This window comes from Pseudomonas sp. GD03858 (assembly GCF_029840925.1).
In the GTDB taxonomy this organism is placed as follows: domain Bacteria; phylum Pseudomonadota; class Gammaproteobacteria; order Pseudomonadales; family Pseudomonadaceae; genus Aquipseudomonas.
Genome location: NZ_JAOCDM010000034.1, coordinates 1 through 45,416 on the forward strand (window position 1 = coordinate 1; position 45,416 = coordinate 45,416).

General features: G+C 65.8%; 35 protein-coding genes. 26 read left to right on the forward strand and 9 right to left on the reverse strand.

Annotation, left to right across the window (positions count from 1 at the left end; translation table 11 throughout):
- Positions 1-232 precede the first annotated feature (232 nt).
- From N5D48_RS11565 to N5D48_RS11590, 6 genes are all read left to right on the forward strand, one after another.
- Positions 233-2,599 carry a DNA polymerase II gene (locus tag N5D48_RS11565; RefSeq protein WP_279884223.1) on the forward strand — a complete coding sequence of 789 codons (2,367 nt, stop codon included), beginning with the start codon at positions 233-235 and terminating at the stop codon, positions 2,597-2,599.
- Positions 2,600-2,688: 89 nt separating this feature from the next.
- The gene (locus tag N5D48_RS11570) at positions 2,689-7,209 is read left to right on the forward strand and encodes an NEL-type E3 ubiquitin ligase domain-containing protein (protein ID WP_279884225.1); all 4,521 of its coding nucleotides are present in this window, start codon (positions 2,689-2,691) and stop codon (positions 7,207-7,209) included.
- A gap of 159 nt (positions 7,210-7,368) precedes the next feature.
- Positions 7,369-7,920, forward strand: a complete 552-nt coding sequence (locus tag N5D48_RS11575) for a DUF4174 domain-containing protein (protein ID WP_279884227.1) — start codon at positions 7,369-7,371, stop codon at positions 7,918-7,920.
- 166 nt (positions 7,921-8,086) lie between these two features.
- Positions 8,087-8,575, forward strand: coding sequence for an EF-hand domain-containing protein (locus tag N5D48_RS11580; protein ID WP_279884229.1), 489 nt, complete (start codon positions 8,087-8,089; stop codon positions 8,573-8,575).
- A 93-nt stretch (positions 8,576-8,668) separates the two neighbouring features.
- Complete coding sequence (locus tag N5D48_RS11585) at positions 8,669-9,502, forward strand: DUF692 domain-containing protein (RefSeq protein ID WP_279884231.1); 834 nt, start codon at positions 8,669-8,671, stop codon at positions 9,500-9,502.
- Positions 9,495-10,202: a putative DNA-binding domain-containing protein gene (locus N5D48_RS11590; RefSeq protein ID WP_279884233.1), complete on the forward strand. Its 708-nt coding sequence runs from the start codon at positions 9,495-9,497 to the stop codon at positions 10,200-10,202. The genes N5D48_RS11585 and N5D48_RS11590 overlap by 8 nt, the downstream gene beginning before the upstream one ends.
- 12 nt (positions 10,203-10,214) lie before the next feature.
- Here the strand turns inward: N5D48_RS11590 and N5D48_RS11595 are convergent, their stop codons facing one another.
- Positions 10,215-11,171 (reverse strand): DMT family transporter, encoded by a 957-nt coding sequence (locus tag N5D48_RS11595; RefSeq protein ID WP_279884235.1) that lies wholly within the window; start codon positions 11,169-11,171, stop codon positions 10,215-10,217.
- 100 nt (positions 11,172-11,271) lie between these two features.
- On the opposite strand from N5D48_RS11595, the gene N5D48_RS11600 reads away from it, so the two are divergent.
- Both N5D48_RS11600 and N5D48_RS11605 read left to right on the forward strand, forming a co-directional pair.
- Entirely contained in the window at positions 11,272-12,156 is an 885-nt protein-coding gene (locus N5D48_RS11600; RefSeq protein ID WP_279884237.1) for a LysR substrate-binding domain-containing protein, read from the forward strand.
- Positions 12,157-12,288: 132 nt separating this feature from the next.
- On the forward strand, positions 12,289-13,443 hold the full coding sequence (locus N5D48_RS11605; RefSeq protein ID WP_279884239.1) for a GGDEF domain-containing protein: 1,155 nt from the start codon (positions 12,289-12,291) through the stop codon (positions 13,441-13,443).
- Positions 13,444-13,449: 6 nt separating this feature from the next.
- Here the strand turns inward: N5D48_RS11605 and N5D48_RS11610 are convergent, their stop codons facing one another.
- Entirely contained in the window at positions 13,450-13,773 is a 324-nt protein-coding gene (locus N5D48_RS11610; RefSeq protein ID WP_279884241.1) for a DUF2790 domain-containing protein, read from the reverse strand.
- A gap of 280 nt (positions 13,774-14,053) precedes the next feature.
- On the opposite strand from N5D48_RS11610, the gene N5D48_RS11615 reads away from it, so the two are divergent.
- Positions 14,054-15,397, forward strand: a complete 1,344-nt coding sequence (locus N5D48_RS11615; protein ID WP_279884243.1) for an OprD family porin — start codon at positions 14,054-14,056, stop codon at positions 15,395-15,397.
- Between the two features lie 92 nt (positions 15,398-15,489).
- On the opposite strand, the gene N5D48_RS11620 is transcribed toward N5D48_RS11615, so the two are convergent.
- Positions 15,490-16,311 (reverse strand): aldo/keto reductase, encoded by an 822-nt coding sequence (locus N5D48_RS11620; RefSeq protein WP_279884244.1) that lies wholly within the window; start codon positions 16,309-16,311, stop codon positions 15,490-15,492.
- Positions 16,299-17,204: a LysR family transcriptional regulator gene (locus N5D48_RS11625; protein WP_279884246.1), complete on the reverse strand. Its 906-nt coding sequence runs from the start codon at positions 17,202-17,204 to the stop codon at positions 16,299-16,301. Before N5D48_RS11625 ends, N5D48_RS11620 begins: the two co-directional genes overlap by 13 nt.
- 120 nt (positions 17,205-17,324) lie before the next feature.
- Between N5D48_RS11625 and N5D48_RS11630 the strand changes: the two genes are divergently transcribed.
- The 4 genes from N5D48_RS11630 to N5D48_RS11645 all read left to right on the forward strand — a co-directional run bounded on the left by N5D48_RS11630 (position 17,325) and on the right by N5D48_RS11645 (position 22,674).
- The gene (locus tag N5D48_RS11630) at positions 17,325-18,023 is read left to right on the forward strand and encodes a CoA transferase subunit A (RefSeq protein ID WP_279884248.1); all 699 of its coding nucleotides are present in this window, start codon (positions 17,325-17,327) and stop codon (positions 18,021-18,023) included.
- 35 nt (positions 18,024-18,058) lie between these two features.
- A complete protein-coding gene (locus N5D48_RS11635) occupies positions 18,059-18,715 on the forward strand; it encodes a CoA transferase subunit B (protein ID WP_279884249.1) in 657 nt (218 codons plus the stop codon).
- A gap of 136 nt (positions 18,716-18,851) precedes the next feature.
- Complete coding sequence (locus tag N5D48_RS11640) at positions 18,852-20,270, forward strand: TIGR00366 family protein (RefSeq protein WP_279884250.1); 1,419 nt, start codon at positions 18,852-18,854, stop codon at positions 20,268-20,270.
- A 178-nt stretch (positions 20,271-20,448) separates the two neighbouring features.
- A complete protein-coding gene (locus N5D48_RS11645; protein WP_279884252.1) occupies positions 20,449-22,674 on the forward strand; it encodes a TonB-dependent siderophore receptor in 2,226 nt (741 codons plus the stop codon).
- A gap of 160 nt (positions 22,675-22,834) precedes the next feature.
- On the opposite strand, the gene N5D48_RS11650 is transcribed toward N5D48_RS11645, so the two are convergent.
- Together N5D48_RS11650 and N5D48_RS11655 are read right to left on the reverse strand one after the other, a co-directional pair.
- A complete protein-coding gene (locus N5D48_RS11650; RefSeq protein WP_279884254.1) occupies positions 22,835-23,719 on the reverse strand; it encodes a dihydrodipicolinate synthase family protein in 885 nt (294 codons plus the stop codon).
- Between the two features lie 33 nt (positions 23,720-23,752).
- On the reverse strand, positions 23,753-24,535 hold the full coding sequence (locus N5D48_RS11655; protein ID WP_279884256.1) for an aldolase: 783 nt from the start codon (positions 24,533-24,535) through the stop codon (positions 23,753-23,755).
- 152 nt (positions 24,536-24,687) lie between these two features.
- Between N5D48_RS11655 and N5D48_RS11660 the strand changes: the two genes are divergently transcribed.
- Genes N5D48_RS11660 through N5D48_RS11670 form a run of 3 tightly spaced genes read left to right on the forward strand, consistent with a single transcriptional unit; the run spans position 24,688 to position 26,790 of the window.
- On the forward strand, positions 24,688-25,230 hold the full coding sequence (locus N5D48_RS11660) for an XRE family transcriptional regulator (protein ID WP_279884257.1): 543 nt from the start codon (positions 24,688-24,690) through the stop codon (positions 25,228-25,230).
- A 10-nt stretch (positions 25,231-25,240) separates the two neighbouring features.
- A complete protein-coding gene (locus N5D48_RS11665; RefSeq protein WP_279884259.1) occupies positions 25,241-26,041 on the forward strand; it encodes an AraC family transcriptional regulator in 801 nt (266 codons plus the stop codon).
- Entirely contained in the window at positions 26,038-26,790 is a 753-nt protein-coding gene (locus tag N5D48_RS11670; protein ID WP_279884261.1) for a helix-turn-helix transcriptional regulator, read from the forward strand. Before N5D48_RS11665 ends, N5D48_RS11670 begins: the two co-directional genes overlap by 4 nt.
- Positions 26,791-26,829: 39 nt before the next feature.
- On the opposite strand, the gene N5D48_RS11675 is transcribed toward N5D48_RS11670, so the two are convergent.
- Positions 26,830-28,998 (reverse strand): TonB-dependent siderophore receptor, encoded by a 2,169-nt coding sequence (locus tag N5D48_RS11675; RefSeq protein WP_279884263.1) that lies wholly within the window; start codon positions 28,996-28,998, stop codon positions 26,830-26,832.
- A 278-nt stretch (positions 28,999-29,276) separates the two neighbouring features.
- On the opposite strand from N5D48_RS11675, the gene mqo reads away from it, so the two are divergent.
- The gene (gene mqo / locus N5D48_RS11680) at positions 29,277-30,851 is read left to right on the forward strand and encodes a malate dehydrogenase (quinone) (protein WP_279884265.1); all 1,575 of its coding nucleotides are present in this window, start codon (positions 29,277-29,279) and stop codon (positions 30,849-30,851) included.
- Between the two features lie 137 nt (positions 30,852-30,988).
- Here mqo and N5D48_RS11685 read toward each other — a convergent pair whose 3' ends face one another.
- Positions 30,989-31,642 (reverse strand): HAD-IA family hydrolase, encoded by a 654-nt coding sequence (locus N5D48_RS11685; RefSeq protein ID WP_279884267.1) that lies wholly within the window; start codon positions 31,640-31,642, stop codon positions 30,989-30,991.
- Positions 31,643-31,837: 195 nt separating this feature from the next.
- On the opposite strand from N5D48_RS11685, the gene N5D48_RS11690 reads away from it, so the two are divergent.
- On the forward strand, positions 31,838-33,262 hold the full coding sequence (locus N5D48_RS11690; protein WP_279884269.1) for an OprD family outer membrane porin: 1,425 nt from the start codon (positions 31,838-31,840) through the stop codon (positions 33,260-33,262).
- 14 nt (positions 33,263-33,276) lie between these two features.
- Here N5D48_RS11690 and N5D48_RS11695 read toward each other — a convergent pair whose 3' ends face one another.
- Positions 33,277-33,981, reverse strand: a complete 705-nt coding sequence (locus N5D48_RS11695; RefSeq protein ID WP_279884271.1) for an FCD domain-containing protein — start codon at positions 33,979-33,981, stop codon at positions 33,277-33,279.
- 169 nt (positions 33,982-34,150) lie between these two features.
- Here N5D48_RS11695 and N5D48_RS11700 point away from each other — a divergent pair, with 169 nt between their 5' ends.
- The 8 genes from N5D48_RS11700 (at position 34,151) to N5D48_RS11735 (ending at position 45,264) form a co-directional block, all read left to right on the forward strand.
- Positions 34,151-34,984: a fumarylacetoacetate hydrolase family protein gene (locus tag N5D48_RS11700; RefSeq protein WP_279884272.1), complete on the forward strand. Its 834-nt coding sequence runs from the start codon at positions 34,151-34,153 to the stop codon at positions 34,982-34,984.
- Positions 34,985-35,057: 73 nt separating this feature from the next.
- Complete coding sequence (locus N5D48_RS11705; RefSeq protein WP_279884274.1) at positions 35,058-35,963, forward strand: VOC family protein; 906 nt, start codon at positions 35,058-35,060, stop codon at positions 35,961-35,963.
- A 144-nt stretch (positions 35,964-36,107) separates the two neighbouring features.
- Positions 36,108-37,874, forward strand: a complete 1,767-nt coding sequence (locus tag N5D48_RS11710) for an FAD-dependent monooxygenase (protein WP_279884276.1) — start codon at positions 36,108-36,110, stop codon at positions 37,872-37,874.
- Positions 37,875-38,003: 129 nt separating this feature from the next.
- Positions 38,004-39,362, forward strand: coding sequence for an outer membrane beta-barrel protein (locus N5D48_RS11715; RefSeq protein ID WP_279884278.1), 1,359 nt, complete (start codon positions 38,004-38,006; stop codon positions 39,360-39,362).
- Positions 39,363-39,536: 174 nt separating this feature from the next.
- The gene (gene lexA, locus N5D48_RS11720; protein WP_279884280.1) at positions 39,537-40,154 is read left to right on the forward strand and encodes a transcriptional repressor LexA; all 618 of its coding nucleotides are present in this window, start codon (positions 39,537-39,539) and stop codon (positions 40,152-40,154) included.
- Positions 40,154-40,768 carry a translesion DNA synthesis-associated protein ImuA gene (gene imuA / locus N5D48_RS11725; RefSeq protein ID WP_279884282.1) on the forward strand — a complete coding sequence of 205 codons (615 nt, stop codon included), beginning with the start codon at positions 40,154-40,156 and terminating at the stop codon, positions 40,766-40,768. The genes lexA and imuA overlap by 1 nt, the downstream gene beginning before the upstream one ends.
- Before the next feature lie 6 nt (positions 40,769-40,774).
- Entirely contained in the window at positions 40,775-42,193 is a 1,419-nt protein-coding gene (locus N5D48_RS11730) for a DNA polymerase Y family protein (protein WP_279884284.1), read from the forward strand.
- Entirely contained in the window at positions 42,190-45,264 is a 3,075-nt protein-coding gene (locus tag N5D48_RS11735; RefSeq protein WP_279884286.1) for an error-prone DNA polymerase, read from the forward strand. Before N5D48_RS11730 ends, N5D48_RS11735 begins: the two co-directional genes overlap by 4 nt.
- The last annotated feature ends 152 nt before the right edge of the window (positions 45,265-45,416 follow it).

Sequence of the window (45,416 nt, forward strand, 5' to 3'; positions counted from 1 at the left end):
ACAAATGTAGGAGCGGCCTTGCGTCGCGATGCGCCGCGCGGGCGGCGCTCGATCTCATAGGCGCTGCAACTCTAACGGCGAACACTTGGCGGCCCTGACTCGGTCAATAGCCCTCCTGCCCAGAGGCCTTGAAAGGGCTGACCCGTGCCGATGCCGCGACGCAGGCATTTGCCCGGGCAGACGCGCTACAATCGCGTTCGAGTGAACAGAACAGCGATCCGAGGTCCAGGCAGTGCAGTTGCAACAGGGTTTTGTCCTCACCCGCCATTGGCACGACACCCCCGAGGGCACCTGCGTGGAGTTCTGGTTGGCCACCGACCAGGGGCCAAGGCGTCTGCGTCTGGCGCCGCAGCCCTCGGTGGCGTTCGTCCCCGCGGCACAGGCCGAGCAGGCCAGGGCGGTGCTGGTCGACGAACCGGGCGTCGCGCTCAAGCCGTTGCAGCTGCGTGATTTCGACCTGCGCCCGGTCCATGGCCTGTATTGCCACCAGTATCGCCAGCTGATCGCGCTGGAAAAACGCCTGCGCGCCGCTGGCGTCGACGTCTTCGAAGCCGATATCCGTCCGCCGGAGCGCTACCTGATGGAGCGCTTCATCACCGCCGCGGTGCGTTTTCATGGCCGGCCGGGCGAGCAGGGCGTTCTGCTCGATGCGCAACTCAAGCCCGATCCGGACTATCGGCCGCCCTTGCGCCTGGTCTCGCTGGATATCGAGACCAGCGAACGGGGCGAGCTGTACAGCATCGCTCTGGAAGGCTGCGGTCAGCGCCAGGTGTACATGCTCGGCCCGGCCGATGGCGGTGACGCGGCGGTGGACTTCGATCTGCACTACTGCGCCGACCGCGCCGGTCTCATCCATTGCCTGAACCAGTGGCTGGCGCGCCACGATCCCGACGCGATCATCGGCTGGAACCTGGTGCAGTTCGACCTGCGCCTGCTGCACGAGCACGCGGCCAGGCTCGGCGTGCCCCTGTGCCTGGGTCGCGACGGCGCGCCCATGCACCTGCGCGAGCACGGCAGCCGCAGCCATTTCTTCGCCGAGGCGCCCGGCCGCGTGCTGATCGACGGCATCGAGGCCCTGCGCTCGGCGACCTGGAGCTTCCCGTCGTTCAGCCTCGAGCATGTCGCACAGCAGTTGCTGGGCGAGGGCAAGGCCATCGACACGCCCTACCAGCGCATGGACGAGATCAACCGCATGTTCGCCGAGGACAAGCCGGCCTTGGCCCGCTACAACCTCAAGGACTGCGAGTTGGTCACGCGCATCTTCGCCAAGGCCCGGTTGCTCGAATTCCTCCTCGAACGCGCCGCGGTCACGGGGCTGGCGGTGGATCGCAGTGGCGGCTCGGTGGCGGCGTTCTGTCACCTGTACATGCCGCACATGCATCGTCTGGGCTATGTCGCGCCGAACCTGGGCAGCCGCCCGGATGCCGCCAGCCCTGGCGGTTTCGTCATGGATTCGCGCCCCGGGTTGTACGATTCGGTGCTGGTGCTCGACTACAAGAGCCTGTACCCCTCGATCATCCGTACCTTTCTCATCGACCCGGTTGGGCTGGTCGAGGGCCTGCGCCAGCCGGACAACACGCATTCGGTCGAGGGCTTTCGCGGTGGGCGCTTCTCGCGTGCCATGCATTGCCTGCCGGCGATCGTCGAACGGGTCTGGCAGGGGCGCGAGGCGGCCAAGCGCGCCGGCAACGCGCCGTTGTCACAGGCGCTGAAGATCATCATGAACGCGTTTTACGGGGTGCTCGGCTCCAATGGCTGCCGTTTCTTCGATCCGCGCCTGGCCTCGTCGATCACGATGCGCGGGCATCAGATCATGCGCCAGACCCGAGCGCTGATCGAAGCGCAAGGCTATGACGTGATCTACGGCGATACCGACTCCACCTTCGTCTGGCTCAAGGGCGCCCACGACGAAGCGGCCGCGGCGGATATCGGTCGCGCGCTGGTGGCCGAGGTCAACCAGTGGTGGCGCGACAACCTGCGCCAGTCCATGGGCCTGGAGAGCGCGCTGGAGTTGCAGTTCGAAACCCACTACCAGCGTTTTCTGATGCCGACCATTCGTGGCACCGACGAAGGCAGCAAGAAGCGCTACGCCGGCCTGGTGCGGCGCAGCGACGGCCAGGACGAAATGGTCTTCAAGGGGCTGGAGTCGGTACGCACCGACTGGTCGCCGCTGGCCAGGCAGTTCCAGCAGGAACTCTATGGCCGGGTGTTCCGTGGCCAGCCTTACCGCGACTACCTGAGCGCGTACGTGCGGCGCACGCTGGCGGGTGAGCAGGATGAGTTGCTGGTTTACCGCAAGCGCCTGCGTCGGCCATTGGCCGACTACCAGCGCAACGTGCCGCCGCATGTGCGCGCGGCGCGCCTGGCCGACGAGCACAATCGCCGGGTCGGGCGCCCCACGCAATACCAGAACGGCGGCTGGATCAGCTACATGATCACGACATCGGGGCCTGAGCCCCTGGAGAGCCTGAGCTCACCGGTCGATTACGAGCACTATCTGACCCGACAGCTGCAACCCGTGGCGGATGCCATCCTGCCGTTCGTGCTGGGGCGCACGATCGACCTGGGGCATATGGATCAACTGGCCTTCGACTTCTGAGCGGGTCGAGGGTGGGTGCTATCTATCTAGCGCTCGATGTCCCGCCGAGCTTCATACCCTCGCGTCTCCACCCTCAGGAGAGACGAGCCATGGACAGCAACGAGCAGGACTTGCCCTGCACCCCATCAGTGAGCGGACACGAAACGTTCCAGGATGCCCTCATCGCCGCCCGTTTGCCGACCTGGCTGCGCTCGGCCAGCCCCGCGCAAGTGACGATGCTGCGCGAGGCGCTGACCCTCAGCTGGTACTTTCGCGAGCGCGTCAGCGCCGTGCTGGCGAAGATCGAGAACATCGACGACTTCGCCTTGCCGTTGCTGCGACAAGCGCTGAAGCCGCATGTTGGCACCGCCGATGTGAAGGCCTTGCGCTTTCGCCAGGGCCGGCGTGAGCCGATCATCAATGAGGTGCCTGTCGGCAGCCACCTGACCACGGTGGTCTACCAGCATGTTCCCCTGCTCGCGGCGGCGCTGGGCAATTTCGACAGCGATCAGGCCAGCGCCGATGGCCAGCCTGTGGGCAATCGCCTGGACGGCCCCCCTGGCCAGAAGTTGGCGCTGCCGAGCGCGCCGGCGTTCGCGCGCCTGTGTCGCGAGCTCGATCTCGGACGGCGCTATCAGGCGCATCTGGTGTCGATCCTGCAGGCGCCGGACACCCGAGTGGCATCACTGATTTCGCGCGCGCAGCGCTATGCCATGCTGGTTGATGCGCATGTTGCCTGGATCCGTGGTGATGTCAGTGACGACGAGCATCAGCTGCTGGTCGATTTCTGTGCCCTGCGTGGGCAGCTGCGCTTGCAGGGGCGCAGCGTGCAGGTCAAACGCCTGAGCCTGCTGGGGGTGACCCTCGAGCAGATCGTCGTGCTCGACGTACGCGATGAGCGTTTCGATCCACTGTACAGCAGCACCTGGCGCGTGCTGGTGCATGTGCCTGGCGACCCTCAGGGCGCATGGCGGGCGTTCCCCGATCTGCGTCATTTCGCCAATGCCCTGGGCAAGCACCTGCGCACCGCACCCTACCAGCGTTTCTTCAGCCGCTTCGTCCGGCGTCGTGACGGCCAGCGTTTCTTCGCCGCGGTGGTGGCCGGCTACGCCGGGGTCTCGGACTTGGCCAACATCGCCCTGGAGGAGCACCTGCGATCCTGGCCGAAGGCGGTATTCGACTGCCTGGGCGAGGCGCGTATCGAGCAGATCAAGGACGACGCGGCGATGATCGCGGTACCGACCGACGAGGTCGATGCGCAGGTGCGGCGGGCCCACGAACAACGCCTGGAAGCCGAAGGCTGGGCGTTGCTCAGCCTGGCCGGCATGTTCGTGCCGGTCATCGGCGCCGGCTTGCTGGCGGTGACCGCCTGGGAGTTGCTGGGCGAGGTCTTCCACGGTGTCGAGGCTTGGCACGAAGGTGACACCAGCGCGGCACTGGATCACGTGCTGAATGTCGCCGGCGACCTTGCCGGCATGGCGCTGACAGCCACTGGGGTGACCCTGGCTCGCAATGCCTGGGCGCGAGCGTCGATGGTCGACAGCCTGGTGCCGGCGCGCCTGGAAGACGGCACGACGCGCCTGTGGCACCCGGACCTCGCCGCGTTTCGCAGTGCCTCTGCTCCGGCTGCGGCGGTGCGCGATGCCGAGGGCCTTCATCGCCTGGACGAGCAGACCTGGATCGAAATGGATGGGCACTGCTATCCGGTCGTCCAGCAAAGCGACACGGGACGCTGGCGCCTGGCGGCACAGGCGGGGTATGCCCCGCGGCTGAGCGACAACGGTGCCGGCGCCTGGCGCCTGTGGTACGAGCAGCCCGCGCAGTGGGACGACACGCGTGCGCTGTTCCGGCGCCTTGGCGGCGACTTTGCCCTGCTCGATGACGAGCAGATCGACCAGGTGCTGGTCGCCCACGCACTCGACGGCGACCACCTGCGGGCCATGCACGTGCAGGGGCTGGCGCCGGATGCGGGGCTGCGCGATGGCGTGCGGCGTGTTCGCCTGGACACTCGCATCCGGCGGGTGGTGAAGCAACTGCGTGGCGGTGACGTGGTCACCGACGTCACGGTGCTCGATCACGCTCGCGCACTGCCGGGCGCCAGCGGGTTGAGCGACCCGATGTTGGCGGAGCAAGTCTGGGAGCAGCGCCGGGTGTTGTTCGAGCAACTTTACGCAGCGCTGCAGGACAGCGAGGCGAGCGATGTGGCGGCCTTGCGTCGGCAGTTTCCCCGGCTGCCGAGCGCGGTGGCGGCGGAACTGGTCGCTGCGGCGCGGACCATGGATCGCCAGCGGCTGCAGGACAGCGGACGGGTCGCGCTGCGCCTGGCCACTGCCGCCAGGGCGGCGCAGCGCCAGGCGCGCCTGGCGCGCGTGTACGAGGGGCTTTCCCTCGATACGCCACAGGACGCCGATCTGGCCAGGGCCGTGCTGGGCTCGCTCGAACAGTTGCCTGGACAGGAGACGGCGATTCGCTGGCGCCTGTACGATGGCGGCAGCGATGGGCCACGGCTGCACGGCGATGCCGATGCCGCCGATTTCGACCTGGTTCATCTCAATGGCCGATTCCAGTTGCTGGACAGCAAGGGACAGACCATTGGCGAGCCCGGCGAGTTGTTCGAGGTGATTGCCAGCGCCTACGACAACGACCGGCGCCAGGCCCTTGGCCTGGGTGATCCGTTCGCCCACAACCTGAGGATAACGGTGGCGCGCCTGGCCGCCCGGCGACGCGCGCTGGTAGCCCAGGCGCTGGGGCAACGCGACGCGACAGGCTGGTTCCAGCCGCCGCAACGCCTGCGTGACGGGCGCCTTGGCTATCCGCTGAGCGGACGGAGCCCCGGCAGCCCCCGGCGACGAGCACGCGCGCTGTCCGCAGCATTGCGCGAAATCTATCCGGCATTCACCGACGGCGAGATCAGCAACTGGATCAGCGAGGTCCAGCAGAGCGGGCGCAGACCCGAGGACGAGATCGTCAGTCTCGGTCGTGAGCTGCAGGCACTGGAAAGCCATCTGCAGAGCTGGACACGGCTGGCCGGCAGTCCCACGCAGCGTGTCGACCGGCGCTACTTCAGCGACACGCTGGTCAATTGCTGGCAGCGCAGGCAGACCCGGGCCAGTGGCGACAATGTGCCAGCGACCGGGTTTCGCCTGAGCGTATGGTCGGTGAACCTGCAGACACTGCCTGACTTGCCCGAGTCGGTGAGTTTCGCCCATGTGCGGGAGTTGTCGCTGATGGGGCTGGGGCTACGGGAAGTGCCACCCGGCTTCCTGCAGGCTTTTCCTCGCCTGCGTACCCTGGAGTTGTCCAGCAACCAGCTGACCTGCGTGCCTGCGCAGTTGGTGAACCTGGGGAATCTGCGCGAGCTGGACCTTTACGGCAACGCCATCGTGCTCGATGCCTCCCAGGCCATGACGCTGGGCAACTGCGTGTCGCTGGAGTACGTCAACCTGTCGTACAACCCGCTGGGGCGCACCTTCCCGCTCTACCGCCTGGAGCGACTGAGTCGCCTGCACCTGCGCAGCACCGGGATCAGCGAGCTGCCGCCAGCGCTGATGGACCGCATGGACCTGCTGATCGCCGACCTGCGCGGCAACCGGATCACCGAGTTGCCGGCGCGCTTCTTCCGTTCGCCGGCGTGGCTCGGCAGCAGCGTGCTGCTGGCGGACAACCCGTTGTCGGCGCAGTCGGCGCAACGCCTGCAAGTGTTCCAGCAACTGCATGACGCCGTCTTGCCGGAGCCTGGCGCCGGGGACGAGGTATCCCTGCGCCAGAGCTGGCTCGACGCCGCCGACAGCGCGTCGCGGACCGAACAGTCGGCGGCCTGGGACGAGCTGGAGGGCGAGACCGAGGCGGGGGACTTTTTCCGGCTGTTGGGCCGGTTGCAGGAAACGTCGGATTACCAGCGTCAGCGTCAGCACCTGGCCAACCGTGTGTTCAGCATGCTGGTCGCCATGCGTGACCACCCCGCGCTGGCTCGGGAACTGTTCCAGCACGCCAGCGAAGACCTGACGTGCCAGGACAGTGTCGCGTTGTGCTTCAGCAACCTGGAACTGTCCATGCTGGTGTGGCAGGCACGCATGCAAGCCCAGGCAGGCGACCAGCAGGACGCCTTGCTGCGACTGGGCCGTCGCCTGTGGCGCCTGGACGAGGTGGATCGACTCGCCAACGAAGATGTCCAGGCGCGCAGGGCAGAGGACGCCAACCCTGACGAGATCGAAGTGAGGATGGCTTATCGAGTGGGGCTGCGTGATCACCTCGAGTTGCCGGCACAGCCTGACGATATGCTGTTTGGCGAAGTGGCCGGGGTACATGCGGCACGGCTGGAACAGGCTCGTGCGCGAATACAGGAAGCCGAGACCCCGGAGCGTGTGGCCCAGTCGCTGGTGGCGCGGGAGTTCTGGGTGGAGCATCTGCGGCGCGCCCATGGCGAGCGCTTCGTGACCTTCGATGCGCCATTCCAGGAGCGCTCCACGGCGTTGCTGGAGGCCGCGCAGACCATGACCGATGGTGACTACGCGGCGCGGCAGGAGGCCTTGCGCGAGCAGTGGGACAGCGGACGGCAAGCACTGCTGCTGGAACTGACACGCACCGCGTTGGAGCCTGCTGGCGCGGTCGCAGGCCATGCACGACCCTGAGTGCGCGCGTTGTCCTTGGACTATGCTCTGGTCAGGCGTGGGACATGCCCGGTTACTTTTGCCGTGAGCAGGCGCCTGGCCAGTTGGTTTAGGCTCCACGCCGGATCTTTCTCCCAGATCCGCAGTCTTTAGGTTGATCGAGAAAACAAGGAGATGCGCATGCTCGTCCGGTCACTGACCCTCGCTACCCTGCTCGTCGTAGCCGGCCCTCTGTACGCCGCCGACAGCGATGCACCGCTGGCCAAGGAACTGGGCAAGGCAAGGCCGTTGGTGGTGATCGCGCCCAGCAGCGCCGACCCGACCTTGCGTGGCCTGAACAAGGCAATGGAAGACCCGGCCACCCAGGCGGGGTTCAAGGAGCGCGGCCTGGTGCTCTACAGCGTGGCCAACATGATGGGCAAGCGCGAGGACAAGAACCTCGAGCAGCAGACCACCATGGCCCTGATCCGCGAGCTCAAGCTCGGCGCGAGCAAGGGCACCAAGGTGATCCTGATCGGCAAGGACGGTGAACGTCACATGCTCAAGGACGACGACAGCGGCGAGATGATCGAGCCACAGACGATCTTCAAGGCCGTGGACGAGTTGCCGGCCAGCGAGAAGGCGATCACCGCGCCGGAGCCGGTTGCCGCCGCGCCCGCCGAACCCAAGGCCAAGGACAGCAAGGCCAAACCGAGCAAGCCCGCCGCGCCGCCCAAGCCATTGGACGACTGATCATCGCAACGCGGCCCTCGCGTGTGCAGGGGCCGCGTTGTGTATCCCCGTGTATCAACCCGTCGCCAGGACCCACTGGCATACAAAACCCCGCCCTTGACGATACACCGACGACACACCGCCACGGCCAAATGGCTCCACTTTCAACCACCCGTGGAGCTGCATCATGAAAAACACCCGTCAAACCCTTGGCCTGCTCGGTGCCACCCTGTTCGCCGGCATGGCCCTTAACACCGCCTTTGCCGTCGAACCGCTGTCCCAGGGCTACCAGCTGGCCGCCGCCAAGACGCCGGGCGAGGGCAAGTGCGGTGAAGGCAAGTGCGGCGCCAGTGGCAAGGCGACGCAAAGCGAAGGCAAGTGTGGCGAGGGCAAGTGTGGCGCCAGCGCCAAGGCCGGCGCCGAGGGCAAATGCGGTGAAGGCAAGTGTGGCGACGCATCCTTCGCCCGCACCGACAGCAATCACGACGGCAAGGTCTCGCGCGACGAGTTTCTCGCCGTGGCCAAGGACCGCGCCGCCGACTTCGACAAGATCGATCGCGATCACGATGGTTTCATTTCCGAGCAGGAGGCCCACGATCACCTGGCGGCAATCTACAAGGCCAACGGCAAGGCCATGCCCGACGGGCTGTTCAGCCATCTGACCGGCCAGTCCTGACGCTCCTCGCGGGGCCAGCCCACTCCCACGATGTCATGCGTGGGAGCGGGCTGGCTCCGCGATGCCGTTCAATGCCCCAGAGAGCCTGCAATCATGTCCCAACCCAAATTGCACACCGGCCTCGGCCTGCGCCGTGGCCTGCTGCCCGACCTGCTGACCATGGAGGCGGGCGCGGTGGACTTCCTCGAGTGCGCGCCGGAGAACTGGATTGGCGTCGGTGGCGCTTTCGGCCAGAGCCTGGAGCGCCTGGCCGAACGCTTTGCCATCGCTTGCCACGGGCTCTCGCTGTCACTGGGCGGCACCGCGCCACTGGACCTTGCATTCCTGGCGCGTACCCGACAGTTCCTCGACCATCACCAGGTGCGCCTGTACAGCGAGCATCTGAGCTACTGCAGCGACGATGGCCACCTCTATGACCTGCTGCCGATTCCGTTCACCGACGAGGCCGTGCGCCATGTGTCCGCGCGCATCCGCCAGGCCCAGGAGGTGCTGGGCAGGCGCATCGCGGTGGAGAACATCAGCTATTACGCCGCTCCGTACCAGGCCATGGCCGAGCTGGATTTCATTCGCGCGGTGCTCGACGAGGCCGATTGCGATCTGCTGCTGGACGTCAACAATGTCTTCGTCAATGCCTGCAATCATCGCTACGACGCCCAGGCGTTCCTCGCCGGCATCCCCCGGGAGCGGGTGGTCGGCATGCACGTTGCCGGCCATTACGACGAAGCCCCGGACCTCAAGGTCGATACCCACGGCGCGCCGGTCAAGGATGCGGTCTGGGCCTTGTTCGCCCAAGCCTGCGCGCGATTCGGCGCCCAGCCGACCGTGCTCGAGCGTGATTTCAACTACCCGCCGCTGGCCGAACTGCTGGCCGAGACGGCCCATATCCGCAGCCTTCAGCAAACTCATGGAGTACCGAGCGATGAGTGAAACACTGCGCGAACAGCAGTTCACCCTGGCCCGACACCTGCGTGATCCGGCCAGCCATCCGCCGCCACCGGGCCTGGAGGCGCGGCGGCTGAAGATTTATCGCGAGCTGTTCTACGGCGCCATCGAGGGGTTGCTGGCAGGCAGCTTTCCGGTGTTGCGCCAGACCCTGGGCGAGCAGCGCTGGCATGCCCGGGTGCGCGACTTCTATGCCGCTTACCGCAGCCAGACGCCGCTGTTCACCGAAGTGGCCGAAGCCTTTGTCGACTACCTGCAGGGCATCGAGCTCGATGCCCCCTGGCAACTGGAGCTGGCGCATTACGAATGGATCGAGGCGCAGTTGTACCTGAGCGACGCCCAGGAACCACCCCATGACCCGGCGGGCGACCTGCTCGACGGCACGCCTGTGCTGTCCTGCACGGCGCGGGTGCTGGCCTATCTCTGGCCGGTGGAGCGCATCGGCCCGCATGAGCAGCCGCTGGAGCCACCGGCGATGCCGACGCTGTTGCTGGTCTATCGCGACGCCGGGCTGCAGGTACGCTTCTTGCGTCTCTCGCCCATGGCCTGGCGGCTTCTGGCCGGGGTGAGCGGGACCGGGCGCGAGCGCTTGCAGGCGCTGGGCGATGAAGCGCTGCAGGTCCAGGGACTACTGTTGCTGGAGCAGCTGCGTGAGCAGGGCATCATTATCGGCACCGCGCGCTGAACGGCCCTCCCGTCAACCCTCGGTGGCCCTGGCTGCGGGCATCGGCTGCGTTTTCTTGGCCGGCTTCAGGCGCGATACCCCGAACAGCACCAGCGCCAACCCGATCACCTGGTACAGCGAAATCGTCTCGCTGAGGATCGCCCACGAGGCCAGCACCGTGAGCACCGGCCCCAGGTTGCCCACCGCCGCCGTGTGGGTCGGCCCCATGCGCTGGATGGCCAGGGCCACCCAGTAGATCGGCAGCACCGTGGAGAACAGCGCCATCAGCGCTGCGTTCAGCCATACCGCGCCCGGCAGGTTCCACAGCGGCGCGACATCGGCCACCAGCAGGTAATGCGCCAGCACCATCAGCGAGGATGCCGTGCCGCACAGCCCGGCCAGGCGCATCGAGCCCATGCGCTTTAGCATCATGCCGGTGCCCGAGTAGTACAGGGCGTAGGTCACCGCGCTGGCGAATACCCACAGCGAACCGATCACCACCTGGTTGCCGATGCCGGCCACGCTCAGGTCATGGACGAAGGCGATACCCAGCCCCAGGTAGCATAGGCCCATGGCCGTCAGCGTCCGCAGGGTAGGGCGTTCGCGCTGGACGATGGCCTGGAAGATCAGCACCAGCGTCGGGTAGGTGAACAGGATCAGCCGTTCCAGCCCGGCGCTGATGTATTGCAGGCCATAGAAGTCGAACAGGCTGGCCAGGTAGTAGCCGAGCAGCCCGAGCAGCGCCACGCGCAGGCCATCGGGCAGGCTCAGCGGGGTATCGCCTCGGCCGCGGCTGGCCCAGACCAGCCAGGCGAACAACGGCAGCGCCAGCAGCATGCGCAGTGCCAGGAGACTGATGGCATCCACCGGCCCGGCGGCATAGGCGAGCTTGACGAAGATGGCCTTGAAACTGAACCCCAGGGCCGCGAGCACGGCATACAGGCTGCCGTTGGCAAGGGCGCGCTGGAGGAAAGTGGGAATCGGGTTCATGGGACATCCGTGGCAGGGGAATGGGCTTATTCTGTGCAGAACGCCAATGCGATAGAATCGCTTTTTTTCGAACATGGCGTTCTGATTCGGAGAATCCCCCATGCACTTCGACCTGGCCGATCTGCGCTTGCTTGCGGCCATCGCCGCCACCGGCAGCCTGAGCAAGGCAGCGGCGACCTTCCCGGTGGCGGTGTCGGCCGCTAGTACCCGCCTGCGGCTGTTCGAGGCACGCAGTGGCCTGACGCTGTTCACGCGCAGGGCCGACGGCATGCAGCTGACGCCGGCCGGGCGCCTGGTGCTGGAGTCGGCGCGTGGCGTGCTGGGCGAGGCGCAGAGGCTGCACGACACCCTGCGCGAGCTGGCCGGGCAACGGCGCATCAACCTGCACCTGGCGGCCTCGACGGTGACCAACAGCACCCTGTTGCCGGCGGTGCTCGGGCCGTTCCTGGCGGACTATCCGGAACTGGACCTGCAACTGGTCGAACACAAGAGCGTCGATGTGCTGCGCGTGGTCCTGAGCGGCGAGTGCGAGATCGGTGTGTACGACGGCAACCTGGTCAACGACGGCCTGGTGTCGCTGCCGTTTCGCACCGAGCGCCTGGTGTTGCTGGTGGCCGCCGACCACCCGCTGGCTGCTCGCGAGCAGCTGCGCCTGGTCGATGCACTGGACTTTGCCTTTGTCTGCCTGCCGGCCGAGCGGGCCATGCAGCGCTTCGTCGAGGAACTGGCGCTGAACCTGGCCATGCCATTGAAGGTGCGGGTGCGCGCGCCGAGCTTCGAGGCGATCGCCCAGCTGGTGGCCCAGCGCGCGGGCATCGCCATGCTGCCGGAGACCGCCGCCGTGCGTGCCGAGCAGGAGCTGGCGGTCCGGCGGGTGGCGCTGGAGGAGCGTTGGGCGACACTGGAGCTGCGTATCTGCTTTCGTGGCTGGGAGGCGCTGAGCTCCCACGGACGGCAGTTGGTGAGTTTCCTGTCCGGGCAGTGAGGGCGAGCCGTTCGGGTGAATCGGTTTTTTGGACGAATGCCATCATTTGGATATCATTCGACGCTGTGCAAACCCCGGTGAAGGCATACAATCAGCGGCTCTGAAAAGGTACTGCACAGGCCCCGCGCACCCATGGCGTTCGACGCTTCCACCATGCTGACCCTCACCATCGCGCTTGCCGCCGCCGCCGCGCTATACCTGGCCGTCGAATGGCGCAGCGTGCGCGAGTCGTCGCTGTTGTGCTGGAGCGCCAGTTTCGCCACCATCAGTGTTGGATCCTCGCTTGCGCTGATGCGCGGCAGCGGCTACCTGTTCATCGGCATCTGGTTCGCCAACGGCATGTTGATCGTCGCGCACTGGTTGTTCCTGCTGGGCGTGTCGCGCTTTACCGAGACCCGTCTGTCGCGCGCCTGCTACCTGGCTCCCGTGCTCTGGTGCGCGTTGCTGCTGCTGCCGCAGTGGCCGCTGTGGTCGAAGACTTTCCTGGTAGCCAATTCGTTGCTGGTGGCGTTGTTCACCCTGTATGCCAGCTGGCTGCTGCGTCCCCACGGCAAGTCGCTGAGCGTGGGCGCGGTACAGCTGCGCTACGTGTTGCTGCTGCACGGTTTGTTCTACCTGGCCAAGACCTTGCCGGCCCTGGTGCCGGGCAGCCTGATCGACCTGACGGCATTTCGCGGGCAGATCATCCAGGTGTCGCTGGTGGAAGGGGCGATGGCCATCATGCTGATCGCGCTGTCGATGACCGGTACCGTGCGCTACCGCCGCGAGGAGCGCATCGAGCGCCTGGCGGCCCGCGATCCGCTGACCGCGTTGTACAACCGTCGTGCCCTGGAGGTGCGGGCCTCGAACCTGTTCAAGGGCATTTCGCCGGCCAGCCCGGGGGCGCTGCTGTTGATCGATATCGATCATTTCAAGCTGGTCAACGACCTGCACGGGCACGCCGCCGGCGACCGCTTGCTGGTGGCGCTGAGCGAGATGATCCGGACGCTGCTGCCGGAGCGGGCGATCGCCGCGCGCCTGGGCGGCGACGAATTCGTGATCCTGCTGGCCGATGCCTCCCGTGCGACCATCGAGCAGCTGGCCGGCGCCTTGCGCCAGCAGTTCCAGGCCGTCGCCGCGCAGTCCTTCAGCACGCCCGAGGCGGTCACTTTGAGCATTGGCGCCAATCTGTTCGACCGGCCACCGGCCAGCCTCGCGGCGTTGATCGAACAGGGCGACGTGCTGCTCTATGCCTCCAAGCGGGCCGGGCGCAACAGCCTGCAGCTGGTGGATGGCTTGCGCGGCTGAGCCGGGTCACTTGTTGTTGATGCATTGCGACAGCACCGAATAGCGCACGGTGCGCAGGGTGCCCTCGCGATCTTCGAAGGTCATCAGCCGCGGTACGACCTCGCAGGTGCGCGGGTCGCCCGACTGGCGCACGAAACGGGCGATGTCCAGCTTCATCCCATAGCGATAGTCGACGATCTCCGGCATCGGCTTGGCGCGTTGCTGCGCGTAGCTTGCGACGGCCTGCTGATGGTCCTCCAGCAACTGGTCGTTGCGCTGCTTGGAAAAGCCGGTGGCCTGGGCCGACAGGGAAAGCGCCAGCAGGGTGGCGGTCAGGGTCAGTCGCAGCATGATGGGTGTCTCCGAAAGGTTCATTTCGAAGTCCACGCTAGCCAGGGGCGACCAACAACGGCATGACGCCAGGGTTACAGATGTGAAAGGTGCCCTGTGGCCGTGGCCGGCGCCCCGGCGCATGACGCGATTGTAATTTGCCGATCATCTTCCCGTTATCCGCCGCCGGCGAGCATCAGCTTCGGCCGACGGGGCTGGGTGCGCGCGCATCTGGCCAGATCAGGGACGCTCCAGCACCAAGGTCCGACAAGAAGAACAGCCACACCCAAAGGAGCAATGGATGAACAACAGTCCAAGACTTTCCCTGGCCGCCCTGGTGGCGCTGGTTGGCGCCACGCCGAGCGCCTGGGCCGTCGATGATCGCAAAGAGGGGTTCATCGAGGGCAGCACGCTGAGCGTGCTCAACCGCAACTTCTACTTCAACCGCGATCACCGTGATGGCCCCGCGCCGACCTACAACAGCGGCAAGGCCAGCGACAATGGTTACTCCGAGGCCTGGGCCCATGCCGTCATCACCCGTTTCGAGTCCGGTTTCACCCAGGGCACGGTCGGGGTCGGCGTGGACGCCTTCGCCATGCTCGGGCTCAAGCTCGACAGCGGAGGAGGGCGCAATGGCGGACGCAGTTCCTTCGACGTGCTGCCGGTGGATCGCGACGGCCAGGCCCGTGATGAATACACCAAGCTCGGCGGCGCGGCCAAGGTGCGCCTGTTCGACACGGTGCTGCGGGTCGGCGATGTGTTTCCGCTCAACCCGATGGTGGCCGCCGGCGATTCGAGACTGCTGCCGGAGAGTTTTCGCGGCGTGACGCTGGAGAACACCAGCCTGCAGGGCCTTACGCTGCAGGCTGGACGCCTGCATGCCATGAGCCAGCCGGTGTCCAGCGACCTGCGCGAGAACTTCGCGACCTTCTACGGCGGCCCGGTGGACTCGCCCTGGATCGCCTACGGCGGTGGCGACTACGCGATCAACGACAATATCAGCGTGAGCCTGTTCGGCAGCCGCCTCAAGGATGTCTGGAACCAGTACTACGCCGGCACCAGCGTCACTTGGCCGCTTGGCGACGAGCTGGCGCTGATCGGCGGGTTCAATTTCTACAACGCCAAGGATGAAGGCCGCCAGCGCCTCGGCCAGTTCGACAACGATATCTGGAGCGCCAAGCTCGGCGTGCGCTATGGCGCCCATACCCTGGCCCTGACCCACCAGCGCAACAACGGCGACGATGACTTCGACTACCTGCGCCAGTCCGACTCGATCTTCCTCGACAACTCCATCCAGTACAGCGACTTCAACTCGCCGAAAGAGCGTTCGTGGATGCTGCGCTACGACCTGAACATGGCGGCCTACGGGGTACCGGGCCTGTCGTTCATGACCCGTTACGGGCGTGGCAGCGATGCCGACTACAGCCATGCCAACGCCTACTACATGCGTCGCGACGACAACGGCGATCCGCTTACCGACCAGAAGCGCTGGGAGCGCGACATCGAGGTCAAGTACGTGGTGCAGACTGGCCCGGCCAAGGACCTTTCGCTGCGCGTGCGCCAGGCCACCACCCGGGCGACGGCCTTCGAGTCGGACCTGGACGAAGTGCGGGTGATCGTCGAGTACCCGCTGTCGATCCTCTGAGCACACCCGGATTCACCTTGAGAAGCCCACGCGCTCCTTTGGTTACAGGTGAATGTTTTGGCGCCTCGCACGAGGCGCCTTTTTTTCGCGCCTCAGACCATCGCCAGTCGCTGCTTGCGCAGCGGTGGCGCAAATGCCAGGTCGATCGCCCGCAGGTCGTCTTCGTCCAGGCGCACGTCGCCTGCCGCCGCATTCAGTCGCACATGCTCCGGGCTTACGGCTTTGGGGATGGCGATCACGCCATCGTCGCGCGTTACCCAGGCCAGGCTCACCTGGGCCGGCGTCGCCGCATGGCGCTCGGCGATCTGTTCCAGCAGCGGATGACGCAGCAGACGCCCGGCCTGGGCCAACGGGCAGTAGGCCATGGTCGGCAGACCGTGTTGGCGGCTCCACGGCAGCAGGTCGTACTCGATGCCGCGTTCGGCCGGGTTGTACAGCACCTGGTTGGTGGCGCAGGCGCGGTTGTCGAGCTCGCGCAGATCGTCGAGATCGAAGTTGGAAACGCCCCAGCGACGGATCTTGCCTTGCTCGATCAAGCGTTCGAACGCTTCGACGGTCTCCTCCAGCGGGTACTGTCCACGCCAGTGCAGCAGATACAGGTCGATGCAATCGCTGCCAAGGCGCTTGAGGCTGCGCTCGCAGGCCTCGGGCATGGCGCGTCGACTTGCGTTGTGCGGGTAGACCTTGCTGACCAGGAACACCTGGTCGCGGCGCCCGGCGATGGCCTGGCCGACCACGCGCTCGGCGCCGCCTTCGGCGTACATCTCGGCGGTGTCGATCAGGGTCAGGCCCAGGTCGATGCCTTGTTGCAGGGCGGCCACTTCGGCGGCCTTGCGGCCCGGGTCCTCGCCCATGTACCAGGTGCCCTGGCCAATGGCCGGAACGCGGGCGCCCGCTAGATTCACGTTACGCATGTCACCTCCTGTGGATGGGTGTGGGTAAGCAGGACATCGAGCAGCGCCTCGGCGGCCTTCGACAGCTTGTGATCGCCCAGGGCGATCACGCCGATGCGGCGTTCCACGGTGGGCTCGACCAGAGGCACGCAGCGAGCGCCGAGTTCCTGCATCTGCCCGATGCACAGGGCCGGCACGGCGCTGACCCCCAGGCCACTGGCGACCATGCGGCCAATGGTCGACAGCTGATGGCTCTCGAAGGCCACCGCCAGCTTGCCGTGGTTGGCGGCCAGGTGCTGTTCGAGCAGCAGGCGTACCGCCGAGGGGCGCTGCAGGGCGATGAAGTCCTGGGCCAGCAGCTCCTGCCAGCGCACCTGGGGCTGGCGGGCGAGCGGTGAGTCGGCGGGGACCACCGCCACGAAACGGTCCATGTACAGCGGATGGAAACGCAATGCCTCGCTACTGTCGGGCTCGAAGCCGATGCCCAGTTCGACGCGACGATGGCGCACCAGTTCCAGTACCTGCTCGTTGATCACGTCGTGCACGGTGACATTGACCTTGGGGTAGCGCTGGCGAAACACCTTCAGCGACTGCGGCAGCAGGTTGCCGGCGAAAGCCGGCATGGCCGCCACCGATACCCTGCCCAGTTGCAGGGTGAAGCGCTGGCGCAGCATCTCCTCGGTGTCGTCCCAGTCGGCCAGCAGGCGTCGGGCCAGTGGCAGCAGCACCTCGCCCTCGGGGGTGAGGCTGACGCTGCGAGTGGTGCGGGTGAGCAGGGCGCCGCCGAGGTTGTCCTCCAGCGCCTTGATGGTCAGGCTCAGGGCCGGTTGCGACACATGCAGGTGCTCGCCGGCCTGGGCGAAACTCTGGTACTTGGCCACGGTGACGAAGGCACGCAGCTGCTTGACGTTCATGACAGGCTCGACCTTTGTTTTGGAAAAATTATCAATCGATGACGAAAACAAAATTAACAAATCAGTCGGCTGCGGTGAAGATGACCGCACGGTTCCAACAACTACAAAAGGCGACTGAGCATGGCCGGACTGGACAAGCGTGTAGCAACCTATGAAGAGGCCCTGGCGGGCCTGACCGACGACATGACGGTGCTGGCCGGTGGCTTCGGCCTGTGCGGCATCCCGGAAAACCTCATCGCCGAGATCAAGCGTCGTGGCGTCAAGGGCTTGACCGTGGTCTCCAACAACTGCGGTGTCGATGGCTTCGGCCTGGGCGTGCTGCTCGAAGACCGGCAGATCCGCAAGATGATCGCCTCCTATGTCGGCGAGAACGCCGAATTCGAACGCCAGCTGCTCAGCGGCGAGCTGGAAGTGGAGCTGACCCCGCAAGGCACCCTCGCCGAGAAGATGCGCGCTGGCGGCGCGGGCATTCCGGCCTTCTACACCGCCACCGGCTACGGCACGCCGGTCGCCGAAGGCAAGGAAGTGCGCGAGTTCAAGGGCCGCAAGTATATCCTCGAAGAATCCATTACCGGCGACTTCGCCATCGTCAAGGGCTGGAAGGCCGACCACTACGGCAACGTGGTGTACCGCAACACCGCGCAGAACTTCAACCCGCTGGCCGCCACCGCCGGCAAGATCACCGTGGTCGAGGTCGAGGAGATCGTCGAGCCTGGCGTGCTGCTGCCCAGCGAGATCCACACCCCGGGCATCTATGTCGACCGGGTCATCGTCGGCACCTTCGAGAAGCGCATCGAGAAGCGCACCGTCAAGGCCTGAGCGCCGCCCTCAAGAACAACAAAGAGATCCTGACCATGGCACTGACCCGCGAACAAATGGCCCAACGCGTCGCCCGTGAACTCAAAGACGGCTACTACGTCAACCTCGGTATCGGCATCCCCACCCTGGTGGCCAACTACGTGCCCGCCGACATGGACGTGATGCTGCAGTCGGAAAACGGCCTGCTGGGCATGGGCGAGTTTCCCACCGAAGCCACCCTCGACGCCGACATGATCAACGCCGGCAAGCAGACCGTCACCGCCCGCCGTGGCGCGTCGATCTTCGACTCGGCGCAATCCTTCGCCATGATCCGCGGCGGCCATGTCGACCTCACCGTGCTCGGTGCCTTCGAGGTGGACGTGGAAGGCAACATCGCCTCGTGGATGATTCCCGGCAAGCTGGTCAAGGGCATGGGCGGCGCCATGGACCTGGTGGCCGGTGCCGACAACATCATCGTCACCATGACCCACGCCTCGAAGGACGGCGAGTCCAAGCTGCTGCCGCGCTGCAGCCTGCCGCTGACCGGTGCCGGCTGCATCCGCAAGGTGCTGACCGACCTGGCCTACCTGGAGATCGAGAACGGCGCCTTCATCCTGCGCGAGACCGCGCCAGGGGTCAGCATCGAGGAGATCGTCGAGAAGACCGCCGGCAAGCTGATCGTGCCGGACGATGTGAAGGAAATGACCTTCTAAACCTTGTTTTGCAAACGCCCCATCGCGGGGCAAGCCCGCTCCCACGAAGGACCACGCATCCCTCGTGGGAGCGGGCTTGCCCCGCGATGGGGCGCCGCCGCTTCAGTCCTATAAAAATCAGAAAAAGGAAAATATCGTGGCCGCCGATATCCAAGACAGCCGCTCCGCCCGCTTTGCCCTGCGCTGCTCCAACTGGGCCGAACGCTGGTTCCCCGACTCCTGGGTGTTCGCAGCCCTGGCCGTCATGCTGGTGGCGCTCGGCGCCCTGGTCATGGGCGGCAAGCCGACCGACACCGCCAAGGCCTTTGGCGACGGTTTCTGGAGCCTCATTCCATTCACCATGCAGATGGCCTTCGTGGTCATCGGCGGCTATGTGGTCGCTAGCTCGCCACCCGCCGCGCGCCTGATCGACCGCCTGGCGCGGCTGCCGAAGAACGGCCGCTCGGCGGTGTGCTGGGTGGCGCTGATCTCGATGCTCGCATCCTTGCTCAACTGGGGCCTGTCGCTGGTGTTCGGTGGCTTGCTGGTGCGCGCCCTGGCACGACGCACCGATCTGAAAATGGACTATCGCGCCGCCGGTGCCGCGGCCTACCTGGGCCTTGGCGCGGTCTGGGCGCTGGGCCTGTCATCCTCGGCCGCGCAGCTGCAGGCCAACCCGGCCAGTCTGCCGCCGTCGATCCTGTCGATCACCGGGGTGATTCCGTTCACCGAAACCATCTTCCTCTGGCAGTCCGGGGTGATGCTCGCCGCGCTGGTGATCGTTTCGCTGATCGTCGCCTATGCCACCGCGCCCGGGCCGAACAGCGCCCGCAGCGCCCAGGACTGTGGCGTCGACCCGAGCTTCAGCGCGCCGCCGTCGCCACAGCGCACGCGCCCGGGCGAATGGCTGGAGTACAGCCCGATCCTGATCCTGCTGCTGGTGGCCCTGGCCGCTGGCTGGCTGTACCAGGAGTTCGCCACCAAGCCCGCGATCACCGCGATCTCCGGGCTGAACACCTACAACCTGCTGTTCATCATGCTCGGCGCCTTGCTGCACTGGCGTCCGCGCAGCTTCCTCGACGCCGTGGCCCGCGCCGTGCCGACCACCACCGGGGTGCTGATCCAGTTCCCGCTGTACGGCTCGATCGCCGCCATCCTCACTCAGGTCAAGGGCGTTGATGGCGAGACCCTGGCTCACCACATCTCGCTGTTCTTCACCCAGATCGCCACCCATGACACCTACGCGCTGCTGATGGGCGTGTACTCGGCGGTGCTCGGCTTCTTCATCCCGTCGGGCGGCGGCAAGTGGATCATCGAGGCGCCGTACGTGATGCTGGTGGCCAACGACCTGCAGTACCACCTGGGTTGGGCGGTGCAGATCTACAATGCCGCCGAGGCGCTGCCGAACCTGATCAACCCGTTCTACATGCTGCCGCTGCTGGGCGTGCTGGGCCTGAAGGCGCGCGACCTGATTGGCTTCTCGTTCGTGCAGTTGCTGGTGCATGTGCCCTTGGTGCTGGTGTTGCTGTGGGCGCTGGGGACGACCTTGCAGTACGTGCCGCCTGTGATGCCGTAACCCTATAGGCCCTTTCGCTAGCTGGTGAGTGAAAGGGCCTTATCCTGCGCGAAGCCCCCCTTTCTTTACGTTTCGATGATAAATCGATAATGAATCTCAAACGAGATTCGTTTTCATGTGAATGCCGCCTGCCGGCAGTCAATGGACTTCATCAAAACGAACAAGGAGAAAGGCAGCGATGTTCGCGCCCATCAGCCGTTCCATGACCCTCACCCTGGGCCTGTGCGCCACCGTGGCCAGCTCGTTATCCCTGGCCGAGCAGACCGAGCCCAGGCCTGAAGACGAGGTGCTGGAACTCGGCTCCACTGAAATCTTCGCCCTGGGTCTGGGCAGCACCACGGAACACACCGGTTCCTACACCACCGGCAGCATGAGCGCGGCGACGCGCCTGAACCTGTCGATCAAGGACACCCCGCAGTCGGTGTCGGTGGTGACCCGCCAGCAACTCGACGACTTCCAGCTCGGCACGCTTTCCGAGGCGATGGGCCGGGTCACCGGGGTCACCGTGCAGCGCAACGACTCCGAACGACCGGCGTACTACTCCCGTGGCTATGCGATCAACAACTTCCAGGTCGACGGGATGCTCAACACCTTCGCCGGGCTCAAGTCCGATTCCGACACCATCATCTACGACCGCATCGAAGTGGTGCGCGGTGCCACCGGCCTGACCACCGGGGCAGGGGATCCGTCCGGCACCATCGCCATGGTGCGCAAACGCCCGACCGGGCAGCTGGCGGTGCAGAGCGGCGTGAGTGCCGGCAGCCACGACGACTACCACAGCTATGTCGATGTCGGCGGGCCGCTGGGCTGGGACGGCCGCCTGCGTGGGCGCACGGTGCTGGCCTATCGCGACAGCAAGTCGTTCATGGACCGCTACGCCAGCCAGCGTGAGGTGGCCTACGGCATTCTCGAGGCGGACCTGAGTGACAGCACCCTGCTGTCGGTGGGTTATGACTACCAGAACAAGCATGTGCAGGGGGCGTCCTGGGGCACGGTGCCGTACTGGAACGCCGACGGCGGCAAGGCCAACCTGCCGCGCTCGACCAACCTGGCCGCGCCCTGGTCGTCCTGGCCGCTCAAGGACCAGACGCTGTTCGTCACCCTGGATCAGGACCTGGGCAACGACTGGTTGCTCAAGGCGGCCGTTACCCATCGCTGGAGCGACAGCGACGGCAAGGTCTACTACGGCGGCTCCGGCTTCCCCGAGGCCGACCGCAGCGGCATGAGCGCCTGGTACAGCCATTTTTCCGGCGAAGAGCGGATGACCGCGGTCGATCTGAACCTGGCCGGCCCTTATCAGTTGCTCGGCCGTCGTCACGATTTCATGATCGGCTATGGCGAGTCCGAGCGGCGCAACGAGTCACCTTACCTGCTCGGTCCAGTGGTGCCCGCCGACTACCGCAAGATCCCGGACTGGAAATACCTGAGCTCGATCGCCAAGTTCCACGATCCCTCCACCGGACGCGACGGCTCGCGTGACGATATCCGGCAGAAGGCCGGTTACATCGCTACGCGCCTGAATGCGACCGACCGCCTGCACTTCGTGCTGGGCAGCCGCTACGGCAGCTGGGAGACCAAGAGCCGCCAGTGGAGCTATGACGAGAACCTGGTGTCCACGGGCGTTTCGACCAGCTCCCAGACCCACAACGACCAGTGGACACCCTATGCCGGCGTGCTCTACGACCTCACCGAGCAGTACACCGTGTATGCGAGCTACACCGACATCTTCCAGCCTCAGGATGCGCGCGACGTCAATCGCAAGTACCTGGAACCGGTGGTCGGCAAGGTCTACGAGATCGGCCTGAAGGGCAGCCTGTTCGACGACCGTGCCAACCTGAGCACCGCGGTGTACCGCAGCAAGCAGGACAACGTGCCGGAGATCGATGACTCGGTGCCGTTGGGCCCCAATGGCGAGCAGTACTACAAGTCGGGTGGCAAGGGCGTGGTGGTCGAGGGCTTCGAGGCCGAGCTGGCCGGCGAGGTGATGACGGACTGGCAGATGAGCCTGGGGTACAGCTACAACCACGCCATTCGCGGCGACAAGACGCGCATGAACACCGAACAGCCGCTGAACCTGGTGCGCTTCTCCACCACCTACAAGTTGCAGCCGAAGCTGACCGTCGGCGGCACCCTCGACTGGCAGAGCGACACCTATGGCAAGGGCCAACGTCCGGTGGGCCGCGACACCGACGGCAACATCGTCACCGCCCCCGGGCGCATGACCCAGGATGCCTTCGCCGTGGTCGGGCTGATGGGGCGCTACCAGTTCGACGAGCACCTGTCGGCGTCGCTGAACGTGAAGAACCTGTTCGACCAGCACTACTTCAACAATGTCGGCTTCTACAACGGGGTGTACATGGGGCAGCCGCGCACGTTGATGGTGAGCCTGGACTGGAAACTGTAAGGCAGTGCTCCCGCAGGAACGGCACATGACTTGAGGTCAGTGCGTATCCTGTGGGAGCGGTGCATGGCTTGAGGTCGGCGCCATCGCTGTGGGAGCGGCGTTAGCCGCGAACACCGGCAAAGCCGGTGCCAGCATCAGGGTGGCTGCTTCGCGGGCTCAGCTACCGCAACGCATCGATCAGCGCCTTGAGCTTCACCCGGCCTGGCGCGTCCAGGCCGAACACCGGTCGCCGGGGTTCACCCACCGGCAATCCGGTCATGTCCAGGCCGGCCTTGATGGTGGCAGGCAACCCCCCCTTGAGAATGAAGTCCAGCAACGGCAACTGGCGGTAGAACAGCGTCCTGGCCTGTTCCAGCTCGCCCGCCAGCACCGCCTGGTACAGCTGCTGGTTCAATCCGGGGATCAGGTTGGCCGCCGCCGTGCACCAGCCCTTGGCGCCGGCGACGAAGGCTTCCAGTGCCAGCGGGTTGCAACCGTTGTAGAACGGCACCTGGCCCTCACCGAGCAGTTGCAGCTTGTGCATGCGCTGGATGTCGCCGGTGCTCTCCTTGACCATGGTCACGTTGTCCACCTCGCGCACGATGCGCAGGATCAGCTCCACCGGCATGTCGGTGCCGCTGGTGGCGGGGTTGTTGTAGAGCATGATCGGGATATCGATGGCGGCGCCGATGGCGCGGTAGTGCTGGAGGATCTCGGCTTCGCCGAGCTTCCAGTAGGCAGCGGGCAGCACCATCACCGCATCGGCGCCATGCGCCTGGGCGAAGCGGGCGCGGCGCACGGCGCCGGCCGTGGTCAGGTCGGAAACGCTGACGATGCTCGGCACGCGCTTGCCGATGCGCTCGAGGCTGTACTGGGCGACCTGCCGCCATTCGCCGTCGCTCAGATAAGCACCTTCGCCGGTGCTGCCCAGCGGGGCGATGGCCTGGACCTGGCCATCGATCAGACGATCGATGGACTGGCCAAGGGCGGGCAGGTCGAGCTGTTCGCCGTCCTGGCTGAACGGGGTGATGGTGTAGCCGATGATGCCGTGGAATTCAGTGGTCATGGTTATAGGCTCCGCAAGCAAGGCATTCAGGGTTCAGTTCAGGCAGTCGGCGTGGGCGCGCAGAGCCTGCCGGGCGAAGTAGTTGAACGCGGCGCCGTGGCGCTTGGGTCGGTCGATCCAGTCGTGGGCGTCACGGCCTAGCTCCGGGGCGATCGGCTTGATGCTGCCGGCGGCCATGGCAAGCAATTGCAGGCGCGCGGCGCGCTCGATCAATTGGGCATACACGCAGGCCTGTTCGATGCTGGTGCCGGTGGACAGTTGGCCATGGTGCGACAGCAGGATGGCGCGCTTGTCGCCCAGGGCGGCGCTGATGATCTCGCCTTCCTCGTTGCCCACCGGCACCCCTGGCCAGGCTTCGAGGAATGCGCAGTCTTCGTACAACGGGCACAGGTCCATGTGCGAGACCACCAGCGGTACTTCCAGCATCGACAACGCCGCGACATGGGTGGGGTGGGTGTGGATGATGCAATTGACGTCGGGGCGGGCGCGGTATACCCAGCTGTGGAAGCGGTTGGCCGGGTTGGGCATGCCTTCGCCCTCCAGCACCTCGAGGTCTTCGTTGACCAGCAGCAGGTTGCTGGCGCTGATCTCGTCGAAGCCCAGGCCCAGTTGCTGGGTGTAGAAGGTGCCAGGCTGCGGGCCGCGGGCACTGATCTGCCCGGCAAGGCCCGAATCGTGGCCGTGGTCGAAGAGAATTCGGCAGGTCAGGGCCAGCTTTTCGCGCACAGTCCACGTATTATCCGCGAGCGAGCCTTGCATCTGCGTCAGCGCCTTTTGCACCAACTGGTCTTTGCCGAGTGTCAGGGTAGTGGCCATGGGCTCAGTCCTCTGTGACGTGATGATGGGTGTCATGGCTGGCCCGCCCCGCTGCTTGGACGGTGGAGGGGCGGTCAAGCAAATGACACAAATAATCCTATATGACACAAAGTGTCATAAGCAAGTGTGTTTGTTCGGGAAACCTGCGTCACATGTCTATCCGACTGAAACTGTTGAGAAAGAAACTGGGCATCACCCTTGAGCAGCTGGCCGAGAAGTCCGGCATGACCAAGAGCTACCTGTCCAAGGTCGAGCGTGGCCTGAACACGCCGTCCATCGCTGCCGCGCTCAAGCTGGCGCGGGCGCTGAACGTCAACGTCGAGGAGCTGTTCGACGGCGCGCATGCCGACCAGGCGCGCTACAGCCTGGTGCGTCGCGGCGAGCGCCAGGCACTGGTGGGCGGCGGCGACGGGCCGGGCTACGCGGTGCTGACCTCTCAGGTCGGCCAGCGCAGCCTGTTGCCGTTCCTGATCCAGCCGCCGACCGAGTTCAGCGACCCGACGTTCAAGGAGCACGAAGGCGAGGAGTTTCTGTTCGTTCACGAAGGCCAGGTGGAAGTGGACTTCATGAGCGAACGGGTGCTTCTGGAGGCCGGCGATGCCCTGCATTTCAACGCCCAGACTCCACACCGCCTGCGTTCTGTGGGCGAGCGCCAGGCACAGTTGCTGGTGGTGGTGCAGGGTGGCGAAGGGTGAGGGCAGGGCGATGATCGAGGTTTCGCGGTTCTGGCGCGATCCGGCGTTGCCCTTCGTCGAGGCCCGGCGCGTGGGCGACGGACGCCAGGTGCGCTACGCCGCCCATTCCCATGAGAGCTTTTCCATCGGTGTGATCACCGGTGGGCGCAGCACCTACTTCACCGGGGACGCCCGCCATGAAGTGGCGGCGGGGACCACGGTGTTGATGAGGCCGGGGGGCGTGCACAGCTGCAACCCGATCGACGGGCAGAGCTGGTCGTACCTGATGCTGTACGTCGACATGCCCTGGTTGCATGCGCGTGGCGTTGCCGTGCCTGACGCGACCCTGAGCACTTGCGCGTCCTTGTATGGGCGCCTGCTGGCGGTGTTCGCCTGCCTGTTCGACGCCCAGGTCACGGCACTCGACAAACAGGCGTGCCTGGCAGCCTTCTTCGAGGCGCTGCCCGCGCACCTGGAGCCAATGGCAAAAACCGACGTGGTGGCGCACGCGCGCCTGGACATGGCGGCGGCGTTCATCCGCGCGCATCGCCTCGATCCGCTGACACTGGACGACATCTGCGCCGCGAGCGGGCTGTCGCAGGCCTACCTGACGCGCGCGTTCGGCAAGCGCTTCGGCCTGACGCCACATAGCTACCTGCTCGACCAGCGGGTTCAGCATGCCCGCGCGCAGTTGCGTCAGGGGCGACCGATCGCCGAGGTGGCGCTCGAGTCAGGGTTCGCCGACCAGGCGCACCTGCAGCGGGCGTTCAAGCGGCACCTGGCGGCAACTCCGGGGCATTACCGCAGCGCTTTGCCAATGTCACGCCCATGACCCGGCCGAGCATTCTTCCGCTCGCCGAGAACTACCGCCATGGCGAGCACATCGCCCCCCATTGCCATGACCGGGCGCAGTTGATTCACGCCATCAGCGGCGTGGTCACGGTCAATGCCCGCGAGGGCAGCTGGGTGGTGCCGCCGGGGCGTGGCGTCTGGGTGCCGGCGGCGACCGAGCACGAGCTGCGCATGGCCGGCGTGGTGCGCATGCGTACCCTGTTCGTCGACCCCGGCGCGCGCCCGGACCTGCCGCTGCAGTGCCAGGTGATCGAGATTTCGCCGCTGCTGCGCGAGCTGATCATCCGCGCCATGGACATCGCCCCCGATCACCCGCCCGAGGGGCGCGAGGCGCGGATCATGCAACTGATCCTCGATGAAATCCGTGTCTTGCCGGTGTTCGCCCTGCATGTCCCCAGCCCGCATTCGGCGCACCTTCAGCGCCTGTGCGAGGCCCTGCGCCAGGCGCCGGCCGAGGACTGGAGCCTGGCCCGCGCGGCGGCCCGCAGTGGCTTGAACCCTCGCACCCTGACCCGCGCGTTCCAGCGCGAGACCGGCTTGAGCCTGGTGCAGTGGCTGCGGCGCATGCGCCTGTTGGCCAGTCTCGATGCCCTGGCCGCGGGGCAGTCGGTGCTGGAGGTGGCACTGGATCTGGGCTACGACAGCCCCAGTGCGTTCAGCGCGATGTTCCGGCGCACGCTTGGGGTCTCGCCGTCGGTGTATTTCGGCAGGGTGGTCGAGCGCTGGTAGGTGCGCGAGATGGGGGGCGCGTCCGTGCGCCGGCCGGGGTCAGAAGCTGTACTTGGCGGTGAGCATGAAGTTGCGCGGATCGCCGAAGGTGTCGCCGCCATAGTCCACCGAATCGGAGATCGACGAGTAGTAGTGCTTGTCGAACACGTTGTTGGCGTTCAGTTGCAGGTCCAGGTGCTGGTTGACCTGGTAGCCGGCCATCAGGTCGGTGACGGCATAGGCCCCCTGGACCAGGCGATAGTTGCCGTCACTCAGGGCGATGTCGTTGTACATGCGGCTCTGCCAGGTAACGCCGCCGCCGACCCGCAGTTTTTCCAGCGGACCCTGGAAGCGGTAGGTGGTGAACAGCTTGAACTGGTGTTCGGGCGTATCGGAGTTGAGCGGCTTGTTGACACTGGCCGGGTTCTTCTCGTCCTTGACCGTGTGGACCCGGGCATAGGTGTAGCCGGCGCCGATCTGCCACTGTTCGCTCAGCGCGCCCTGCAGCTCGAAGTCGATGCCCTGGCTGCGCACTTCGCCGGAGGCGGCGTAGCAGGTCATCTGCGGGCAGTTCGCCACGCCCACCTCGACCTGGCGGTTTTCCTGGTCGATGCGGAACACGGCCAGGCTGGCATTGAGCGCACCGTCGAAGTACTCGCCCTTGATGCCGACCTCGTAGTTCTTGCCGACGATCGGAGTGACCGGCTTGCCGGAGGTATCTCGGCCGCTCTGCGGGGTGAAGATGTCGGTGTAGCTGGCGTAGACCGAGTGGTGCTCGTCCAGTTCGTAGATCAGGCCACCGTAGCGGGTGACCTTGCGAGTCACCTTGTAGTCACCAGCGTCGTTGTCGCGCTGGTCGTAGTCGTACCAGTCCAGTCGCCCGCCGAGGATCAGCTTGAGCGGGTCGGCCAGGCTCAGGCGGGTGGTGGCGTAGACGCCATCCTGGTCGATGACGTAGCGGTTGTTGCCGGTGTGCAGGAAGTTCGGCTTGCCGCCGTCGAGCGGGTAGTCGGTGTCGTAGGGGCTGTAATTGTGCTCGTTCATGTCGTAGAGGCGCTTGCTGGCGCCGAGCACCAGTTCGTGGGTACGGCCGAAGGCCTCGAACGGGCCACTGGCGAAGGTATCCAGCCCCAGCTGGTTTTCGTCGTAGGTCGCCTGGTACACCGTGCGGCTCAAGGTCTTGGCGGCATTCCAGCGCGACTGGTAGGAGCCGCGGAACAGCGCGTTCTGCTCGCTGTAGGTGGCGTTGACCTGCAGTTTCCAGTCGTTGGCCAGGCGCTGGCGCAGTTCGGCGAACAGGGTGTTGATTTCCTGGTCCTTGGACTCCCAGTCGGTGGCCGGGTTGTACGAGCGCGACACGTCCAGCCGATGGCCATTGATGTCGGTGGGAATCGCGCCCCAGAAGAAATTGGTCTTGTCCTTCTGGTGGGAGAAGCCGAGGGTAAGGGTGGTGTCCTCGCCCAGGTCGGCCTCGGTGATGGCGTAGAACAGGCCATGGTCTTCTTCCTGGCCATCGCGGAAGCTGTTGGCATCGCGGTACGACGTTACCACCCGGCCGCGCAGGGTGCCGCTGTCGTTGAGCGGGCTGGAGGCGTCGAGCTCGCCGCGGTAGTTGTCCCAGCTGCCGGCGGCACCGGTGAGGGTGACCTTCTGCTCGGCCAGTGGTCGCTTGCGTACCAGGTTGATCGCCGCCGACGGCGTGCCGGCGCCGGTCACCAGGCCGGTGGAGCCGCGCACCACTTCGACCCGGTCGAACATCGCCAGGTTCGGCTGGGCACCGACCACCCAGCCGGTGTACGCGCTGGGGATGCCGTCGTACATGATGTTGTCGACGTCGAAGCCACGGGCGGTGTAGGACTGCCGGCCTGGCCCGCTGGACTGGTTGAGGAACAGGCCGGGGGTGTACCTGGCCACGTCGTTGATGCTGGTCATGCCCTGATCGTCCATGCGCTGGCGGGTGATCACGGTTACCGCCTGCGGCGTTTCGCGCATGCTCAAGGGCAGTTTGGTGGCGGTCGACATGGTGCCGGTGGTGTAGGACTGCGAGCCTTCGGTGGTGCTGCCCAGGCTGCTGTCGTTGATGGCCGTGGCTCCCAGTTCGAGCACCGCCGGGGCCTCGCTCGGCGAGGGTTCGGCGGCCACGACGGGGGCGAGGGGAGCCATGCAGATGGCCATTGCCAAGAGGTTTTTCCGGGGCGTGAAGCGGCGGCGCGCAGCGAGCGGTGACATGCCTGACTTATCCTTGTTGCTAGCGTTTATGAGAATAATTAGCAATAAGATTGTCAGAAATATCGAGTCATAAAAAGCCCAATCGGATATCTATTTGACGCAATTCTCACAAAATCAATCCGATAGGGTGTCCTTGCTTCGGCTGTGACGGCAAATTAGCGGACGTAGGCAAGGTGGCCTGAGTGAAAGCAAGAAAAATCGCTGCAGCGATGCCCGAGCAATTCAGTCGGCTAAGCTTGATCCCGCAGGCGCACGGAATGTCGAATACGGGAGAGCACATGAACATCAAGAACAAGCCTAGATGGGCGGTGGCGGCCCTCACCCTGGCCCTGGGGCTGCACGCCCATGCCGCGGACAGCAAGCGCGTCGATGTGTTGCTGGTGGGGGGCGGCATCATGAGTTCCACGCTGGCGGTCTGGCTCAACGAGCTGGAGCCGGGCTGGTCGATGGAAATGGTCGAGCGCCTGGACAAGGTGGCCGAGGAGAGTTCCAACGGCTGGAACAACGCGGGCACCGGCCACTCGGCGTTGGCCGAGCTCAACTACACGCCGGAGAAGGACGGCAAGATCGACATCAGCAAGGCGGTGGAGATCAACGAGTCGTTCCAGATCACTCGCCAGTTCCTCGCCTGGCAGGTCAGGCAGGGCGTGCTGAAGGATCCGCGCTCGTTCATCAACACGACACCGCACATGAGCTTTGTCTGGGGCGACGACAATATCCGCTTCCTCAGGAAACGCTACGAAGCGCTGCAGGCCAGCCCGCTGTTCAAGCCCATGCAGTACTCCGAGGACCACGCGCAGATCGCCAAGTGGGTGCCGCTGATGATGGAAGGGCGTGACCCCAACCAGAAGCTCGCGGTTACCTGGACGCCGATTGGCACCGACGTCAACTTCGGCGAGATTACCCGTCAGTACGTGGGCTACCTGCAGACGCGGCCCAACTTCGACCTCAAGTTGTCCAGTGAAGTGCAGAACATCACCCGCAACGACGACGGCAGCTGGCACGTCGAGTACAAGAGCCTCAAGGATGGCAGCACGTCCGCCACCGATGCCAAGTTCCTGTTCATCGGTGCAGGCGGTGCCGCGCTGCCGTTGCTGCAGAAGTCCGGCATCGACGAGGCCAAGGACTATGCCGGTTTCCCGGTGGGCGGTTCGTTCCTGGTCACCGACAACCCGGCCATCGCCCGGCGCCACATGGCCAAGGCGTATGGCATCGCCGCCACCGGCGCGCCGCCGATGTCGGTGCCGCACCTGGATACCAGGGTGCTCGATGGCAAGCGCATGATCCTGTTCGGGCCTTTCGCGACGTTCTCCACCAAGTTCCTCAAGGAAGGTTCGCTGCTCGACCTGTTCGCCAGCATGTCGCTGCACAACACCTGGCCCATGGTGCGGGTGGGTGTGCGCGAGTTCGACCTGGTGCAGTACCTGATCGGCCAGTTGATGCAGTCCGACGACGACCGTTTCGCGGCGCTGCAGACGTACTTCCCTGAGGCGAAGAAGGAAGACTGGCGCCTGTGGCAGGCCGGGCAGCGGGTGCAGATCATCAAGAAGGACGACAACCTGGGCGGCGTGCTGAAGCTGGGCACCGAGGTGGTGACCTCCAAGGACGGCAGCATCGCCGGTTTGCTGGGCGCGTCGCCAGGCGCTTCGACCGCGCCGCCGATCATGCTCGACCTGTTGAACAAGGTGTTCAAGGACAAGGTGGCCACGCCCGAGTGGCAGGCGAAGATCAAGCAGATCATTCCGTCCTATGGCATTCGCCTGAACGAGCATCCGGACAAGGTCCAGGAAGAGTGGGCTTACACCAGCGAGATCCTGCAACTGGCAACGCCCAGCGAGGTCGCCGCCCCCTGAACGGTCCGCTCCCACAGGATGGACTGCCCCCAAGAAGTCGGACCCCAATCCAACCTTTTGAGGGCAGTCCAGGTCCCTGCTGAATCAATAAGTTGCATGAGGTTCCAAGAGGGCGGGCTGGTCCGCCTCGATGAAGTTCACATGCGCTCGATCAGCGCCCACAGGCGCGGATCGTCATAGTCCTCGATCACCAGTCCTGCTCCTGCCTCCCGCAATCGCTGCGGCGGCTGCGTGGTCGCCAGCCCCACGGTGAAGATCCCGGCGTCCACGGCCGCCTTGACGCCCGGTAGCGAGTCTTCGAAGGCCAGTGCCTGCTCGGCGCGAGCGCCCAGGCGTTGCAGGCCGGTGAGGTAGGGCAGTGGGTCGGGCTTGGGGCGTTCCAGCTCGTCGGCGACCAGCACATGCGCGAAGCGCTTGCCCAGGCCCATGGCCGCGAGCATGTGCTCGGCGTTCAGGCGCGGCGCATTGGTCACCACGCACATGCCGATGGCATGACGCTCGGCGTGGGCCAGCAGGCGGAGCAGGCCAGGCAAGGGCGACAGGGTCGGGGACAGCTGGCGAAACAGCGCTTCCTTTTGTTCGGCCAGGGCCTGGCGCTGCGCCGCGTCGGCCTTGGGGAACAGATCGGCGAACAGCAAGCCGTTGGAGCGACCACTGACCTGCGTGTCGAACTGCGCCTGGGTCAGTTCGCGGCCATCGTGTTCGCGCAGCAGCTGGCGAAAGGCTTGCAGGTGCAGGGTATCGGTATCGGTGAGCGTTCCATCGAGGTCGAACAGCAAGGCGGTCAGCATCGGGCATCCTGGCGTCATTGGAGCAGAGTGACGGATTTTTTCATCAGGGGAGGCTTTGCACAATCGCTGTTTCCCAGTGTTCACGAAATAGAACGCTGTGAGGCGTCGAATCGACCTGCCGTGCAAGGCGTAGTCAGCTACTGTTTTCCCCAGCGGTTTGCACGCACTCATGTGGATGAACGGAGGCCATCCTGGATGACTACCCGTCACGCGCACAGGTACCTGTTGCTTGCTCCCTTGGGCATTGGCCTGGTTCTGGCTTCGCCCGCGCACGCCGACAACGCGCAGGGGCAGCAGGACAACATCTTCACCGGGGTCAACGAGCGACAGGCCGTCGAACTGCGGATCCCGCCCGGCTTGATCGAAGGTTCGCGCCTGGATGCCCTGGTGCGCAACTATTACTTCCAGCGCGACAACCATTCCGACCTGGTGAGTCGTGACCCGACCGAATGGGCCCAGGGCTTTCTCTTTTCGTTCCGCTCCGGGTTTACCGATACGCCGATCGGGATGGGCGTGGATGCCCATGCCTTTCTCGGGCTCAGGCTCGATGGCGGCGGCGGCAGTGGTGGCGCGGGCCTGTTGCCGCTGGACTCCGCGCTCAGGCCCGATGACGACTTTGCCAGTGCCGGCGCCGCGCTCAAGTTCAGGTACCGCGATACCCTGGTGAAGGCCGGCGACCAGTTGCTCGAGAACCCGATCGTGGCCAGCGGCACCAGCCGTCTGTTTCCGCAGGCCTATCGCGGCGTGACGCTGAAGAACCACGGCATCGACGACCTGTGGCTGGACGCCGGATTCGTGGAATCGACTCGCCTGCGCAACCAGAGCGGCCATTCCCACCTGGTCACGGCCTATGGCGCGCGCAACCACGCAGGCCTGGCCGCGGACCGCGAAAGTCCCCATATCGCTTGGCTGGGTGCTGTCTACGGACGACCGCAAGGGCTGCAACTGACGGTCTACGGCGGCCAGCTCGAGGACATGTGGAACCAGTACTACCTGGGGTTCTCCGAAGCCTTTCAAATCGGTGACGCGCTGCTGCTCAAGCCTTATGTGCACTATTACAAGACCCGCGACCAGGGCCGCAGCCAACTGGGTAACATCGACAACGACACCTACAGCGCCGGCATCAGCGCCACGGCCCATGGCCAGACCCTTACCCTGGGGCTGCAGAAGGTCGATGGCAGGACGCCTTTCGACTACATCACGCAGAACGATCGGATCTTCCTCTACCTGAGCAACTCCCAGCAGTTCGCCGACTTCAACGGCCCTGGCGAGAAGTCCTGGCGTTTGCAGTACGAGACGAACCTGGCCGCGCTGGGGCTGCCCTCGTTGCAGTTCACCGCCGGCTACACGCGGGGCGAGGCGGACCTGACCCGCGTCGACCCCAGCAGCATCGGCTATGGCTACATCTACAACCCCGATGGCAAGCATGCCAAGCACTGGGAGCGCGACCTCGCCCTCAAGTATCAGGTCCCGACGGGGCCGGCGAAGGACCTGTCGCTGACCCTGCGCTGGGCGACCCACCGCGAGGGCGATGGCTATACCGCGCCAGGCAATACCCGCGGCAACTCCAGCGCGGACGAGTACCGTCTGATCGTCGACTATCCGCTCAGCCTGTTCTGAGGGCTGGGCGCCTGTCAGCCGCCCAGCCGTTCGTGCTTGAGCACATTGCGCGTGGTGGTCTCGTAATGCTCGGTGAGCAGTGCGCAGGCTTGATCCACATCTCGGGCCAGAGCCGCTTCCAGCAACGCGCGGTGCTCGCCTGGCACATCGCGGTCGAGGCCGCCGGCATAGAGCAGCGACAGTTGCCGGTAGCGCGCGGTCTGGTCCCGCAGCATCCCGCAAAAGCGCATCAGCCAGTGCGAGTCGCAGGCCGACAACAGCGCCGCATGGAACACCTCATGGGCCTGTTCCCAATCCGGGCGCAGCATCCTCTCAGGGCCTTCCACCACCGGCAGGCGGTCCAGCCGATGGTGAGCGGCGATCAGTCGGCTTTCCCATTCCAGGTCGCCTTGGGTGATCGACAGCCGAAGTGCCTGGCACTCGATCAGCAGCCGGGTACGGGTGATGTCGCGGATTTCGTCGGCGGAGATGCGACCGACACTGAAGCCTTTCTGTTCGGTGGCGACCACGAAGCCGGTGGCGGCCAAGCGTGACAGCGCCTCGCGCAGCGGGATCACTCCGGCATCGTAGGACTCGGCGAGCTCCTTCAGGCGCAGCTTGCTGCCGGGCAGCAGGCGCCCATTGATGATGTCCTGACGGACCCGGGTCTCGAGCAGGGAGGCCATGGTGCGCTTGTCGGCGCCGGTGGCGCTCTGCGTCCAGGGTTCTGCTTGGTTCATGGCGGTATCCCTTGGGTGTGGCATGGGGAAATCATACACAGGCGAGGACTTTGTAGAAATTCCAAATAAAATATATTTTTTTGTTGACGATATATTTATTCGGGCTTAGCTTTGCCTCATGCCGTCCAGCCGGGCGGTGGCCGAACAACACAAGAAGAGGTCACGATCCATGCGTTATCTGTCTTTCAATCATCAAGGCCTCGCCGTGCTGGGTGTGCGTACCCCGGAAGGCGTCAGGGTGCTGGGCGAGGAAACCCTGGAGTCGCTGCTGGCGCGTGGCGTCGATCTGGCCACCCATGGCCAAGCTGCTCGTGGCCCGGTGGTGCAGGTCGGCGAGCAGGACTACCTGCCGTTGCTGCGCAAGCCGGGCAAGATCGTTTGCGTGGGCCTGAACTATGCCGACCACACCAAGGAGTCGCCGTACGCGCAGCCGGACTACCCGACCCTGTTCCCACGTTTCGCCAGCAGCCTGACCGCCCACAACAAGCCACTGGTACGCCCGCGGGTTTCCGACACGCTGGACTACGAAGGCGAGATGGCGGTGGTGCTCAAGCGCGGTGGCCGGCATATCCCCAAGGACAAGGCCCTGGAGTGCGTGGCCGGCTATGCGCTGTTCAACGAAGGCTCCGTGCGCGACTACCAGTTCAAGTCGCCGCAGTGGACCGTGGGCAAGAACTTCGATGACACCGGTGCCTTCGGTCCCGACCTGGTCACCGCTGACGAATTGCCCGCCGGTGGCAAGGGCCTGCTGCTGCAGACACGGGTAAACGGCAAGGTGGTGCAGTCGGCCAATACCCAAGACATGTTGTTCGACGTGGCCACCATCATTTCCACCCTCAGCGAAGCCGTGACCCTGGAAGCCGGCGACGTGATCGTCAGTGGCACGCCGGCCGGCGTCGGGTTCGGCATGAATCCCAAGGTCTACCTCAAGGCCGGCGATGTGGTGCAAGTGTCCATCGAGGGCATCGGCACGCTGGTCAACCCGGTCGTCGACGAGGCCTGAGCGGTTACCGCGACAATCGAGCAGGGAAGCCTCTTGCGCAGGCTTCGACAACAACAAGACGAGGGACCCGATCATGAACATCACGACCCGTGGCGTGCATTCGATCGATCACTACGCGTTGCATGTGCCTTCGCTGGCGCAGGCACGGCATTTTTTCGAGCACTTCGGGCTGGATGTACGTGAGCTCGACGGGCAGCTGGACATTCACGCCGCTGACGGCCATCGCTGGGTTCGCCTGTTGCCGGGCCTTGGCAAATCGCTGGCCTGGATCACCTTCAACTGTTTTGATGCCGACCTGGCGGCCTTGCGCGAGCAGGTCGCGCGCAGCGGCGTCACCGTCGAACAAGGCGACGGTCATGGCTTCTGGTTTCGCGACCCCGACGGCAACCTGCTGCAGATCAAGGCCGGGCCCAAGACCATGCCGGACCAGCGTCCGGCTCCCGTTCACCACGAGCGTGGCCTGCGTGGCGTGGGCAGCCGGGACACGGTGCGTCAGGTGCGGCCACGGCGCTTGTCCCATGTGCTGTTCTTTTCCCCGGATGTTTCGCGGGCCGTGCGTTTCTACGAGCGAGCGCTCGGCCTGAAACTCTCTGATCGCTCCCAGGATCTGATCGCCTTCACCCACGCCCCGCATGGTTGCGACCACCACCTGGTGGCGTTCGCCCACAGCAGTGCCAAGGGTTTCCACCATGCGGCCTGGGAGGTGTCGAGCATCGATGAAGTAGGCAACGGTGCGCAGCAGATGGCCGCCGCCGGGTATGTCGAAGGATGGGGGACCGGCCGGCATTGCCTGGGCTCCAACTACTTCCACTACGTGCGCGATCCCTGGGGATCGTTCAACGAGTACTCCACTGAAATGGACTTCATCGAGGCTGGCAGCCAATGGCCGGCAGGTGACTTCCCGGCGCAGAGTTCGCTGTACCTCTGGGGCCCCGCGGTGCCCGACTACTTCATCCAGAACACCGAGTCGGGTGGCTGACGACTCGCCCGCAACACCCTGACGCCCCTTTTCATGCGCTTTGGCCAACGGCTTCGGACCGTTGGCGCGGGGTCGGCTTGCCCGCCGATCCCAGGGCAAGCGCTGGGCATTCCGATTCCAAGAACAAGAGTGCGGAGTACAACCATGAAATTGCCAAACACCTCCGAAGTCATCGAGGTTCCTGTGTTGATCGTCGGAGGTGGTCCGTCTGGCCTCACGGCTTCGCTGTTGCTGTCGCGCTACGGCATTGGCAACCTGCTGATCAACAAGTACCGCTGGACCGCCAACAGCCCGCGGGCGCACATCACCAACCAGCGCACCATGGAGGTTTTTCGTGATGCGGGCGTCGAGCCTCAGGTGGTCGCCGCCGCCAGCCCTCACGAGCTGATGGCCAATAACGTCTGGGCCACCAGCTTCAGCGGGCAGGAGCTGGGGCGTCTGCTGACCTGGGGCAATGCCATCGAGCGCAAGTCCGACTATGAGCTGGCCAGCCCATCGGCCATGTGCAACATCCCCCAGCACCTGATGGAACCGATCCTGGCCAATGAGGCGCTGCGCGCTGGCAGCGAGATGCGTTTCAACAACGAACTGCTCGACTTTACCCAGGATGCCGATGGCGTCACCGCGCGGGTGCTCGATCGCGGGACCGGGCGCGAATTCACCGTGCGCGCGCAATACATGATCGGTGCCGATGGCGCTCGCAGCCGAGTGATGGAGGTGCTGGGCATCCCGTTGCAGGGCGAGACGGGCCTGGGCTGCGCGGTCAACGCCTGGCTGCGGGCTGACCTGCGGCGGTACTGCGAGAGTCGCCCGGGCGTCTTGTACTGGATGGTGCAGCCAGGCAACGACTACTGGGTAGGCAGCGGGACTTTCATCTGCGTGCGCCCGTGGGACGAGTGGGTGATGCTGTACATGTACGACCCGGCACAGGGGGAGCCGGACTTGAGCGAGGCTGCGGTGATCGAGCGCGCCCGGCGGGTGATCGGCGATGCCGATATCCCGGTGGAGGTCTTGGCCACCAGCAAATGGCAGATCAACCATGTCGTCGCCGATCGCTACGCTGAAGGCCGGGTGTTCTGTTGTGGCGATGCCGTGCACCGGCACCCACCGGCCAACGGGCTGGGCACCAATACCTCGGTGCAGGATGCCTACAACCTCGCCTGGAAGCTGGCCATGACGCTCAAGGGCGAGGCAGGCCCGGGGCTGCTCGACAGCTACAGCCAGGAGCGCCAGCCGGTGGGGCGCCAAGTGGTGGACCGAGCCATGGCCAGCGTGTGCAACATGCTGCCGATCGCCAATGCCTTGGGCTTCAAGCCCGGCCAGAGCGAGGCTGACGGCTGGGCGAGCCTGAATGAATTGAAGGTCGACAGCCCGACGGGGCGCGAGCGTCGGGCCGCCCTGGAGCAGGCCATCCAGTTGCAGCATTACCAGTTCAGTTGCCACGGCGTGGAGCTGGGCCAGCGCTACGCCAATTGTGCCGTGCTGGGCGACGGCAGCGAGGCGCCGGCGTACACCCGTGACCCGGAGCTGTATTACCAGCCCACCACCTGGCCGGGCGCGCACCTGCCTCATGCCTGGCTGCATGATGACACTGGCCGAACCCGGTCGACGCTGGATATCTGCGGCCACGGGCGCATGACCCTGCTTACCGGCTATGGCGGCGAGGCCTGGTGCCGTGCCGCCGAGTCGGTCGCGCGGGAGTTGGGCATCGACCTGGCGGTGCGCCGCATTGGCCTGGGGCTGGAGTACACCGACAGCTACGGCGACTGGGCGCGCCTGCGCTGGGTCGGCGAGGACGGCTGCGTGCTGGTGCGTCCCGACCAGCATGTCGCCTGGCGTGCGCAAAGTGCATCGGCCACCGCCGAGGCGGATCTGTTGCAAGCGTTGCGGGCTGTGCTGGCCCGCCACTGAGTCTGTTCCTGTTCCATGAGCCCCTCCCGTCTGGCCGGCAACGGCCAGGCTCGCGAGCGTGTGTCCCCCACGAAGGGTATCCCGGGACGGGGCTCGCCACTTTGCTGAAAACAATAACAAGAGGCAGCCATGTCGAAGAAAGTACTGCTCTGCGCGAGCGCCAGCCTGTTCGCGCTGGTAACCCTGAGTGCAAGGGCCGAGGTGGAGGAAAAGGGGGAGGGCGCGTTGGCGCGCTGGCTGCTTGGCCCGGAACTGGAACGTGACCATGGCATCCGGATTTCCGGCCTGCTGGACATCGGCTACGCGCGCAACAACCGCTCCAGCCATGACGAGCGCGAAGACGGCTTGAGCAACCTGCCGCTGACCGGCTTTTCCGACGAGGGCTTCGAACTGGCCTCCGTGCACCTGTTCGCCGACAAGGCGCTGGTGGCCAACGTGGTGCCGAGGGTCACACCGTTACCTGGGCCCAAGCCCGAGGACGTGTCCTTTGGCTTCAGCGTGGAAACCTTGCATGGGCGCAATGCCCAGTTCGCCCGCACCTTTGGCTGGGACATGCACTGGCCGGCCAACTCACCCGGTGATGACGACCCCGAGCGGGCCAGGCGCGACAAGGAACGATTCCTCGCCACGCCCAACCTGTTCGCGTCGCTGTACCTGCCCTACGGCCCAGGCGTGAGCCTGATCGCCGGAATCTTCGGCCCGGCCCTGGGCTACGAGATCCCGCCGAACATCCGCGAGGCGCGCAACCCGTTCGCCAGCAAGACCTATGCATTCGTCTCCGAGCCCAGCACCGTGGCTGGCGTATTGGCCAGCACCCGGTTGTTCAACGGCGACAGTGGCATCCTCGGCGCGGAGCTGGGGGGCGTGCAGGGGCGCAACAACCTGCGTGACAACAACGGCGGCAAGTCGATGCTGGGCGCCGTGCGCTGGCGTACGGCGGACATGCAGACCTGGGTCGACTACGAGTTCATGGTCGGCAACGAGGAGAACCATGATCTGGACGACGTGCAGGCGCCCAGCGCGCGCCTGGTGTCCGCTGACGGGCAACTGCGCCAGCAGCACTCGCTCAACGCCTGGCATGCCTTCGACACGCGCTGGTCCATGGGCGGTGAGCTGGTCCATGGCCGCCAGTCGGGCGACGGCAAGGCCGGTACCGTCGATATCGTCACCGGGCCTGGTTTCGCTGGCGCGTCCTGGTGGGGGGTGAACGGTGTCGTCACCTACCAGTACCGCAAGGACTTGGCGTTCTCCGCCCGTGGCGAACATTTCCGCGACCGTGACGCTTTCGTGCTGTTCCCCACCACCAGCGGCCGCGGCGATTTCAATGCCGTGACGGTCGGCTTTCGTTGGGATGTCACACGCCATGTCAGCATCCGGCCCGAACTGCGTTACGACTGGTTCGAGCCGGTCGAGCACGACCGTGTCTATGGCAATGGCCGCGACCGGACCCAGTTGAGTGGCCTGGTCGAAGCCCTGGTCTATTTCTGAGCCGACAACCCAATCTTTTCAGTCGATGTCCCTTTCATCCATGCCCATGGCGACAGAGGGGCACTTGTCCTGGATCTTCTGGGCTGGGGCGCGCAGGTTTTCGGTACTGACAGGTGTAGCTCTTGTGTTGTCGCGACGAAGGGGGCTGTTCAGTGTGCTTCGAAAAGAGTACAAATGTACTCCATGGACACTCTATCCCCCAAACGCCGCGCCATTCTCGATTTCATTCGCGAGCGCATCACCGATCAGGGCCAGCCACCGTCGCTGGCCGACATCGCCGAGCGCTTCGGTTTCGCTTCGCGCAGCGTGGCGCGCAAGCACATCACCGCCCTGTGCCAGGCCGGCTTCATCGACGTCACGCCCAACCAGGCGCGTGGCATCCGCCTGGCCGAGCCGTTGCGCCGGCCGGAAATACTCGAAGTGCCAGTGCTCGGCCAGGTCGCCGCCGGCGCCCCGATCGGCCCCGACCTGGATATCCACGAGCAGTTGCTGCTCGATCCCAGCCTGTTCCGGCGCACGCCCGACTACCTGCTCAAGGTGCGCGGCGACTCGATGATCGACGACGGTATCTTCGATGGCGACCTGGTCGGCATCCGCCAGCAGGGCGAGGCCCGTGACGGTCAGATCGTCGTCGCCCGGCTCGATGGCGAGGTGACCATCAAGCGCCTGCAGCGCACCGCTGACGGCTATCGCCTGTTGCCGCGCAACCCCGCCTATGCCCCCATCGACGTGAGCTCCGCGCGCGAGTTCTTCATCGAGGGCGTGTTCTGCGGCCTGCTGAGGCGTGACTGATGGGCGCGGTGGTGGCGCTCGAGCGCCTGCTCGACCAGCGCCAGGTCTGGCGCGGGCGGCAGGTACAGGCACGCCCGTCGGGGCTGCAGCCCAGCGGCCATGCGGCGCTCGATGCCTGCCTGCCGGATGGCGGCTGGCCGGTGGCGGCGCTGAGCGAGCTGCTGCTGGCCAGCCCTGGCTGTGGCGAGCTGCAACTGCTCTGGCCCACGCTGGCCCGGCTGACCGGGGCGGGCGAACGGGTGGTGCTGGTGGCGCCGCCCTTCGTTCCCTATGCGCCGGCCTGGCAGGCCGCGGGGGTCGACCTGCGCTGGCTGGTGCAGGTCGACGCTGACGCTCAGGATGCCTTGTGGGCGACCGAGCAGTGCCTGCGTTCGGGCAGCTGCGCGGCGGTGCTGTGTTGGCCGCAGCGCGCGGATGACCGAGCGCTGCGTCGTTTGCAGGTGGCCGCGGAAACCGGCGCGGCCCTGGCGTTCGCCTGCCGCCCACAGCAGGCCGCGCTGAATCCGTCACCCGCCGCCCTGCGCATCGCCCTCGACAGCCGCCCGGCGCAATGGCGCGTGCTCAAGTGCCGTGGCGGCCTGCCGCCCGTCACGCCCATCGCCTGGCGAGGGTGATGCGCCATGCTCTGGGCTTGCATCCTGTTGCCACAGCTGGCGCTGGACACCGTGCTGCGCGAGCGTGACGACCCTGACACGCCGCTGGCGCTGATCGGCGGGCCGGCCCCGCGTCGCGTGCTTCAGGCGGTCAACGATGCCGCCGGCGCGCTGGGCCTGCGCGCCGGGCAGACCTTGACCGCTGCCCGCGCCCTGGCCGACGGGTTCACGTGCGTCGAAGTCGACCCGGCGCGCATCGAGCAACTGCAACAACTGCTCGCCGCCTGGGCCTATCGCTTCAGCGCCCAGGTCAGCCTGCACTACCCCCGTGCCTTGTTGCTGGAGGTCGGCTCGAGCCTGCAACTGTTCGGGTCCTGGCCGTTGCTCGAGGCTCGCCTGCGCCAGGAACTGGCGGAACTGGGGCTGCGCCAGCGCATCGTCCTGGCCAGCAACCCGGTGGCGGCGCGCGTGCTTGCCAATGGCTACGACGGCCTGGCCCTGACCTGCCCGGATGCGACCCGCAGCACGCTGCTGAGCCTGCCTGTCGAACGTGCCGGCTTGCCGGCGGAGGCGGTCGAGGCCTTTGCCCGCATGGGCCTGCGCCAGCTGGGACAGGTGCTGGCCTTGCCACGCGAGGCGCTGGCCAGGCGTTTCAGTGCCCAGGTGCAACTGCATCTGGACCAGTTGCTTGGCCTGCGCACGCTGGGGCTGGACTTCTACCAGCCGCCCGATCGCTTCGAGGCTCGGCTCGAATTGAACTTCGATGTCGAGTCGCACCAGGCGTTGCTGTTTCCCTTGCGGCGCCTGGTCAACGACCTGGCGGCCTTCCTCGCCGGGCGTGACTGCGGGGTGCAGCGTTTCGTGCTGCACCTGGAGCACGCCGACGGCAAGGACACGCTGCTGCAGGTTGGCCTGCTGGCGGCCGAGCGCGACGCCACGCTGCTGTTCGAGCTGGCGCGTGGGCGCCTGGAGCCACTGCGCATCCCGGCGCCGGTGCGCAACTTGCGGTTGGTCGCCGCCGATCTGCCACCTTTCGTGCCTCAGCGCCAGACGTTGTTCGATCCGCGCCGGCAACAGGCCCAGCCTTGGGAGCAACTGCGCGAGCGCTTGCGCGCCCGGCTCGGCGATGAGGCGGTCAAGGGCGTGCGGGCCGAGTCGGACCATCGCCCCGAATGCGCCTGGCAAGGGGCCGAGCAAGGTGCGGCGGGGCGGCTGGTGATGGCGCCCGGCAGTCGCCCCGGGTGGTTGCTGCCCGAGCCCCAGCCCCTGTCCGAGGCCGGTCTGCAATTGCTGGGGCCGGCCGAGCGTATCGAGTCCGGGTGGTGGGACGGTGGTGATGTGCGGCGCGATTATTACCGCATCGAAACCCACAATGGCCTGCGCGGCTGGGCCTTCCGAGACCTGGCCGCTCCCGGGCCGCTGTGGCTGCAAGGCTGGTTCGCATGAACCACCAGGGTTACGCGGAGCTGCACTGCCTGTCGAACTTCAGCTTCCAGCGCGGAGCCTCCAGTGCCGATGAGCTGTTCCGCCGTGCCCGAGAGCAGGGCTACCAGGCGCTGGCGATCACCGACGAATGCACCCTGGCGGGCATCGTCCGCGCCTGGCAGGCGGCCAAGACGCACCAGGTGCGACTGATCATCGGTAGCGAGGTCCGGGTCCATCAGGGGCCGAAGCTGATCCTGCTGGTGCAGGATCTCACCGGCTACCAGAACCTGTGCGCGCTGATCACCCACGCCCGACGGCGGGCGCCGAAGGGACAGTACCGATTGCTGGTCGAAGACCTCCAGGCCCATCACCAGGGCTTGCTGGCGCTGTGGGTGGCAGAGCCGGACGAGCATGTCATCGAGCGATTGCGGGCGACCTTCGGCGAGCGGCTGTGGCTGGCGGCGCATCTGCACCGGGGGGCCGACGACGTCGCGCGCCTCGCCGGCCTGCAGGCGCTGGGCCGGCGCCTGGCGATTCCCCTGGTGGCGTGTGGCGATGTGCACATGCATGCGCGCGGGCGCCGTGCGTTGCAGGACTGCATGACCGCCATCCGCGAGCGCTGCACGGTGGCCGAGGCCGGGCCGTTCCTGTTCGCCAACGGCGAGCGCCACCTGAGGTCGCTGGAGCAGCTGCGCGAGCTGTATCCCGAAGCGTTGCTGACAACTACCCTGGCGATCGCCGAACGCTGCACGTTCGACCTTGCCGAATTGAAGTACCAGTATCCGCGCGAGCTGGTGCCCGAGGGCCACACGCCGGCCAGCTGGCTGCGTACCCTGTGCGAGCGCGGCCTGCCCGAGCGCTGGCCCCAGGGGGCCGGCGACAAGGTTCGCGCGGTGCTGGACAAGGAGCTGGCACTGATCGAGGAACTGGGCTACGAAAGCTACTTCCTCACGGTCCACGATATCGTCGCTTTCGCCCGTGGCCAGCGCATCCTCTGCCAAGGTCGGGGCTCGGCGGCCAACTCGGTGGTGTGCTTCGTGCTCGGCATCACCGAACTCGATCCCATGACGCACCGCCTGCTGTTCGAGCGCTTCCTGTCCCGGGAGCGCAATGAGCCACCGGATATCGACGTGGACTTCGAGCACGACCGTCGCGAAGAGGTGATCCAGTACGTGTTTCGCCGCTATGGCCGGCACCGCGCCGCGCTGACCGCGGTGGTCAGCAGCTACCACGCCGCGGGCGCGGTACGCGACGTGGCGCGGGTGCTCGGCTTGCCGGCCGACCAGGTGGACGCCCTGGCCAAGTGTTGCGGGCGCTGGAACGACCGCGTTCCTGACGCCGGGCGGCTGGCCGAGGCCGGTTTCGACGCGCAGAGTCCGTCGCTGCGGCGCATCCTGGTGCTGGCGGAGCAGTTGATAGGCTTCCCTCGACACCTGTCGCAGCATCCGGGTGGTTTCGTCATTTCCGAGCAGCCCCTGGATCAGCTGGTACCGGTCGAGAACGCCGCAATGGCCGAACGCACGGTGATCCAGTGGGACAAGGACGACCTGGACATGGTCGGCCTGCTCAAGGTCGATGTGCTCGCGCTGGGCATGCTCAGCGCGCTGCGCCGCTGCTTCGACCTGATCGCCCGGCACCGGGGCCGGCACTACAGCCTGGCGACCCTGCCCAAGGAGGATGCGGCCACCTACGCCATGATCGGTCGCGCCGAGACCATGGGCGTGTTCCAGATCGAGTCGCGGGCGCAGATGGCCATGTTGCCCAGGCTCAAGCCCGTCGAGTTCTATGACCTGGTGATCGAGGTGGCCATCGTGCGTCCCGGGCCGATTCAGGGCGACATGGTTCATCCGTTTCTGCGCCGCAGGCTCAAGCAGGAGCCGGTCACCTATCCTTCGGAGAAATTGCAGGAGGTCTTCCAGCGCACCTTGGGCGTCCCCCTGTTTCAGGAGCAGGTGATGGAGCTGGCGATGGTCGCCGCCGACTACAGTCCGGGCGAGGCCGACCAGCTGCGCCGCAGCATGGCCGCCTGGAAGCGTCATGGTGGTCTGGAGCCGCATCGCCAGCGGCTGATCGACGGCATGCTGCGCAACGGCTATGAGCGGGCTTTCGCTGAACGTATCTTCGAGCAGATCAAGGGCTTTGGCAGTTACGGTTTTCCTGAGTCCCATGCCGCCAGTTTCGCCTTGCTGTGCTATGCCAGCAGTTGGTTGAAGTGCCACGAGCCGGCCATTTTCACCTGCGCCCTGGTCAACAGCTGGCCGATGGGCTTCTACAGTCCCGATCAGTTGTTGCAGGAAGCTCGTCGCCAAGGCGTCGAGGTGCGCCCCGTGGATGTGTTCCATAGCGAGTGGGACTGCACGTTGGAGCCCGTGGGCGAGGGCGCGCTGGCCATTCGCCTGGGCTTGCGCCAGATTCGGGGCTTCAGCGAAGGGGATGCCGAGCGGTTGCGCCAAGCCAGGACCGAGCGAACGTGGCGCGATGTCGAAGACCTGTGCCTGCGGGCTGGGCTCGATGCCCGTGCCCGCGCCCGCCTGGCCGATGCCGGGGCGTTGCGCGGGCTGGCCGGTAACCGGCACCAGGCCCGTTGGCAAGTGGCGGCGGTGCAAGCGCAGTTGCCGCTGTTCGCCCAGGTCGAGCCGCAGCCCGAGCAGGCGGTCGAGTTGCCGGCACCGAGCGTGGGTGAGGATCTGCTCGCTGACTATGTCTCGCTCGGCACCACCCTTGGCCCGCATCCATTGCGGTTGCTGCGTTCGCGTTTGCGCGCACTGGGTTGTCGCAGCTCGCGGGAGCTGACGGATGTCGAGCATGGCGACAACATCGCGGTGGCCGGGATCGTGGTCGGCCGGCAGCGGCCCGGGACGGCCAGCGGGGTGACGTTCGTCACCCTCGAGGACGAGCACGGCATGGTCAACGTGGTGGTCTGGCGGGATCTGGCCGAGCGCCAGCGGCGGGCACTGGTGGGGTCGCGACTGCTGAAGGTGAGCGGGCGGCTGGAACAGGAAAGCGGGGTGCGACACCTGATTGCGCGGCGATTGGAAGATCTCAGCCCGTTGTTGCAGGGGCTGGATGTGCGCAGTCGGGATTTTCACTAGGGTGCGGCGCTGGTTGCCGGCAAGTCTCCACGGTGTGACGGCTATTGACCGTATGAGGGCCGCCAGGTGCTTGCCGCGACCTTTGCAGCGCCTGTGAGATCGAGCGCCGCCCGCGCGGCGCATCGCGACGCAAGGCCGCTCCTACATTTGTT

Excerpts from the sequence above, each read along its gene's own strand:
- N5D48_RS11730 (WP_279884284.1), top strand. The coding sequence starts at position 40,775 with ATGCTCTGGGCTTGCATCCTGTTGCCACAGCTGGCGCTGGACACCGTG.
- N5D48_RS11570 (WP_279884225.1), top strand. The coding sequence starts at position 2,689 with ATGGACAGCAACGAGCAGGACTTGCCCTGCACCCCATCAGTGAGCGGA.
- N5D48_RS11590 (WP_279884233.1), top strand. The coding sequence starts at position 9,495 with ATGAGTGAAACACTGCGCGAACAGCAGTTCACCCTGGCCCGACACCTG.
- N5D48_RS11605 (WP_279884239.1), top strand. The coding sequence starts at position 12,289 with ATGGCGTTCGACGCTTCCACCATGCTGACCCTCACCATCGCGCTTGCC.
- N5D48_RS11635 (WP_279884249.1), top strand. The coding sequence starts at position 18,059 with ATGGCACTGACCCGCGAACAAATGGCCCAACGCGTCGCCCGTGAACTC.
- lexA (WP_279884280.1), top strand. The coding sequence starts at position 39,537 with ATGTACTCCATGGACACTCTATCCCCCAAACGCCGCGCCATTCTCGAT.
- N5D48_RS11585 (WP_279884231.1), top strand. The coding sequence starts at position 8,669 with ATGTCCCAACCCAAATTGCACACCGGCCTCGGCCTGCGCCGTGGCCTG.
- N5D48_RS11700 (WP_279884272.1), top strand. The coding sequence starts at position 34,151 with ATGCGTTATCTGTCTTTCAATCATCAAGGCCTCGCCGTGCTGGGTGTG.
- N5D48_RS11575 (WP_279884227.1), top strand. The coding sequence starts at position 7,369 with ATGCTCGTCCGGTCACTGACCCTCGCTACCCTGCTCGTCGTAGCCGGC.
- N5D48_RS11600 (WP_279884237.1), top strand. The coding sequence starts at position 11,272 with ATGCACTTCGACCTGGCCGATCTGCGCTTGCTTGCGGCCATCGCCGCC.
- N5D48_RS11690 (WP_279884269.1), top strand. The coding sequence starts at position 31,838 with ATGACTACCCGTCACGCGCACAGGTACCTGTTGCTTGCTCCCTTGGGC.
- imuA (WP_279884282.1), top strand. The coding sequence starts at position 40,154 with ATGGGCGCGGTGGTGGCGCTCGAGCGCCTGCTCGACCAGCGCCAGGTC.
- mqo (WP_279884265.1), top strand. The coding sequence starts at position 29,277 with ATGAACATCAAGAACAAGCCTAGATGGGCGGTGGCGGCCCTCACCCTG.
- N5D48_RS11665 (WP_279884259.1), top strand. The coding sequence starts at position 25,241 with ATGATCGAGGTTTCGCGGTTCTGGCGCGATCCGGCGTTGCCCTTCGTC.
- N5D48_RS11670 (WP_279884261.1), top strand. The coding sequence starts at position 26,038 with ATGACCCGGCCGAGCATTCTTCCGCTCGCCGAGAACTACCGCCATGGC.
- N5D48_RS11580 (WP_279884229.1), top strand. The coding sequence starts at position 8,087 with ATGAAAAACACCCGTCAAACCCTTGGCCTGCTCGGTGCCACCCTGTTC.
- N5D48_RS11705 (WP_279884274.1), top strand. The coding sequence starts at position 35,058 with ATGAACATCACGACCCGTGGCGTGCATTCGATCGATCACTACGCGTTG.
- N5D48_RS11645 (WP_279884252.1), top strand. The coding sequence starts at position 20,449 with ATGTTCGCGCCCATCAGCCGTTCCATGACCCTCACCCTGGGCCTGTGC.
- N5D48_RS11695 (WP_279884271.1), bottom strand. The coding sequence starts at position 33,981 with ATGAACCAAGCAGAACCCTGGACGCAGAGCGCCACCGGCGCCGACAAG.
- N5D48_RS11610 (WP_279884241.1), bottom strand. The coding sequence starts at position 13,773 with ATGCTGCGACTGACCCTGACCGCCACCCTGCTGGCGCTTTCCCTGTCG.
- N5D48_RS11710 (WP_279884276.1), top strand. The coding sequence starts at position 36,108 with ATGAAATTGCCAAACACCTCCGAAGTCATCGAGGTTCCTGTGTTGATC.
- N5D48_RS11630 (WP_279884248.1), top strand. The coding sequence starts at position 17,325 with ATGGCCGGACTGGACAAGCGTGTAGCAACCTATGAAGAGGCCCTGGCG.
- N5D48_RS11655 (WP_279884256.1), bottom strand. The coding sequence starts at position 24,535 with ATGGCCACTACCCTGACACTCGGCAAAGACCAGTTGGTGCAAAAGGCG.
- N5D48_RS11660 (WP_279884257.1), top strand. The coding sequence starts at position 24,688 with ATGTCTATCCGACTGAAACTGTTGAGAAAGAAACTGGGCATCACCCTT.
- N5D48_RS11735 (WP_279884286.1), top strand. The coding sequence starts at position 42,190 with ATGAACCACCAGGGTTACGCGGAGCTGCACTGCCTGTCGAACTTCAGC.
- N5D48_RS11625 (WP_279884246.1), bottom strand. The coding sequence starts at position 17,204 with ATGAACGTCAAGCAGCTGCGTGCCTTCGTCACCGTGGCCAAGTACCAG.
- N5D48_RS11620 (WP_279884244.1), bottom strand. The coding sequence starts at position 16,311 with ATGCGTAACGTGAATCTAGCGGGCGCCCGCGTTCCGGCCATTGGCCAG.
- N5D48_RS11595 (WP_279884235.1), bottom strand. The coding sequence starts at position 11,171 with ATGAACCCGATTCCCACTTTCCTCCAGCGCGCCCTTGCCAACGGCAGC.
- N5D48_RS11615 (WP_279884243.1), top strand. The coding sequence starts at position 14,054 with ATGAACAACAGTCCAAGACTTTCCCTGGCCGCCCTGGTGGCGCTGGTT.
- N5D48_RS11675 (WP_279884263.1), bottom strand. The coding sequence starts at position 28,998 with ATGTCACCGCTCGCTGCGCGCCGCCGCTTCACGCCCCGGAAAAACCTC.
- N5D48_RS11650 (WP_279884254.1), bottom strand. The coding sequence starts at position 23,719 with ATGACCACTGAATTCCACGGCATCATCGGCTACACCATCACCCCGTTC.
- N5D48_RS11715 (WP_279884278.1), top strand. The coding sequence starts at position 38,004 with ATGTCGAAGAAAGTACTGCTCTGCGCGAGCGCCAGCCTGTTCGCGCTG.
- N5D48_RS11685 (WP_279884267.1), bottom strand. The coding sequence starts at position 31,642 with ATGCTGACCGCCTTGCTGTTCGACCTCGATGGAACGCTCACCGATACC.